General features: G+C 75.4%; 41 protein-coding genes and 1 tRNA gene (2 of these 42 running past the window's edge). 35 read left to right on the top strand and 7 right to left on the bottom strand.

Annotated elements, in window-relative coordinates; translation table 11 throughout:
- The 25 genes from G1H19_RS16710 to G1H19_RS16590 all read left to right on the top strand — a co-directional run.
- Positions 1-204, top strand: partial view of a glycosyltransferase gene (locus G1H19_RS16710; protein ID WP_162393051.1) — the 3' portion only. Its footprint begins 900 nt before the window's first position; 204 of the gene's 1,104 nt are visible here — the last part of the coding sequence; the start codon falls outside the window, past its left edge; the stop codon is at positions 202-204.
- Positions 188-1,501, top strand: a complete 1,314-nt coding sequence (locus tag G1H19_RS16705; RefSeq protein WP_152730874.1) for a hypothetical protein — start codon at positions 188-190, stop codon at positions 1,499-1,501. Before G1H19_RS16710 ends, G1H19_RS16705 begins: the two co-directional genes overlap by 17 nt.
- A gap of 62 nt (positions 1,502-1,563) precedes the next feature.
- Complete coding sequence (locus G1H19_RS16700; RefSeq protein WP_152730875.1) at positions 1,564-3,312, top strand: tyrosine-protein kinase domain-containing protein; 1,749 nt, start codon at positions 1,564-1,566, stop codon at positions 3,310-3,312.
- Positions 3,313-3,352: 40 nt separating this feature from the next.
- The gene (locus tag G1H19_RS16695) at positions 3,353-4,909 is read left to right on the top strand and encodes a right-handed parallel beta-helix repeat-containing protein (protein WP_152730876.1); all 1,557 of its coding nucleotides are present in this window, start codon (positions 3,353-3,355) and stop codon (positions 4,907-4,909) included.
- The gene (locus G1H19_RS16690) at positions 4,906-6,138 is read left to right on the top strand and encodes a hypothetical protein (protein WP_152730877.1); all 1,233 of its coding nucleotides are present in this window, start codon (positions 4,906-4,908) and stop codon (positions 6,136-6,138) included. Before G1H19_RS16695 ends, G1H19_RS16690 begins: the two co-directional genes overlap by 4 nt.
- A gap of 81 nt (positions 6,139-6,219) precedes the next feature.
- Positions 6,220-6,909 carry a 50S ribosomal protein L25/general stress protein Ctc gene (locus G1H19_RS16685; protein ID WP_162393053.1) on the top strand — a complete coding sequence of 230 codons (690 nt, stop codon included), beginning with the start codon at positions 6,220-6,222 and terminating at the stop codon, positions 6,907-6,909.
- Positions 6,910-6,925: 16 nt separating this feature from the next.
- Positions 6,926-7,561, top strand: a complete 636-nt coding sequence (pth, locus tag G1H19_RS16680; protein ID WP_235928144.1) for an aminoacyl-tRNA hydrolase — start codon at positions 6,926-6,928, stop codon at positions 7,559-7,561.
- 308 nt (positions 7,562-7,869) lie between these two features.
- Entirely contained in the window at positions 7,870-9,252 is a 1,383-nt protein-coding gene (locus G1H19_RS16675) for a sugar transferase (protein WP_162393054.1), read from the top strand.
- 165 nt (positions 9,253-9,417) lie between these two features.
- Positions 9,418-10,683, top strand: a complete 1,266-nt coding sequence (locus tag G1H19_RS16670) for an MFS transporter (RefSeq protein WP_202925919.1) — start codon at positions 9,418-9,420, stop codon at positions 10,681-10,683.
- The gene (locus tag G1H19_RS16665) at positions 10,676-11,770 is read left to right on the top strand and encodes a TolB-like translocation protein (RefSeq protein ID WP_152730878.1); all 1,095 of its coding nucleotides are present in this window, start codon (positions 10,676-10,678) and stop codon (positions 11,768-11,770) included. Before G1H19_RS16670 ends, G1H19_RS16665 begins: the two co-directional genes overlap by 8 nt.
- A gap of 247 nt (positions 11,771-12,017) precedes the next feature.
- Positions 12,018-19,829, top strand: a complete 7,812-nt coding sequence (locus tag G1H19_RS16660) for a DUF4082 domain-containing protein (RefSeq protein ID WP_152730879.1) — start codon at positions 12,018-12,020, stop codon at positions 19,827-19,829.
- 121 nt (positions 19,830-19,950) lie between these two features.
- A complete protein-coding gene (locus tag G1H19_RS16655) occupies positions 19,951-21,000 on the top strand; it encodes a Gfo/Idh/MocA family protein (RefSeq protein ID WP_162393056.1) in 1,050 nt (349 codons plus the stop codon).
- On the top strand, positions 20,997-21,983 hold the full coding sequence (locus tag G1H19_RS16650) for an NAD-dependent epimerase/dehydratase family protein (RefSeq protein WP_162393057.1): 987 nt from the start codon (positions 20,997-20,999) through the stop codon (positions 21,981-21,983). The genes G1H19_RS16655 and G1H19_RS16650 overlap by 4 nt, the downstream gene beginning before the upstream one ends.
- A 5-nt stretch (positions 21,984-21,988) precedes the next feature.
- Positions 21,989-23,143, top strand: coding sequence for a DegT/DnrJ/EryC1/StrS family aminotransferase (locus tag G1H19_RS16645; protein ID WP_202925920.1), 1,155 nt, complete (start codon positions 21,989-21,991; stop codon positions 23,141-23,143).
- Positions 23,140-23,859: an acetyltransferase gene (locus G1H19_RS16640; protein WP_202925921.1), complete on the top strand. Its 720-nt coding sequence runs from the start codon at positions 23,140-23,142 to the stop codon at positions 23,857-23,859. Before G1H19_RS16645 ends, G1H19_RS16640 begins: the two co-directional genes overlap by 4 nt.
- Complete coding sequence (locus G1H19_RS16635) at positions 23,856-24,995, top strand: DegT/DnrJ/EryC1/StrS family aminotransferase (protein ID WP_202925922.1); 1,140 nt, start codon at positions 23,856-23,858, stop codon at positions 24,993-24,995. The genes G1H19_RS16640 and G1H19_RS16635 overlap by 4 nt, the downstream gene beginning before the upstream one ends.
- Entirely contained in the window at positions 24,988-25,572 is a 585-nt protein-coding gene (locus tag G1H19_RS24670; RefSeq protein ID WP_162393058.1) for an acyltransferase, read from the top strand. Before G1H19_RS16635 ends, G1H19_RS24670 begins: the two co-directional genes overlap by 8 nt.
- 28 nt (positions 25,573-25,600) lie before the next feature.
- Positions 25,601-26,842 carry a glycosyltransferase gene (locus G1H19_RS16625; protein WP_152730881.1) on the top strand — a complete coding sequence of 414 codons (1,242 nt, stop codon included), beginning with the start codon at positions 25,601-25,603 and terminating at the stop codon, positions 26,840-26,842.
- On the top strand, positions 26,839-28,353 hold the full coding sequence (locus tag G1H19_RS16620) for an oligosaccharide flippase family protein (protein ID WP_152730882.1): 1,515 nt from the start codon (positions 26,839-26,841) through the stop codon (positions 28,351-28,353). The genes G1H19_RS16625 and G1H19_RS16620 overlap by 4 nt, the downstream gene beginning before the upstream one ends.
- Positions 28,354-28,409: 56 nt before the next feature.
- A complete protein-coding gene (locus G1H19_RS16615) occupies positions 28,410-29,603 on the top strand; it encodes a glycosyltransferase family 2 protein (RefSeq protein WP_202925923.1) in 1,194 nt (397 codons plus the stop codon).
- A 67-nt stretch (positions 29,604-29,670) separates the two neighbouring features.
- The gene (locus G1H19_RS16610) at positions 29,671-30,957 is read left to right on the top strand and encodes a rhamnosyltransferase WsaF family glycosyltransferase (RefSeq protein WP_193616534.1); all 1,287 of its coding nucleotides are present in this window, start codon (positions 29,671-29,673) and stop codon (positions 30,955-30,957) included.
- 83 nt (positions 30,958-31,040) lie between these two features.
- Positions 31,041-31,802 (top strand): hypothetical protein, encoded by a 762-nt coding sequence (locus tag G1H19_RS16605; protein ID WP_152730883.1) that lies wholly within the window; start codon positions 31,041-31,043, stop codon positions 31,800-31,802.
- Complete coding sequence (locus tag G1H19_RS23425; protein WP_152730884.1) at positions 31,792-33,711, top strand: O-antigen ligase family protein; 1,920 nt, start codon at positions 31,792-31,794, stop codon at positions 33,709-33,711. The genes G1H19_RS16605 and G1H19_RS23425 overlap by 11 nt, the downstream gene beginning before the upstream one ends.
- Entirely contained in the window at positions 33,708-35,075 is a 1,368-nt protein-coding gene (locus G1H19_RS16595; protein ID WP_152730885.1) for a hypothetical protein, read from the top strand. Before G1H19_RS23425 ends, G1H19_RS16595 begins: the two co-directional genes overlap by 4 nt.
- A 294-nt stretch (positions 35,076-35,369) precedes the next feature.
- On the top strand, positions 35,370-37,415 hold the full coding sequence (locus tag G1H19_RS16590) for a DUF4082 domain-containing protein (protein ID WP_152730886.1): 2,046 nt from the start codon (positions 35,370-35,372) through the stop codon (positions 37,413-37,415).
- 5 nt (positions 37,416-37,420) lie between these two features.
- Here the strand turns inward: G1H19_RS16590 and G1H19_RS16585 are convergent, their stop codons facing one another.
- Positions 37,421-39,505, bottom strand: a complete 2,085-nt coding sequence (locus tag G1H19_RS16585; protein ID WP_162393059.1) for a glycosyltransferase — start codon at positions 39,503-39,505, stop codon at positions 37,421-37,423.
- Positions 39,502-40,416, bottom strand: coding sequence for a WecB/TagA/CpsF family glycosyltransferase (locus tag G1H19_RS16580; protein ID WP_152730887.1), 915 nt, complete (start codon positions 40,414-40,416; stop codon positions 39,502-39,504). The genes G1H19_RS16585 and G1H19_RS16580 overlap by 4 nt, the downstream gene beginning before the upstream one ends.
- A gap of 294 nt (positions 40,417-40,710) precedes the next feature.
- Between G1H19_RS16580 and mfd the strand changes: the two genes are divergently transcribed.
- Positions 40,711-44,256, top strand: coding sequence for a transcription-repair coupling factor (gene mfd, locus G1H19_RS16575; protein ID WP_202925924.1), 3,546 nt, complete (start codon positions 40,711-40,713; stop codon positions 44,254-44,256).
- An 8-nt stretch (positions 44,257-44,264) separates the two neighbouring features.
- Here the strand turns inward: mfd and G1H19_RS16570 are convergent, their stop codons facing one another.
- Entirely contained in the window at positions 44,265-47,231 is a 2,967-nt protein-coding gene (locus G1H19_RS16570; RefSeq protein WP_152730888.1) for an acetoacetate--CoA ligase, read from the bottom strand.
- Positions 47,228-47,983 carry a 4'-phosphopantetheinyl transferase family protein gene (locus tag G1H19_RS16565; protein WP_152730889.1) on the bottom strand — a complete coding sequence of 252 codons (756 nt, stop codon included), beginning with the start codon at positions 47,981-47,983 and terminating at the stop codon, positions 47,228-47,230. Before G1H19_RS16565 ends, G1H19_RS16570 begins: the two co-directional genes overlap by 4 nt.
- Before the next feature lie 168 nt (positions 47,984-48,151).
- On the opposite strand from G1H19_RS16565, the gene G1H19_RS16560 reads away from it, so the two are divergent.
- Together G1H19_RS16560 and G1H19_RS16555 are read left to right on the top strand one after the other, a co-directional pair.
- Positions 48,152-49,195: a SurA N-terminal domain-containing protein gene (locus tag G1H19_RS16560; protein WP_162393060.1), complete on the top strand. Its 1,044-nt coding sequence runs from the start codon at positions 48,152-48,154 to the stop codon at positions 49,193-49,195.
- Between the two features lie 4 nt (positions 49,196-49,199).
- On the top strand, positions 49,200-50,129 hold the full coding sequence (locus G1H19_RS16555) for a nucleoside triphosphate pyrophosphohydrolase (protein WP_235928145.1): 930 nt from the start codon (positions 49,200-49,202) through the stop codon (positions 50,127-50,129).
- Between the two features lie 11 nt (positions 50,130-50,140).
- Here G1H19_RS16555 and G1H19_RS16550 read toward each other — a convergent pair whose 3' ends face one another.
- Positions 50,141-51,106 carry a DUF3592 domain-containing protein gene (locus tag G1H19_RS16550; protein ID WP_152730891.1) on the bottom strand — a complete coding sequence of 322 codons (966 nt, stop codon included), beginning with the start codon at positions 51,104-51,106 and terminating at the stop codon, positions 50,141-50,143.
- 91 nt (positions 51,107-51,197) lie between these two features.
- Between G1H19_RS16550 and eno the strand changes: the two genes are divergently transcribed.
- The 4 genes from eno to G1H19_RS16530 are packed head-to-tail and all read left to right on the top strand — an operon-like array spanning position 51,198 to position 54,574.
- Entirely contained in the window at positions 51,198-52,490 is a 1,293-nt protein-coding gene (gene eno / locus G1H19_RS16545) for a phosphopyruvate hydratase (protein WP_162393061.1), read from the top strand.
- Positions 52,491-52,497: 7 nt separating this feature from the next.
- On the top strand, positions 52,498-53,067 hold the full coding sequence (locus G1H19_RS24665; protein WP_162393062.1) for a septum formation initiator family protein: 570 nt from the start codon (positions 52,498-52,500) through the stop codon (positions 53,065-53,067).
- Entirely contained in the window at positions 53,064-53,627 is a 564-nt protein-coding gene (locus tag G1H19_RS16535) for a DUF501 domain-containing protein (RefSeq protein WP_162393063.1), read from the top strand. The genes G1H19_RS24665 and G1H19_RS16535 overlap by 4 nt, the downstream gene beginning before the upstream one ends.
- Positions 53,624-54,574: a Ppx/GppA phosphatase family protein gene (locus G1H19_RS16530; protein ID WP_162393064.1), complete on the top strand. Its 951-nt coding sequence runs from the start codon at positions 53,624-53,626 to the stop codon at positions 54,572-54,574. The genes G1H19_RS16535 and G1H19_RS16530 overlap by 4 nt, the downstream gene beginning before the upstream one ends.
- A 155-nt stretch (positions 54,575-54,729) precedes the next feature.
- On the opposite strand, the gene G1H19_RS16525 is transcribed toward G1H19_RS16530, so the two are convergent.
- Positions 54,730-55,035, bottom strand: coding sequence for a DUF4235 domain-containing protein (locus tag G1H19_RS16525; protein ID WP_162393065.1), 306 nt, complete (start codon positions 55,033-55,035; stop codon positions 54,730-54,732).
- Positions 55,036-55,095: 60 nt separating this feature from the next.
- Here G1H19_RS16525 and G1H19_RS16520 point away from each other — a divergent pair, with 60 nt between their 5' ends.
- The 3 genes from G1H19_RS16520 (at position 55,096) to G1H19_RS16510 (ending at position 57,051) form a co-directional block, all read left to right on the top strand.
- On the top strand, positions 55,096-55,863 hold the full coding sequence (locus G1H19_RS16520; RefSeq protein ID WP_162393066.1) for a uracil-DNA glycosylase: 768 nt from the start codon (positions 55,096-55,098) through the stop codon (positions 55,861-55,863).
- Between the two features lie 97 nt (positions 55,864-55,960).
- Positions 55,961-56,034: transfer RNA gene (locus G1H19_RS16515), tRNA-Leu, on the top strand.
- Positions 56,035-56,220: 186 nt separating this feature from the next.
- The gene (locus G1H19_RS16510) at positions 56,221-57,051 is read left to right on the top strand and encodes a Bax inhibitor-1/YccA family protein (RefSeq protein ID WP_152730893.1); all 831 of its coding nucleotides are present in this window, start codon (positions 56,221-56,223) and stop codon (positions 57,049-57,051) included.
- A gap of 161 nt (positions 57,052-57,212) precedes the next feature.
- On the opposite strand, the gene G1H19_RS16505 is transcribed toward G1H19_RS16510, so the two are convergent.
- On the bottom strand, positions 57,213-57,671 hold the 3' end of the coding sequence (locus G1H19_RS16505) for an acetyl-CoA C-acetyltransferase (protein WP_152730894.1). 762 nt of this gene lie beyond the right edge of the window; 459 of the gene's 1,221 nt are visible here — the last part of the coding sequence; its start codon lies off the right edge, out of view; it ends in the stop codon at positions 57,213-57,215.

Genomic DNA, 57,671 nt, shown 5'->3' with positions numbered 1-57,671 from the left:
TTGCTGGGGGACCGGCCGGAGGTCCTCAGCCTCTTCCCGGTCGGGGACGCGCAGGCACTGTCGCAGGTCCTCGCGCGCCGCGCCGCGGACCTGGCCGGGAGGCCCGGGCTGGCCGAGATGCAGGACCACGTCCGCCGGTACTCGATCGACGTCACGGCCGACGACTGGGCCGCGCTGGCGGCGGACCATGGCTGCTCCTTCTGAGGCAGGGCAGGGCCCCGCCGGCGTGCTCGACGACGAGGCCGGTGCCGCTCGCCCGAGGATGCCGTGGGCCCGGGTCACGTCGTTCGTCGGCCTGCCGCTGATCTCCCTGCTGGGCTCGGTGGCGGTCATCCCGGTCATCAGCTCCGTCGGCGGGGCACCCGGCTGGGCGGCGGTCGCGCTGGGGCAGGCCATCGGCACCGGCGTGGCCACCGTGCTCCAGTACGGCTGGGGGTTCGTCGGTCCGACGCTCGTCGTCGGGCTCGACGGGCCGGGTCGGGCGCAGCTGCTGTGGGTGAGCACGCTGGCCCGGTTGCTGGTGGGGGCGGTCGTCTTCCCGGTCGGGGCTGTCGCCGCCGCGCTCCTGGCGCCGGACGGGTACGCGGTGCTGGCGGCCCTGACGGCGGTGGCGCTGGGCACGGTGGGCCTGTCCGCCCACTGGTTCTTCGTCGGCACCGGTCGTCCGGGACGCGAGGCGCGGTACGAGACGATCCCTCGGCTGGCCGTCCAGCTCGTCTCGGTGGTCGCCGTCCTGGTGACCCGGGACCCCTTCTGGTACCCCGCCGTCCTGCTGTGCGGTCAACTCGTGATCACCGCGACGCTGACCCGCCGGCTCAGCGAGCCGTCGTTGTCCCGGCGCACGTGGTCGCAGGCCTGGGGGTCGTTGCGCACCCAGCGGACCTCCGCGGCGACCGACGTGGTCGTCGCCGTGGTGAACTCCGCGCCGATGAGCATCCTCGCCGCCGTGGCGCCCGGTTCCCTCGCCGCGTTCGCAGCCGGGGACCGGGTGCAACGGCTGGCACAGGCGGGGGTGCAGCCGGTCTACCACGCGTTCCAGGGGTGGGTGTCGGAGACTGCCGACCTCGCTCGCGGCAGGCGCATGCGGCTGGCCGTGACGAGCACGGGCACGGCGGGACTCCTGGCCGGGACCGCGATCGGTCTGGGGCTGCCGGTGGTGGACCGCTGGCTGTTCGCCGGGGCCGTCGCCGTCGACCCCCGGGTGAGCCTCCTGTTCGGTGCGGCACTGGCGAGCTGGGCAGTGGTCTCCGCCGTCACCTTCGACGTGCTGGCGCCCCTGGGCATGTCGAGGACGATCCTCGCCAGCACGGCGACGAGCGGTCTGCTCACCGTCGCCGGTGTCGCCGTCCTCGCCCCGTCCTGGGGGGCGGCCGGCGGCGCACTCGCCCTGCTGCTCGCTCAGCTCGGGGCGCTGGTGGTCCAGGTGACCAGCCTGCGCAGGGGGTCGACACGGGACGCCGGGGGCGCCGGGACGCCGTCCGCGCCGGCCCGGCCCAGGTGAGAGCGGCGCCGTCACCCGTCGGGGTCGGGCAGGACGCCGATGCCGGGGGAGACGGGACCCACATGACAAGCTGGCCGCGGGGGACGGCTGGGGGACGACCGCACCACCGAACACCTGACAGGGGAGTCGTGGAACCGAGAGCAGTCTGGGCAGCGCTGCGGCGTGGGTGGGTGGTCGTCCTGGTGGCCGCTCTCCTCGGCGGGCTCGCGGCGGCACTCGTGACGGTGGTCCTCGGGCCCTCCTACTCGAGTCGGCTGCAGTTCTTCGTGTCCACGGCCGGCTCGTCCAGCGCGAGTGACGCCCTGCAGGGCGAGCAGCTGGCCCAGCAGCGGGTGGCGTCCTACACGGAACTGCTCACCGGAGCCGAGTTGGCGGCCCGGGTGGCCGACCGGGTGGACTGGGCGGTGACGCCGGAGCGCGTGGCGTCGGACATCCGGGCGTCGACGGTGACCGGCACGGTGCTGATCGACGTCACCGTGAGCGACTCCTCCCGGGACGTCGCACGCCGGGTGTCGACGGCGGTCGCCGTCGAGTTCCCGCGCCTGGTCGCCGGTCTGGAGACCGCGAACAGCGACCGTGCGCCGGTGGTGGTCTCGCTGACCGACGAGCCCAGCACGCCGGCGCCCAGTGACGTGCTGGCCCGGAACGCGACGTTCGGCCTGGCGGTGGGCCTGCTGGTCGGGGCCGCCGTGGTGGTCACCCGCGCGGTGTTCGACCGGACGGTCCGCGGCAGGCGGCAGGTGGAGGAGTCGACCGGCGGGCGCGTCGCCGGTGTGCTCTTCGGTGATCGCGAGTCCGGCGTCACCGGTGCCCCGGAGCAGTACCGGCAGCTCGCCGTCAACCTGCAGCACCTCGCCGGCGGGCCGCCCCCGGAGGTGGTGGTGCTCAGCAGCCCCGTGCCTGCCGACGGCGTCGATGCGGTCGCGATCCACCTGGCCGAGGCCCTCGTGGAGAGCGGGCGCTCCGTGGCCGTCGTGGACGCCGATCCCGGGCGGCCGGGACTGGTCGAGCGGCTGGGCATGGTCGCCGGTGCCGGGCTCGCCGACGTCCTGGCCGGCGACGCCGTGCTCGGCGACGTCCTCCAGTTCTCCGGGTCCCACGGGTTCACCGTCCTCGGGGCCGGACGGGCCCAGGCGGACCCCGGGCGGGTCGTCGCGCCCACGCGGATGGCCGGGGTGCTGGACGGGCTGCTCGCCGACGTCGACGTCGTGCTGGTCGCCGCCGCTCCGCTGCTCCCGTTCGCCGTCAGCCGCGCCCTCGCCGCCGAGGCGGACGGGGTGCTGCTCGTCGCCGGGTACGGCGAGACCACCGAGACCGAGCTGGCGGAGGCCGTCAGCGCCCTCGACGCCGTCGGTGCGCAGCTGCTCGGGACCGTCCTGACGCACGTGCCCGCTCACGGGGAGCTGGGGTCGGTCCTGGCTCCCGGACCCGCCCACCGGGGCGACAGCCCCCCGGTCGGTCCGTCGCCGCGACCGGCGAGGACGCGGGGCGCTGACCCGGTGTCGACGAGCCCTCCGCGTGGCCGTCGGGACGGCGCCGGCGGCCCTGTCCCGGCCGCCGGACCCGCTGCCGTGCCGACCACCGGTCGGCGGCCCGGCGGCTCCTCCAACGGTGTCGCCCGGGTCGTCGCCACCCGGGCCGGGACGTCGGCACCCGGCGACGACGTCGGGGAGCCGACCGGGGACGCCCGGCAGATCGGCAGCGGCCCGGGTGCCGGCGGCCCGGCCGGACGCGACACGTCCGGGCACGACGCGAGGACGCCCGCCGGCTGGCCGGAGTCGTGGCTCGATGAGCCCGGTACCCGGGGGTGACCACCGGCCGTCCCGGAGCACCCCCGGGGCGGGAGCTGCCATGACGGTCCCGCCGACGTCGGATCCCGGGGGAGTCGGGCACGCCGACGGCGGGGACGTCGCCCCGGCCCCTGGGCGTCGGCTCGGCCGGCGCGGGTTCATCGCCGGCGCCGTGGTCGGCGGGTCCGTGGCCACCGCCGCGGTGGTGGGGCGGGTGACCGCCGGCGACGAGCGCGTCGCCGTGGCCGCTCCCGCCGGCAGCACCGTGCTCGCCGGTCGGGGGATCGACCCGACGGGCACGACGGACAGCACGGCGGGCCTGCAGGCGGTGGTGGACGCGGCCGCGGACGGTGCGCGGCTCTGGCTCCCGGACGGCGTGCACCTGGTCGACGGCGTGGTGCTGCGCGCCGGGCAGACGCTGAGCGGCCCGTCGGCTCGCACCTACGCCGGCCGGGCCGGGTCCGGGGCCCGGCTGCGAGCGCGGGCGCCCGGGATGACCGCCCCGGTGCTGACCGTCGGTGCGTTCGGCCGGGTCACCGACATCGCCGTGGAGGGGCAGGGCCGCACCGGTCCCGCCGTCCGGCCGGCGGGGTTCGGGGTCGTGCTGGACCGGGTCACCATGACCGACGGGTCCGTCGGGTACGACGGCGACTACGTCAGCGGGACCGTGCTGACCGGCTGCCAGGTGCACGAGAACGACGTCGGGATCAAGGACGTGGTCGACTCGATGATCGTGTCGTGCACCGTCAACGCCAACGGTTCGGAGGGCATCAGCCTCGGCGCCGGCGCCAACGACAACACCCTGCTCGGCAACAAGGTGGAGTGGAACGACGGGCACGGCATCGACGTCTTCCAGGCCCTGCACAACGTGGTGGTGGGTGGGGTCGTCGACCGCAACGGCAGGACCGGGATCCGGGTCGTGGAGTGCGAGCACACGACCGTGACCGGCGTCGTCCTGCGCCGCAACGGACGCCTCGCGGAGGACTCCCCCGAGGACGACTGCCATCTCTACCAGCGGGACTGCCGGTCGTTCCTGCTGACGGGTGTGGCCACCGGCGCCGGGCGGGACGACGACGACGCCGGGTACCGGTCGCCGTCCGTCGCCGTCCGCGAGGAGGGCGGTGCCGACGTCGGCTACATCGGCAACGAACTGACCGGGCAGACGTCCGGCGTCGCCGTCGCCGGGGCGCAGGGGGCGTCCCGCACCCACAGCATGCTGAACATCGGTGTCGCCGGGGTGCAGGACCTGCCGGGGTCACGGGCGTTCGTCGCCGGCGGGGAGTTCAGCACGCCGGCACTGTCCTCGGGGTCGCTGCCGGTGGCCCTCGGCGGTGTGCCCACCGGGTCGCTCGGCACCGCCTACCGGGTGCGGCTCGTCGCCCGGGACGGCGCCGACGGCAGTCGAGCGGCCGCCGAGACGACGCTGCTGGTCTCCCGGGACGACGGCCCCGCCGCCGTGACGGTCGGCGCTGTGCAGAACGTGGTCGGGACGTCGTTCGGCACGACGGACGGCGTCCTCCAGGTGTCGGCGTCGGTGCAGCCGGACGGGGCCGTGCTGGAGGTGTCGGTGCGCAACACCGGCCCCACGGCCTGGCGCGTCGGGCTGGAGGTGACGTGACCCTCGCCGAGCTCCGGCGGTGGGGGCCGGCGACACGCCGCGCCACGCCGCCCCTGCTGCGTGACCGGCCGAGCGGTCAGGAACGCCTGCTCTACGGCGGGCTCGGCCTGCTGGCCGTCATCGGCCTCCTCTCGCCAGGACGGTTCTCGGCCGTGCCGGCCCAGACCGTCCTGGAGGTGGTCTTCGTCCTCGTCGCCCTGATGGGGATCGGGCGGATGACACCGGCGGGCACGGTGCTGACCGGTGTGGGCGCCGGGTACGTCGTCCTCAAGGCGCTCGTGCTGGTCTTCTTCAGCTCGGCGAGTGCCGTGGACTTCCTCCAGGCGTACAAGGCCTTCGTCTACGTCGCGTTGCTCGGGGCGCTGGTCGGCTCCGGGGTGTTCGACCGGGCGCGGCTGGCCCGGTTCACCACGTTCCTGGTGGTCGTGTTCCTCGTGAAGTACGGGTACTCGGCGGTGCTCGGACTGGCGGACCGTCCCGGCGTGTACCTGGAGAACAACTTCGAGCTGGTCATGCTGCTCGGACTGTTCCTCCTGGCCGACCCCCACCTGGGCAGCCGGCGCGGCTGGGTGCTCGGCGCCCTGGTCGTCATCGTCCTGCTGTCCGGCTCGAGGAGTGCCGCGCTGGGCCTGCTGGTCGTCGTCCTCTTCCTCGACCGCCGCACGGGCCCCCGCGCCTGGCCGCTGCTCGTGGCCCGGGTGGCGCTGGTCGTGGGCGCGGCGGCGGCGGTGTTCCTCGGCCGCGCTCAGTTCGATGCGGGTGCCCGCCTCGACCGGCTCAACTTCCTGGACACGTTCCGCTACGAGGTGCAGGACTGGTCGGTGCTGGAGTGGCTGCTCGGGTCCCCACCGCTGACGCCGCTGACCCCGGGTTCGTGCCAGAGCCTCTCCTACTACACGCCGCTGTTCAGCTCGACCGACCCGGGCGTGTGCTACTCGGTGATCCTGCACTCCTACGTCCTGCGCGTGGTGTTCGACCACGGGCTGCTGGGCATGGTGCTGCTCACCGGGCTGATCTGGTACGGACTGCGCCGCTCGGGCACGGGACGTCGCGAGACGCTGGCACTGCTGACGTTGATCTGGGTCAGCGGGCTGTCCGTCTCGGCCTTCAACAACGTCTTCTCGGCGGTCGTGCTCGCGGTCGCCATGGGCTCGGTCTACGATGAGCAGGTTGCCCGGCGAGGGAGACGGCACCGGCCGTTGCTCCGTGATCGACGTGCGCGCCTGTAGGTGGGGGAGACCCCGGGGTGTGTCGCGGTCGTCGCCGACCGGGCACGCAGACCCGATCCACCTGGACAGGAGCACACCACCGTGGCCGACTACCGCCTCGTCGCCGAGCCCCGCACCGAGTTCGGCAAGGGCAGCGCCCGCCGGACCCGCCGCGAGGGCCGCATCCCCGCCGTCATGTACGGGCACGGCCAGGACGTGATCCACCTGTCGCTGCCCGCCCGCGAGTTCGCCGCGGCGCTGCGCAACGGCGGCGGCAACGCCCTGCTGACCATCGAGCTCGACGGCAAGGACCAGCTGGCCCTCACCAAGGCCGTGCAGCGCGACCCGATCTCCCGCCGGCACGAGCACGTCGACCTCGTCGTCGTCCGCCGCGGTGAGAAGACCACCGTCGACGTCCCGGTGGTCATCACCGGCGAGCCCGCCCCCGACACGATCAGCAACCTGCAGCTGAACACCGTGTCCATCGAGGCCGACGCGACCAACCTGCCCGACTCGATCGAGCTGGACATCACCGGCCGCACCGCCGGCAACAACGTCACCGCCGGCGACCTGCGCCTGCCGGCCGGCTCGACGCTGGTCACCGAGCCCGACCAGCTGGTCATCGGCTTCCTGGGTGCCCCGACCGCCGAGCAGCTCGAGGCCGAGCTGGAGGAGGCCGAGGCCGAGGCCGGCATCGAGCGCGAGGAGTCCGACGCCGACGGCGACGTCGTGCCCGAGCCGTCCGACCAGGGCAGCGGCGAGTCGATGGACTCCGCCGAGAAGTCCTCCTGAGCGACCCCGCTCGATCGTGAGCACCGACCCCGGGGGCCCCGGCACCGCCGGTGCCCCCGGGCCGCTGCCCGACGGGCCCGTCCTGGTGGTCGGGCTCGGCAACCCCGGTCCCGGCTACGCCGGGAACCGGCACAACGTGGGCGCCATGGTGCTCGGCCTGCTGGCCGAGCGGGTGGGCACGAAGCTCTCGCCGGGCAAGGGCCCGCGGGCGCGGTCGGTGTCCGGTGAGGGTCGCCTCGCCGGCCGCAAGGTCGTCCTCGCCCAGCCCACCACCTACATGAACGAGTCCGGTGGCCCGGTCCGCGGCCTGCTCGACTACCACCACCTGGCACCCGAGCAACTGGTCGTCGTGCACGACGAGCTCGACATCCCCTTCGAGGCCGTGCGGCTCAAGCGCGGCGGCGGCGAGGGCGGCCACAACGGGCTGCGGTCGATCACCCGCTCCACCGGCACCAAGGACTACCTCCGGGTGCGGGTGGGCATCGGGCGCCCGCCCGGCCGGCAGGACCCGGCCGACTTCGTGCTCAAGGACTTCTCGTCCACCGAGCGCAAGGTGCTCGACCTGCTCCTCGCCGAGGCCGCGGACGCCGTCGAGGAGCTGCTGGCACACGGCCTGGAAGCCGCCCAGAACGTGGTGCACCCCCGCACCTGACCTGCGAGGACGGGCCACCGAGCCGGCCCGCGTCACCCGCCCGGACGGGTGACGCGGGCGCCGTCCCCCTTGTCGGCGAGCCGGACCCGCGGGGATCGTCGGGTCACGGCCCGACGCAGCGGCACGAGGAGCCCGGTGACCGGGACGTCCCTCCCCACGCACGCTCGCCGGGCGCCTGTCCGACGACCGCGGGGGTGCACGTGCTGCTGGAGCATGCCGGGACCGGCTCGGGAGCCGGCGGGACGCCCGTCCCGTCCCGTTCCGCAGCCCCGGTCCGCGCGGCGCTCCGCCGGCCCCGCCCGGCGTGGGTGCGCTGGTACCTCGCCGGTCTCGGCGCCGCCGACGTGCTCGCCGGTGCCGTCGCGGGTGGACTGGTGGTGCTCACCCGCGACGGCGTCGTCGCCCGGGACTCCACGCTCACCTGGGCAGCGCTCAGCCTGCTGGTCGTGTGGCCGCTGCTGCTGTCGGCGGCCGGCACCTACGACGGCCGGCTCATCGGCACCGGCAGCGACGAGTACCGCCGGGTCCTCCGGGCGGGCCTGCTCGGGCTGGCCACGGTGGGCTTCACCTCCTACGCCTTCGGTCTGGAGCTGAGCCGGTCGCTGGTCGTCGTCGCCGTCCCCGGGCTCACCGCGGTCGGCCTGCTGGTGCGCTACGGCGCCCGCCGGCAGCTGCGCCGGCTGCGGGCGACCGGGCGGTGCACCAAGCGGGTGGTCGTCGTGGGCCGGGGCGGCGCAGCCCTGACACTGGTGCGCCAGCTGGACCGGGAGCGCTTCGCCGGCCTGGAGGTGGTCGCCGCCTGCGTGACGCCCGCCGACCGCGAGCGCTTCCGCCGGCTGGTCGACCTCCCGGTGGGGAGCCTGGACGACGTCGTCGACCTGGCCGCGCGCCTGCGGGCGGACACCATCGCCGTGACCTCGGCCAGCGAGACCGCCGCCGAGTACCTGCGCCGGCTGTCCTGGCAGCTGGAGGGCACCGGCATCGAGCTGCTGGTCGCCCCGGGACTGGTGGAGGTGGCCGGCCCCCGGCTGCACATCCGGCCCTTCGAGGGCCTGCCGCTGCTGTCGGTGGAGGAGCCGCAGTTCACCGGCTGGCGGCGGGTGGTCAAGGGCCTGGTCGACCGCTCGGTCGCCGGGTCGGCCCTGGTGCTGCTGTCACCGCTGCTGCTGGCCGTCGCGCTCACCGTGCGGATGTCCTCACCGGGCCCGGTGTTCTACCGCCAGGAGCGGATCGGCCTGCGCGGGGAGCCGTTCACCATGGTCAAGTTCCGCAGCATGGTGGTCGACGCCGACCAGCAGCTCGCCGGACTGGACGCCGCCAACGAGTCCGACGGCCTGCTGTTCAAGATGCGCGAGGACCCCCGGATCACCCGGGTGGGCCGCTGGATGCGGCGCTTCTCCGTCGACGAGGTCCCGCAGCTGCTCAACGTGCTCGGCGGCTCGATGTCCCTGGTCGGCCCCCGGCCCCCGCTGCCCCGCGAGGTGGCCCGCTACGACGACCAGGTCAGCCGCCGGCTGCTGGTCAAGCCGGGGCTCACCGGGCTGTGGCAGATCTCCGGTCGCAGCGACCTGGCCTGGGAGGACGCCGTCCGGCTGGACCTGCGGTACGTGGAGAACTGGTCGCTGGCGATGGACCTGCTGATCCTGTGGAAGACCGCGCGGGCCGTGCTGTCCAGCTCCGGCGCCTACTGACCGTCGCCCGGCCGCCCGGGTCACCCGCCCGGGTGACGCTGCCGTGCACGCCTGCCGGTCGGCCGCGCCGGCTGCCGATGACCAGGGTGACCGGCCCGAGGGTGGCCGGCGCGCCCGCCCGCGGGCGCCGGCGGTACCGACGATCGGCAAGGTCAGGAGGTGGCGGTGTACACCTCCGTCCGCGACCTCCCGGGGGGACCCCCGCCGCCGGGACGCAGCACCACCCGCGTGGGCGGCACGGTCGTCGCCCTCGGCACGGTCAGCCTGCTCACCGACGTCTCCTCGGAGATGGTCACCGCCGTGCTGCCGCTCTACCTGACCATGGCGCTCGGGCTGTCCCCGCTGGCCTTCGGCGTGCTGGACGGCCTCTACCAGGGCGTCACGGTGCTGGTGCGCCTGCTCGGCGGGTACGTCGCCGACCGCTTCGCCCGGCCGAAGGTGACCGCCCAGGTCGGCTACGGGCTGTCCGCGGTGTGCAAGCTCGGGCTGCTGGCGGTGTCCTCGCCCACCGGCATCGGCGCGGTCCTGGCCGTCGACCGCACCGGCAAGGGCCTGCGGACGGCGCCGCGGGACGCGTTGATCGCAGCGGCGGTGCCCGAGGAGCTGCTGGGGCGCGCGTTCGGTGTCCACCGCGCGATGGACACCGCCGGTGCACTGCTGGGCCCGCTGGTCGCGTTCGCGCTGCTGCTGTACCTGCCCGACGACTACGACAGCGTCTTCCTCACCAGCGCCGCCTTCGCCGCGGCCGGCTGCACGGTGCTGTGGGCCTTCGTCCGGGAACGGCCCGCCGTGGCCGGCGCCGTCGCCGTCCGGCTGCGGTCGCTGGCCGGGCTGGTCCGCGACGTGTCGCTGCGGCGGGTGGCCCTGGCCGCCCTGGCCCTGGGCGCGCTGACGGTCAGCGACGGCTTCCTCTACCTCCTGCTCCGCGACCGCGACGCGGTCAGCGCCACGGCGTTCCCGCTGCTGTTCGTGGGTACCGCGGTCGCCTACCTCGTGCTCGCCGTCCCGTTGGGCCGGCTGGCCGACCGGGTCGGCCGCGTGCCGGTGCTCGTCGGCGGCCACGGGGCGCTGCTGCTCTGCTACGCCGCCCTGCGGTGGGGCGCCGGTCTGCCCGGTCCGGCCCTGCTCGTGCTGGTGCTCGGCGCGCTGGGCGTCTACTACGCGGCGACCGACGGTGTGTTGGCCGCGCTCGCCGCATCGCTGACCCCCGCCCCGCTGCGCGGGTCCGGGATCGCGCTGGTCCAGACGGCCCTCGCCGCGGGCCGGCTCGTCTCGGCGGTCCTCTTCGGCCTGCTCTGGTCGGCGCTGGACCAGGACACCGCGATGACCGTCTTCGTCGCCGCCCTCGTCGCCGGCCTGCCCGTGACCTGGCGTCTGCTGCGCGACGCCGAGAACGGGACGCGCCGGGCACCGGTGGCCTCCGGTGGCTGAGCGGCCCGATCGGACCACGCGCACCCGCCCGGACCTCCGGGGCACCGACGCGGGGCCGGGACGCGCCCGGGTGGTCGCCGTCGTCGTGGTGCTGGTGCTGCTGCTGGCCGGCACCGGCGGGTACCTCGCGTGGAGCCGGTCGGCGCAGGTCCGGGCCGCCGCCTCGGCGGCCGACGCCGAGGCGGGCCGCACCCGGCTGGCGGTCGACGACGTGCTCGCCGTCCCGCACCTGGTGGTGCGCAACACCGAGCCCGGGCCCAGCTACGGCAAGATCGCGCTGGTGCCGGTGTCCGACCCGGCCGGCCCGCGGGCGATCGTCGACCTCGCGTGCGCCCGGGTCGCGGCCTCGCCGCGGGCCGGCCTGTGCCTGCAGGAGGTGCCGGGGCTGGTGACCACCTACCGCTCGATCCTCCTCGATGCCTCGATGCGCGTGGTGTCCACGACCGAGCTCGGGGGCATCCCCAGCCGGGCCCGGATGTCCGCCGCGGGCAGCTGGGCCGCGTCCACGGTGTTCGTCACCGGGCACGCCTACACCGATGCCCAGTTCAGCACCCGGACCGTCCTCACCGACGTGCCGACCGGCCGCGAGCTCCCGGACCTCGAGCAGTGGGTCACCACCCGTGACGGGGTGCCGGTGACCGCGGTGGACCGCAACTACTGGGGCGTCAGCTTCATCGGCGACGGCCCCGGCTTCTACGCCACGCTGGGCACCGGTGGACGCCGGCTGCTGGTCCGGGGCGACGCCTCGACCCGCACGATGCAGGTGGTGGCCGACGACGGCGCCTGCCCGTCGGTCTCGCCGGACGCCGCGCACGTGGTCTACAAGCAGCAGGACGCCCAGTCCGGCAGCGACCGCTTCGTCGCGTGGTCGGCGGACTCGGGCCGGCTCACCGCGCTGCCGGAGGGCCGCGTGGTCGACGACCAGGTCGCCTGGCTGGACGCGGACACGGTGGCCTACGCCGTCGGCCGGGGGGTGGCCGCCACCGTCGACTCCGACGTCTGGGCCGCCCCGATCGACGGCCGTCCCGCGACGCGCCTCGTGCCGGACGCCTCGTCGCCGTCGGTCGTCGTCCCCGCGCGGGACTGATCGCCCACCCTCACTGCTGCCCGCGCGCGGGAGTCGAGCGGCACCCGTCCGGGGGGATCTCGGGCCCAGGACCTGCCACAACGGGTGAACCCGTGTCCACTGCGCTTCTCACCGGCCCCCCGGCTGCCGTCTCATGGGCGAGTCGACTGCGTTCCGTGGTCGACAGGTAGGACACCACGCTCCGTGACCCCACGTCCCGGGCGTCCATGGGCTGACCGGCAGGGCCGGCAGCCAGGGGGAGAGCTCGATGACCGCGGTCCCGCACGTGTACCCGCTCGGCGGGGTCCAGCCCCGGCGTGGACCTGCGACGGTCCGGCGCGCCCTGGCCGCGCTCGCGGTCACCCTGACGGCGATGGTCGGGCTGACGTTCGCCTCCCCGCCCGCCGCCCGGGCGGCCGTCGACCTGTGCGCGCTCCCGCTGACCAACCCCGTCGCCTGCGAGAACACCAAGCCCGGCACCGAGGCGTGGAAGATCACCCCGGACACCAGCATCGAGGGCTTCACCGCCGACATGAGCACGAACGTCGGTGGCCGCGTCGACTTCAAGGTGCGCACCGACTCCACGAGCTACCGCATCGACGTCTACCGGCTGGGCTGGTACGCCGACCGCGGCGGGCGGCTGATCACCTCGCTGAGCCCCAGCGTGCCGCTGCCGCAGACCCAGCCCGACTGCGTGCGCGTGCCCGCCACCGGCATGGTCGACTGCGGGAACTGGGCCGTGTCGGCCAGCTGGACGGTGCCGACCACGGCGGTGTCCGGCGTCTACACCGCCGTCCTGCACCGGCTGGACACCGACGCCCAGAACTCGGTCACCTTCGTCGTGCGCGACGACGCCGGCGCCTCCGACGTGGTGTTCCAGACATCGGACACGACCTGGCAGGCCTACAACACCTGGGGCGGCGCGAGCCTGTACGGCGGCAACGGCCCCGGTGCCGCCGGTCGCGCCTACGCCGTCAGCTACAACCGCCCGCTCGCCCCGTCGGAGTCCGCCGGCCAGGTGCTCTACGCCGAGTACCCGATGATCCGGTTCCTGGAGAGCAACGGCTACGACGTCTCCTACGTCAGCGGCATCGACACCGACCGCGACGGCGCCCGGCTCATCACGCACCAGCTGTTCCTGTCCGTCGGCCACGACGAGTACTGGTCGGGGGCCCAGCGCTCCCACGTGGAGGCCGCCAAGGCCGCCGGGGTCGACCTGGCCTTCCTCAGCGGCAACGAGATGTGGTGGAAGGTCCGCTGGGAGGACTCCGTCGCCGGCGCCCCGACCCCGTACCGGTCGATGGTGGTGCGCAAGGAGAGCCTGGACGGCGCCCGCGCCGACGCCAGCGTGCCGTGGACGGGCACGTTCCGCGACCAGCGTTTCGGCTCGGGCTCGACCCCGGAGAACGCCCTGATCGGCCAGCAGTTCAAGGTCAACGGCAACGGGTTCGGTTCCCGCCGCGACGCCCTGTCGGTGCCGGCGGAGTTCGGGGCCATGCGGCTGTGGCGCAACACCGCGGTCGCGGCCCAGCCGGCCGGCCAGACGTACACGTTCGGGGCCGGGACCCTGGGCTACGAGTGGGACGCCGACTACGACAACGGCTTCCGCCCGGCCGGGCTGGCGCACCTGTCGGAGACGACGGTGCAGATCGCCGAGGCCGACGTGCTGCAGAACGACTACGGCACCTCCTACGCCCCGGGCACCGCGCGGCACAACCTCAGCCTCTACCGCGACCAGGCCAGCGGCGCGCTGGTGTTCGGCGCCGGCACCGTGCAGTGGTCCTGGGGCCTGGACGACGACCACAGCGGCGACGGCCAGGTGGCCAACACCCCGATGCGCCAGGCCACGGTCAACGTGTTCGCCGACATGGGCGTGCAGCCGAGCACCCTCGCCGGGGACCTGTCGCGGGCCTCGGCCAGCACCGACACCACCGCACCGACGGTCACGATCAGCTCGCCCCGCACCCAGGACACGATCACGGTGGGCAGCCCGGTGACCGTCAGCGGCACCGCGACCGACATCGGCGGCGGCGCCGTCGCCGGCGTCGAGGTCTCGGTCGACGGCGGCACCACCTGGCACCCGGCCACCGGCCGGGCCACCTGGTCCTACACCTACACGCCCACCACCTCCGGCGCCCTGTCGGTGAGGGTGCGTGCGGTCGACGACAGCACCAACCTGTCCGCGCCGGTCGGCGTCAGTGGTTCCGTCGGCGCCCGCACCTGCCCGTGCACCGTCTTCGCCACCGCCGCGGTGCCCACGACCACCGCCGCCGACGACGCCACCCCCCTGGAGCTCGGCATGCCGTTCTCCATGACGACGTCCGGCTACGTCACCGGCGTCCGCTTCTACAAGGGCGCGGGCAACACCGGCACCCACACCGGCTCGCTGTGGTCGACCGGTGGCCAGCGGCTGGCCACCGGCACCTTCACCGGTGAGACGGCGTCGGGCTGGCAGACGCTGATCTTCGCCACCCCGGTGGCGATCACGGCCGGGACGACCTACGTCGCCTCCTACTACGCCCCGGTCGGCCGGTACGCCGCCGACGCGGGCTACTTCGCCACGTCCGGCGTGACCAACGAGCCGCTCGCGGTGGCCCCGGACGGCGCTGGTTCCCCCGCCGGGGTCTTCAACGCCGGCGGCTCGGCGTTCCCGACGGCCAGCTACGGCAGCACCAACTACTGGGTCGACCCGATCGTGACCACGGTCGAGCCCACCGACACCCTGCCGCCGACCGCCGGCCCGTCCGCACCGCCGGCGGGGGCGTCCAGCGTGGCGCGCACCGGCCCGGTGAGCGTCGCGCTCAGCGAGTCGGTGCAGCCCACCAGCGTCGCGATGCAGCTCACCGACCCCGCCGGCAGCACGCTGGCCGGCACGGTCGGCTACGACGACACCACCCGGACGGCGACCTTCACGCCGACCGAGCAGCTCGCCGCGGGCACCGCCTACACGGCCACCCTGCTCAGCGCCCGCGACCGCGCCGGCAACGCGCTCACCGCCCCGGTGAGCTGGACGTTCACCACCATGAAGGCCCCGGCCGTCGCCGGTGCCTGCCCGTGCAGCGTGTGGGACGACACCGCCGTGCCGGCCGTGACCAGCGCCGACGACCGGGCCGCGGTCGAGCTCGGCATGCGGTTCACCGTGGAGTCCGACGGCGTCGTCGCCGGCGTCCGGTTCTACAAGGGCGCGGGCAACACCGGCACGCACACCGGCACGCTGTGGTCGGCCACCGGGACGGAGCTGGCCACCGCCACCGCCACCGCGGAGTCGACCACCGGCTGGCAGACCATCACCTTCGGCAGCCCCGTGCGGGTCACCGCGGGCACGACGTACGTCGTCAGCTACCACACCGACGCCGGCGGCTACTCGGTGACGGCCGGTGGTCTCACCGCGCCGGTGGTCTCCGGTCCGATCACCGTGCAGGGCAGCGGCGTGTACGCCTACGGCCCGCGCAGCTTCCCGGCCCGGGACGGCGGGGGAAGCAACTACTGGGTCGACGTCACCTTCACCTCCGACGCCGACACCACCGCCCCGGTCGTCACCAGCGCCACCCCGGGTCCGGGCGCGACCAGCGTCCGGGTGGGCCGCACGCTCTCGGTGACCCTGTCCGAGCCGGTCAGCGGCGCGCGCCTCACCCTGAGCCAGGGCGGCACCCCGGTCGACGGTGCGGTCACCTCCAGCACGTCGGGCCGCAGCGTGATCCTCACGCCGAGCTCCGCGCTGACCGCCGCCACCTCCTACACCGCGACCCTCAGCGGGGCCAGGGACGCGGCCGGCAACACGCTGGCCGCCCCGTACACCTGGTCGTTCACCACGTCGGGCCCCACGGTCTGCCCCTGCACGCTGCTGTCGGACGAGACGCCGGCCACCGCCGCCGTCGACGAGAGCGCCGGCGTGGAGCTGGGTGTCCGGCTGCGCACGGACATCGCCGGCTACATCAGCGGCGTGCGCTTCTACAAGGGTGCGGGCAACACCGGCACCCACACCGGCTCGCTGTGGACCGACGGCGGCGCGCTGCTGGCCACCGGCACGTTCACCAACGAGACGGCGACCGGCTGGCAGCAGCTGAGCTTCGACCGGCCGGTGGCGGTCACCGCCGCGACGACCTACGTCGTCTCCTACTACGCGCCCAACGGGCACTACTCGGCCAGCCCCGGCGCCTTCACCAGCGCGCTGGACAACGCCCCGCTGCGCGCGGTGGCCGACGTGGCCGACGACCACAACGGCGTGTTCTCCTACGGCGCTGCCTCGAGCTTCCCGGTGTCCTCCTACGGCTCGACCAGCTACTCCGTCGACGCCGTGTTCCAGACGACCGCGGTGACCGACACGGTGGCACCGACGCTCACCGGCACCTACCCGGCGACGGGCGCGGCGTCGGTGACGGTGACCGACCCGGTCGAGTTCACCTTCGACGAGCCGGTGCAGGCCGCCTCGGCCACGATCACCGTCAGCACCGGGACGGGCACCGCGGTGACCGGTGCGACCTCGCTGGTCGGCACCGCCACGCTGCGCTTCCAGCCCGACGCGGCGCTGCCGGCCGGCGCCCAGGTGACGGCGACGGTGTCCGGGGTGCGCGACACCGCCGGCAACCAGCTGGCGACCACCGGGTCGACGAGCTTCACCACCGCGGCCACCGCCACGGCCGCCTGCCCCTGCTCGCTGTTCCTGCCCTCGGCGGTCCCGGCCATCGCCTCGGCCACCGACGGCTCGGCGGTGGAACTGGGCATGCGCTTCAGCTCCGACACCTCCGGTTACGTGACCGGCGTCCGCTTCTACAAGGGAGCGGCCAACACCGGCACCCACACCGGCTCGCTGTGGAGCGCCGACGGCACCCGGTTGGCGACCGCCACCTTCGGCGCCGAGACGTCCTCGGGCTGGCAGACCGTGCAGTTCGCCTCGCCGGTGCCCGTCACCGCCGGGACGACCTACGTGGTCAGCTACCACACCACCGTGGGCCGGTACTCCTACGACCGGGACGCCTTCGCCGCCGGCTCGCTGACCCGCGGGCCGCTGACGGCGCCGCAGGCGACGAGCAGCGTGCCCAACGGCGTCTACTCCTACGGCTCGGCGTCGACCTTCCCGGTCTCCGGCGGGGCCACCAACTACTGGGTCGACCCGGTGTTCTCCCTGGTCGGTGACACCACCGCGCCGACGGTCACCGGCACCACCCCGGCCGCCGGCGCCACCGGGGTCGCGGGGACCGTCGCCCCCAGCGCCACGTTCTCCGAGCCGGTCGACCCGTCGTCGGTCGTCCTCACCCTGACCGGCCCCGGCGGGCCGGTGGCCGGCGCGGTCACCCTCAGCGGCGCCGTGGCCACGTTCACCCCAGCCGCGGCGCTGGGCTCGGTCGCCGGCCACACGGCCACGGCCACGGCGAGGGACGTCGCGGGCAACGCCATGGCCACGCCCGTGAGCTGGACGTTCACCACCTCCGACACCGCACCCCCGGTGGTCACCGCGGTCGCGGCCACGGCCACCGCCACGTCGGCCACTATCACCTGGACGACCGACGAGCCGGCCTCCTCGACCGTGCAGTCCGGCACGTCACCGACCGTGCTCGGCAGCACGACGACCGGTCCCGGCGGGGTGCTCGCGCACAGCGTCACCGTGACCGGGCTCGTCCCCGGGACGGCGTACTCCTACCGGGTCGTCTCGGCCGACGCCGCGGGCAACAGCAGCACCTCCCCGGCGGTGGGCGCCCCGGCGGCCACGGTCAGCACCCGGACCGACCTGGCGCTGGGCGCCACCGCCACCGCCAGCTCCTCCGACGAGGTCGCGCCGCGGGGCCGGGCCAAGGCGGTGGACGGCGTGTTCACGTCGACCTCGACCTCGGCCGGCTGGAGCAGCACCAGCAGCCTGACCACGAACCACACCGAGTGGTTCCAGGTCGACCTGGGCGCCGCCAGGTCGGTGGACGAGGTCGTGCTGTGGCCGCGCACGGACGGCACGAACGCCGGGTACGGGTACCCGGTCGACTCCACCGTCGCGACCTCGGTGGACGGCACCACCTGGGCGACGGTCTCGACCGTCACCGGTGCGGCGCTGCCGACGACCGCGCAGCGCGCCACCTTCGCGAGCCGGACCGCCCGCTACGTGAAGGTGACCGGGACGTCGCTGCGGGCCAACCCGGCCGACAGCGGCTCCTACCGGATGCAGTTCGCCGAGGTCGGCGTCTTCGGCAACGGGGCCACCCCGGACACCACCGCGCCGACGGTCACCGTGGTCAGCCCCCGGGCGGCCTCCACCGGCGCACCGCTGACCGTGGCCCCGACGGCGACGTTCTCCGAGCCGGTCGCCCCGGCGACGCTGACCATGACCATGACCGGGCCCTCCGGCACGGCGGTGGCCGGCACGGCGACCGTGGACGCCGCGGGCACCGCCGCCACGTTCACGCCGTCCTCGGCCCTGGTCACCGGCACCAGCTACACGGTGACCGTGCGCACGGTGCAGGACCGGGCCGGCAACGCCCTCGCTGCCGCGTACACGTGGTCGTTCAGCACGCCGGTCGACCTGGCGCTGTCCAGGACGGTCACCGCCAGCTCCTCCAGCGAGGTCGCGCCGTGGGGCCGGGCCAGGGCGGTCGACGGGGTGCTCACCTCGACGTCGTCCTCGGCCGGCTGGCGCAGCAGCAACAGCCTGACCACGAACCACACCGAGTGGTTCCAGGTCGACCTGGGGGCGGCCCGGTCGGTCAACGAGGTGACCGTGTGGCCGCGCACCGACGGGGCCAACGCGGGCTACGGCTACCCGGTCGACTTCACCATCGCGACCTCGGTCGACGGCACGACGTGGACGACGGTGGCCTCGGTCACCGGCGCCCCGATCCCGACCGGCGTGCAGCGCACCACGTTCGCCAACCGGACAGCGCGCTACGTCAAGGTCACCGGCACGTCACTGCGGGCCAACCCGTCCGACGGCGGTTCCTACCGGATGGCGTTCGCCGAGCTGGCCGTCTACGGCGACGGCAGCACCCCGGACACCACCGCGCCGACGGTCACCGCCGTCTCCCCGACGGCCGGTGCCACCGGCGTGGCCACCTCGGTGACCCCGGTCGTGACCTTCTCCGAGCCGGTGACCGCGGCCACGGTGACACTGACCGGGCCGGCCGGTGCCGTGACCGGCAGCGTGGCGCTGGGCGCGGACAAGCGGACCGCGACCTTCACCCCGGCCGCGGCGCTCGCCGGGTCGACCACGTACACGCTGGCCGTCCCGGCAGCGACCGACCTCGCCGGGAACGCCCTGGCCGCGGCGTCCAGCGGCACCTTCTCCACGGTGACGCCGCCGTGCCCGTGCAGCCTGTTCGGCAGCGCGGACGTGCCGCCGACCGCTGCGGTGACCGCCACGACGGCCACCGAGCGGGGCATGAAGTTCAGCTCGCTCACCGGTGGCTGGGTCACCGCCGTCCGCTTCCACAAGGGCACCGGGGCCACCGGCGTGCACACCGGGTCGGTGTGGACCACGGGCGGCCAGCGGCTGGCCACGGTGCGGTTCAGCGACGAGACGGCGACCGGCTGGCAGACCGCGACCCTCGCGCAGCCGGTGCAGGTGACGGCGGGCACCACCTACGTGGTCAGCTACACCGCTCCGGCCGGCCGCTGGTCGGAGACGCCGTCGTACTTCGCCACGGCGAGGAGCAGCGGCAACCTGAGCAGCCCGGCCACGTCCGCCACCGCCAACGGCGTCTCGGGCGCCGCCGGTGCCTACCCGTCGACCAGCGGCAGCGGCGCCAACTACTGGGTCGACGTCGTGCTGGTGACCTCGGCCCCGGCCGGCGCCGCCCCGGACACGACCGCACCGGTGCTCACCGGCTACGGGCCCACCGGCACCGGCGTGTCCGCGACGTCCGACGTCACGTTCCAGGTCAGCGAGCAGCTGGCGAGCACGGGGACCGCGACGCTCACCTCGCCCAGCGGCTCCACGGTGTCCGCCGCGTACTCGTTCGACGCCGCCACCCTGACCGGCCGCCTGAACCCCTGGTTCTTCCTGTCCGGCCGGACGACGTACACGGTGACGGTGTCCGGCCAGCGGGACGCCGCCGGGAACACGCTCGCGCCGGTGACCTGGACGTTCACCACCGCCTGACCGGGTCCGCTCCGTCACTCCCCGGGGTGACGGAGCGCTTTCGGAGTGTAGGTGCGGCCTCGTCCTGCCGTCACCATCAGCAGGAAGCGTCGCGCCCGCGACGCGCTGGTGAGGGGCACGAGTGAGCACAGACATCGGTGTGGCGGTGATCGGGGCCGGCTACTGGGGGCCGAACCTGGTCCGCAACGCGCAGGCGACCCCCGGCATGCGCCTGGAGTACCTGGTGGACCTGAACGAGCAGCGGGCGCGCACCGTGCTCGGGGACTACAGCACGGTCCGGGTGAGCTCGGACCTGGCCGCCGTCCTGGCCGACCCGGCGGTGCACGCGGTGGCCATCGCCACCCCGGCCGGCACGCACGTCGAGGTGGCCCTGGCCGCCCTCGCCGCCGGCAAGCACGTGCTGGTGGAGAAGCCGCTGGCGTCGAACTGGGCCGACGGGGCCGCGGTGGTCCACGCCGCCGAGGACGCCGGCCTGGTCCTCATGCTGGACCACACCTACTGCTACACCCCGGCCGTGCAGCACCTGCGCGCCCTGGTGCGCAGCGGCGAGCTCGGTGAGCTGCAGTACCTGGACTCGGTGCGGATCAACCTGGGCCTGGTCCAGGCCGACGTCGACGTCGTCTGGGACCTCGCGCCGCACGACCTGTCCATCCTGGACTCGCTGCTGCCGGACGGCGTCGTCCCGGTCAGCGTGTCCGCGCGCGGGTCGGACCCGCTGTCCTGCGGCCAGGTCTGCGTCGCGCACCTGAGCATCGAGCTGTCCAACGGCGCGATCGCCCACGTGCACGTCAACTGGCTGTCCCCGACGAAGGTCCGCACCACGATCGTCGGCGGGTCACGCAAGACCGTCGTCTGGGACGACCTGAACCCGGCCGCGCGCCTCGCCGTGTACGACCGCGGCATCGAGACCCTCGACCCGAGCACCCTGGGCGCCGACGTGCGCAACCAGACCCGGGTCTCCTACCGCATCGGCGACATGGTCGCCCCTGCCCTGCCCGAGAAGGAAGCGCTGCGCACCATGATGGCCGAGTTCCACGCCGCGATCACCGAGGGCCGCCCGGCCCTGACCGACGGGCGGTCGGGCCTGCGGGTCCTCGCCCTGCTGGAGGCGGCCAGCGAGAGCCTCCGCAACCAGGGCGTGGCCGTGCCGGTCGCCGGGGTGCTCGCGTGAGCGCCGCGGTCGACCTGCAGGGCGCCCGTGCGCTGGTGACCGGCGGTGCCGGCACCATCGGCTCGCACGTCGTGGACCAGCTGGTCCAGGCCGGTGCCGCCGAGGTCGTCGTGCTGGACAACCTGGTCCGCGGCCGCGTCGCCAACCTCGAGCGCGCCCTGGCCGAGGGGCCGGGCGTCGTGCGCCTGGTCGAGGGCGACATCCGCGACGTCCGCACGGTGCACGAGCTGACCCGCGGCAAGGACGTCGTCTTCCACCTCGCGGCCCTGCGGATCACCCAGTGCGCCGAGGAACCCCGGCTGGCGCTGGAGTCGCTCGTCGACGGCACCTTCACCGTGCTGGAGGCCGCCGTCGAGCACGGCGTGCGCAAGGTCGTCGCGTCGTCGTCGGCGTCGGTGTACGGCATGGCGGAGCAGTTCCCGACCACCGAGCGGCACCACCCGTACAACAACGACACCTTCTACGGCGCCGCCAAGGCGTTCAACGAGGGCATGCTGCGCAGCTTCCACGCCATGAACGGCCTGGACTACGTCGCGCTGCGCTACTTCAACGTCTACGGCCCGCGGATGGACGTGCACGGCGTCTACACCGAGGTGCTCATCCGCTGGATGGAGCGCATCGCCGCCGGCCAGCCGCCGCTGATCCAGGGCGACGGGCTGCAGACGATGGACTTCGTGCACGTCGAGGACATCGCCCGGGCCAACCTGCTGGCCGCCCAGGCCGACGTCACCGACGAGGTGTTCAACATCGCCGCGGGGGAGGAGACCAGCCTGCTGGACCTGGCCGGGCACCTGCTGGCCGCGATGGACTCCCACCTGGTGCCCGAGCACGGCCCGGCCCGCAAGGTCAACTCCGTCGTCCGCCGGCTCGCCGACGTCACCGCCGCCCGCGAGCAGCTGGGCTGGCAGAGCCGGATCACCATGGACGAGGGCCTGCGCGGCCTCGTCTCCTGGTGGCAGGCCGAGCAGGTGGCCGCACCGTGACGCTCGTGACCGAGCCGCCGGCGACCCTCCCGACCATCCCGGTGATGAAGCCGTGGCTGGGCGAGGAGGAGGCCGCCGCCGCGGCCGAGGCGGTGACCTCCGGCTGGGTGGCGCAGGGCCCCCGGGTGCGCGCCTTCGAGCAGGAGTTCGCCGCGCGGGTCGGTGCGGTGGAGGCGGTCGCCGTCTCCAACTGCACCACCGGGCTGCACCTCGCGCTGCACCTGCTGGGCGTGGGGGCCGGTGACGAGGTCGTCGTCCCGTCGTTCTCCTTCATCGCCACCGCCAACGCCGCGCGGTACGTGGCGGCCACGCCGGTGTTCGCCGACGTCGACCCGGTCACCGGCAACCTGACCGCCGAGACCATCGCGGCAGTGCTCACCGACCGCACCCGCGCGGTCATCGTGGTGCACCAGGCCGGGGTGCCGGCCGACACCCGGCCGATCTACGACCTGCTCCGCGCCCGCGGCATCGCCGTCGTGGAGGACGCCGCCTGCGCCATCGGCAGCACGCTCTACGGCGCGCCGGTGGGCTCCGACGTCGACCTCGCGGTCTTCTCCTTCCACCCGCGCAAGCTGGTCACCACCGGCGAGGGCGGCATGCTGGTCACCCGGCACCCGGCGTGGGCCGCCCGGGCCCGCCGGCTGCGCGAGCACGGCATGAGCGCCAGCGCGGCCGACCGGCACGCCACCGGCAGCGTGGCGCCCGAGCAGTACCTCGAGCCGGGCTTCAACTTCCGGATGACCGACGTGCAGGCCGCCATCGGCCGGGTGCAGCTCACCAAGCTGGACGCGATGGTGGCCCGCCGCCGCGAGCTGGCCGCCCGCTACCGCGAGCAGCTGGCCGGCCTGCCGCAGCTGCAGCTGGTCGCCGACCCCGCCTGGGGGACGACGAACTACCAGTCCTGCTGGGTGCTGCTGCCGGTCGACTCGCCGGTCGGCCGGGACGAGCTGCTGGCCCGGTTCACCGAGGCCGGCGTCTCCCCCCGGCGCGGGATCATGGCCTCGCACCTGGAACCGGCCTACGCCGACCTGCCCGCGGTGGCGCTGCCGGTCACCGAGCGGCTCACCGCCGACAGCCTGGTGCTCCCGCTGTACCACCAGATGACCGAGGCCGAGCAGGACCGCGTCGTCGCGGTGCTGCACGCGGTGTTCGGCCGGTGACCGCGGCCCCGCAGCCGCTGGTGGTGCTCGGCGCCGGCGGGTTCGCCCGCGAGACCGTGCAGCTGCTGCGCGCGCACCCGGGCTGCGGGCCCGACGGCCGCTCCTACGCCGTCGAGGGCTTCCTCGACGACGACCCGGCCCGGCACGGCACGCTGGTCGACGGCGCGCCCGTGCTCGGCGGGACCGGGCTGGCGGCCGACCTGGCCGCCGCCGGCACCGCCCTGCTGGTCTGCGTCGGCAACCCCGGCGCACCCACCTCGCGGCGGCGCCTGGTCGCCCGGCTCGGGTTGCCCGACGAGGCGTTCGCCACCGTCGTCCACCCGCTGGCCAGCGTCTCGCCCGACAGCGTCGTCGGCGCCGGCACGGTGCTGCACGCCGGTGTCGTGCTCACCGCCGCCGTGCAGGTGGGCCGGCACGTGGCGGTCATGCCGCACGTGGTCCTCACCCACGACGACGTCGTCGCCGACGCCGCCACCCTGGGCGCCGGCGTCCGGCTGGCCGGGACCGTCGAGGTGGGGGAGTCCGCCTACCTCGGCTCCGGTGCGCTGGTCCGGGAGGGCCGGCGGATCGGTGCCGACGCCGTCGTCGGCATGGGCAGCGTCGTGCTCACCGACGTGCCCGCCGGCGAGACCTGGGCGGGCTCGCCCGCCCGCCTGCTCCACCCCGCGCACGGGCGCCCGCCCGTGCACCCCGTCCCCCTGGAGTCCTCCCCGTGACCGCTCTCGACACCCCGACCTCGACCCTGCCCGTCCCGCTCGTCGACCTCGGCATCCAGCGTGACCGCATCGCCGACGAGGTCGCCGAGGGCCTGGCCCGCGTGCTGGCCACCACCGCCTTCATCGGCGGCCCGGACGTCACCGCCTTCGAGGAGGAGTTCGCCGCCTTCTCCGGCCGCGCGCACTGCGTGGGGCTGGGCAACGGCACCGACGCGCTGGAGTTCGCCCTGCGGGCGGCCGGCATCGGCCCCGGCGACGGCGTGGCCCTGCCCGCCAACACGTTCGTGGCCACCGCCGAGGCCGTGCTCCGGGCCGGCGCCACGCCGGTGCTCGTCGACGTAGACGACGAGCACCTGCTGATGGACCCGGCTGCGCTGGCCGAGGTGGCCGGCGGCTGCCGCGCCGTGCTCCCGGTGCACCTGTTCGGCCAGATGGCGCCGATGGCGGCGATCCGCGAGATCGCCGACCGGCACCAGCTCGTCGTGGTCGAGGACGCCGCCCAGGCCCAGGGCGCCACCCACCACGGGATCGGCATCGGCGGCTGGGGTGCCGCCGCGGGCACCAGCTTCTACCCCGGCAAGAACCTGGGCGCCTACGGCGACGCCGGTGGCATCACCACCGACGACGCCGCGCTGGCCCGCCGGGTGCGGATGCTCGCCGCGCACGGCAGCGAGGTGAAGTACCAGCACCCGGTGCTGGGCTTCAACTCCCGGCTGGACACCGTGCAGGCCGTGGTGCTGCGCGCCAAGCTGCGCCGGCTGGCCGAGTGGAACGCCGAGCGCGTCGCCGCCGCCGACCGGTACGCCGCGCTGCTCGCCGACGTGCCCGGGGTGCGGCTGCCCGGTGTGGCCGCCGGCAACGAGCACGTGTGGCACCTCTACGTCGTCCGGGTCGCCCAGCGGGACGCGGTGCTCGCCGAGCTGAACGCCGCCGGCATCGGCGCCGGCATCCACTACCCCGTGCCGGTGCACCACACCGGTGGCCTGGCCGACGCCGGGTACGCGCACGCCGACTTCCCGGTGACCGTCCGCGCCGCCGGCGAGATCCTGTCCCTGCCGCTGTTCCCCGGCATCACCGTGGCGCAGCAGGAGCGCGTCGCCGAGGCGCTCACCGCTGCGGTGGCCCACCGTGGCTGACGGCGTGCGGGTGCACCCGCTGGGCCTGTGCGAGAGCGAGGACGTCGGTGCCGGCACCCGGGTCTGGGCGTGGGCGCACGTCATGCCCGGCGCGCGCGTCGGTGCCGACTGCAACATCGGCGACCACGCCTACGTCGAGGGCGGCGCCGTGCTCGGCGACCGGGTGACGGTCAAGAACGCCGTGCTGGTGTTCGAGGGCGTCACGGTGGGCGACGACGTCTTCCTCGGCCCCAACGTGCTGTTCACCAACGACCTGCGGCCGCGGGCACACGTCAAGAAGGGCACCGACGCCCTGCTCCCCACCGTCGTCGAGGACGGCGTCACCCTCGGCGCCGGCACCGTCGTGGTCTGCGGCACGACCCTGGGCCGGCACGCCTTCGTCGGCGCCGGGTCGGTGGTCACCCGCGACGTCGCCCCGCACTCCTTCGTCGCCGGCAACCCGGCGGTGCACCGCGGGTGGGTGTGCTCCTGCGGGGAGCGGCTGGGCGCCGACCTGGGCTGCGGCTGCGGGCGGGCGTACGAGCACGGCACCGACGGTCTGCGCGTGCGCGCCGACGTCGTCACCCCGGTCGGCTGAGGCCGATGACCCGGACGGAGCAGGCGCGATGAGGGTCCTGGTGTACCCGCACCTGATGGAGATCGGCGGCAGCCAGCTCAACGCCGTCGAGCTCGCCGCCCGGGTCCAGCAGGCCGGCCACGAGGTGGTCGTCGTCGGCCCCGACGGCGCCCTGGTGCCGCGGGCCCGCGCTCTCGGGCTGGAGTACCTGCAGCTGCCGGTGCCGCACCGGTGGCCCGCGCCGCGCAACGTCGCGGCGCTCACCTCCCTGGTGCGCCGGCGCGGGATCGACGTGGTGCACGGCTACGAGTGGGGGCCGGCCCTGGAGCTGGCCTACGGCCCGCACCTGCTCCTCGGGACCCCCGCGGTCACCACCGTGCTGTCGATGGACGTGCCCGGTTTCCTGGCCCCGCACGTGCCGCTCGTCGTCGGCACCCGGGACCTCGTGGCCGAGGCGCGCCTCCGGTACGCCGAGGTGCACCTGATGGAGCCGCCGATCGACACCGAGCTCAACGCGCCCGGACCCGATCGCGCGGCGGCCCGCGCCCGGTTCGGCGTCGGCCCCGGCGAGTTGCTGCTGTCGGTGGTCTGCCGGCTGACGCCGGACCTGGAGAAGCTCCAGGGCGTGCTGACCGCCGTGCAGGTCGTCGGCGAGCTGGCCCGTTCCCGGCCGGTCCGGCTGCTCGTCGCCGGCGACGGGCCCGGCCTGGACGACGTCCGGGCCGCCGCCGCGCAGGTCAACGCGGCCACCGGCGCACCCACCGTCGTCGTCACCGGTGGGCTGCTGGACCCCCGCCCGGCCTACGACGCCGCCGACGTCGTGCTCGGCATGGGCAGCTCGGCGCTCAAGGGCATGGCCTTCGCCCGGCCACTGGTCGTGCAGGGCCACACCGGCTTCTGGCGGCTGCTCACCCCGGCCACCGAGCCGCTGTTCGCCGCGCAGGGCTGGTACGGCGCCGGCGACGGTGACGGGCCGGCGGCGCTGCGGGCGGCCCTCGCCCCGCTGCTCGACGCACCGGGCCACCGGGCCGAGCTCGGGGCCCTCGGCCGCGGGCTGGTCACCGAGCGGTTCTCGCTCACCGCCGCGGCAGCGGCCCTGGACCAGCTGTACCGCGACGTGCTCGCCGGGCCGGCCGCGCCGGCCGCCCGGCGCCGGCTGCTCGCCGGGCCGGCGCTGGAGGTCGGCAAGTTCAAGGCCGTCACCGCGTCCCCGGCGCTGCGCGCCTGGACCGAGCGGCGCGCGCACCGGCGGGCGGCCGACGAGCCGCTCGGCGTCGGGGCGGCGCCGTGAGCGCGACGCTGGACGGCCAGGTGCGCCGCGGGCTCGGCTGGAGCGCGGTGAGCAGCCTGCTGCTGCGCGCCGGCAGCCTGGTCACCGGGATCGTGCTGGCCCGGCTGCTGGCCCCGGAGGACTTCGGGGTCTTCGCCGTCGCGCTCACCGTGCAGGCCGTGCTGGTCACCCTGGCCGACCTCGGTCTCAGCGCGGACCTGGTCCGCGCCGAGGACCCCGAGCGCCGGGCGCCCACGGTGGCCACGCTCAGCCTGGTCAGCGGCGCGCTGCTGACCGTGCTGATGATCGTCACGGCCCGGCCGGTGGCGATCGCGCTGGGCAGCGAGGCGGCGACGCCGGTCATCGTGGTGCTGGCCTGCACCCTGGTGCTCAGTGGCGCCGGTGTCGTGCCGTACGCCCAGCTGCAGCGCCGGTTCGAGCAGAAGAAGCTGTTCGCCGTCGACGCGAGCGCCTTCCTTGTCTCCACCGCCGTCGTCGTGGCGCTGGTCCTGCTCGGGGTGGGGCCGATGGCCCTGGCACTGTCCCGGCTGGTCGGGCAGGTGGTGACCACGTGCCTGCAGTTCGCCCTGGCCCGGGTGCGGCCGCGGTTCGGGTTCGACCGGCAGGTGGCGGGCAGCGCGCTGCGCTTCGGCGCGCCGCTGGCACTGGCGAACATGCTCTCCTGGGCGCTGCTGAACATCGACAACGTGGTGGTCAGCCGCAGCCTGGGCGTCGTCGCGCTCGGCTTCTACGTGCTCGCCTTCAACGTCTCCTCCTGGCCGATGACCGCCATCGGGCAGGCCATCCGGCCGGTCACCCTCGCCGCCTTCAGCCGGCAGCAGGACGAGGACCCCGGGCCCGGGCTCGGCCGCGCGACGGCGCTCACCGCCGCCGTGGCCGTGCCCGCCGGTGCACTGCTCGCCGTGCTGGCCGGCCCGGTCGTCGCCGTCCTCTACGGGGAGCGGTGGGCGCCCTCGGCGGCCGCGCTGGCCGGGCTGGCCGCCTTCGGTGCCCTGCGGATCGTGCTCGACGTGCTGGCCACCTTCCTCATCGCCCGCGGCTCGGTCACCGCCGTGCTGGTCCTGCAGGTGGTGTGGGCGGTGACGCTCGTCCCGGTGATGGTCCTGGCCACCGCCCGGGGCGGGCTGGCCGCGGCCGGCTGGGCGCACCTGGCGGTCGCGCTGCTGGTCGTGCTGCCCGGCTACCTCGTCGCCGTGCGGCGGGCCGGCGCCTCGCCGTGGACCGTGCTCGGCCGGCTCTGGCCGCCGCTGCTGGCCGTCGTGCCGGCGGTCCTGGCCAGCGGCCTGCTGTCCGCCCGGGTCGAGCACCCGGCGCTCGCCCTGCTGCTGGGCGGCACCGTGGGGCTCGCCGTCTACGCCCTGCTGATCGGCCGGTGGGCGCTGGGCTGGGCGCGCACCACGCCGGCCGGCACCGACACCAGTACCGGCACCGGCACGGCGGACCTGCCCGCTCCCGGTCCCAGCGGCACCGCCCCGGTCGCCGTCCCGGCGTCCGCGGCCGGGTCGTCGTGAACCGGACCGCCGCCCCCGCCACCCCTGGCACCACCCACCCCCGATCGGAGCATCCCGTGAGCGTGCTGACCCCGGAGTCGCCGACGGCGCCCCGGCCACCCCGGCTCGGTGCCGGCCCGTGGCTCCGCCTCGCGCGCCGGCTGTCCGGGGCCCGCGGCGGGCTGGTCTCCGGTGCCCGCACCCCGACCGGCGCCCCGACCGGCGTCGCGCCGTCGCGGCGCCCGCGGGTGACCGTCGTCGTGCCCTGCTTCGACTACGCCCGTCACCTGCCGGTCGCCGTCGGCAGCGCGCTGGACCAGCAGGACGTCGACGTCGACGTGGTCGTGGTGGACGACGCATCGACCGACGACTCGCTGGCCGTCGCCCGCCGGCTCGCCGCCGCCGACCCGCGGGTCACCGTGGTGGCGCGGCCGGTGAACGGCGGGCCGGTCGCCACCTTCAACGAGGGCCTGCGGCACGTGCGCGGTGAGTACCTGGTCCGGCTGGACGCCGACGACGCGCTGACCCCGGGCTCGCTGGCCCGGGCGACCGCGCTGGCCGACGCCTTCCCCGAAGTGGGTCTGGTCTACGGCTCGCCACGGCACTTCTCCGGTGACCGGCTGCCGCCCGCACGCACCCGGGTGCGCTCGTGGACGGTCTGGTCCGGGCCGGAGTGGTTGGACCTGCGGTGCCGCACCGGGGTCAACTGCATCACCTCACCGGAGGTGCTGATGCGCACCTCGGTGGTCGAGCAGGTCGGCGGCCAGCGCGATCTGGACCACACCCACGACATGGAGATGTGGTACCGGCTGGCGCGGGCGGCCGACGTCGGCCGCGTCGACGGACCGGACCAGGCGTTCCACCGCGAGCACCCGGCCAGCCGCTCCGCGCGGGACGTCGACGTGCTGACCGACCTGCGCGAGCGGGCCGACGCGATGACGGTGCTGTTCACCGACGGCCTCGGGGACCCTCTGCAGGACGCCCGGCTGCTCGCCGTCGCCCGCGCCGCGCTGGCCGAGGAGGCCGTCGCCCGGGTGGCGCAGGCGGTCACCCGCGGCTGGGGCGGCGACGCCACCACCGACGCCTACCTGGCCTTCGCCGCCTCGCAGGTCGACGACCCCGCCGCGCTGCCCTCGGCGCGTCGACTCGCGGTGGCCCTGCGGGTGGGCCCGCGACGGGCACGATTCGTGCCGACCCTGCTGCTGCCGGCGGTGGGCCACCGGCTCGCGACGGAGGCACGCCGCCTGCTCTGGCGCCGGACCGGCCTGTGACCCGGTCAGCGGCCGGCGGCGGTGCGGGCACGGCGGGCCCACGCCCGCACCAGCAGAGGGGGAGCGCATGAACGTCGTCGGCACCGCCAGCAAGGGCGTCCGCACACTGCGGCAGGAGGGCTGGGAGGGCGTGGCCGAGCGGCTGGTCCGCGCGGCCAACCGGCGACTCAACGTGGCCCCCGAGGCGCTGCTGCTGCGGCCCGAGGAGATCGTCGACTCGGCCACCCTGGCCCCGGCACCGGTGGGCCCCACCCGGGCGCCGGGCAGCCCGCTGGACATCGGCTGGGTGCTGACCCCGCCGGCGGCCGGCTCCGGCGGGCACACCACGGTCTTCCGGATGGTGCGGGCCCTCGAGCAGGCCGGGCACCGGTGCGTGCTGTACCTCGTCGACGTCGCACCGGCCGACCTGCCCGCACGGGAGGCCGTGATCCGCGCCGCGTGGCCGGAGGTGGTCGCCCCGGTGCGGGCGGTCGCCGACGGGCTGCCCTCCCTGGACGCCCACGTCGCGACCGCCTGGCAGACCGCCCACGTCCTGGCCCGGCACACCGCGACCGCGGGCCGGCGCTTCTACCTGGTCCAGGACTACGAGCCGTACTTCTACGGCCGCGGGGCGGTCGCCGCGCTCGCCGAGGACACCTACCGCTTCGGCTTCCAGGTGATCTCGATCGGGCACATGGTGGCCGAGGAGCTGCACGACCGCTTCGGTGTGCAGGCCACGGTCGCCCCGTTCGGCACCGACCTGGACACCTACGGGCTGCTGGACCCCCGGCCCCGGGACGAGGTCGTGTTCTACGCGCGCCCCGGAGCCGCCCGCCGGGGGTACGAGCTGGGGGTGTGGTCGCTGGAGCTGTTCGCCGCCCGGCGTCCCGACGTCGTCATCAACACCTTCGGCTCGGCCGGTCCCCGGCTGCCCTTCCCGGTGCGGGCGCACACCCATCTGTCCCCGGCGGAGCTCAACGTGCTCTACAACCGCTGTGCCGCCGGGCTGGCCCTGTCGTTCACCAACATCTCGCTGATCGCCGCCGAGCTCCTGGCCGCCGGCGCGGTGCCGGTGGTCAACGACTCGCCCGGCCCGCGCGCGGACCTGGACAACCCGCACGTCCGGTGGGCCCGGCCCACGCCCGCCGCGGTCGCGGCGGCGCTGGAGCACGCGGTCGACGCCGCCCGGTCGTCCTCCCCGACCGAGATCAGCCACAGCGTGCGCGGGACCGGCTGGGAGCCGGCCGGTCGCGCGGTGGTCCGCGCGATCGAGGCGGCCTGCGCCGGGCAGGCGCCCCCGCCCACCGCCAGTGCGCCGTGGGAGAGGGGACACGTCCACCCAATGGGTGACGCGGAGTCCTTGTTCGATGACTGAGAGCGTCCGACTCGCTTAGAGTGGGAGATCAACCGCGGGGCTGCGTCGTCGGCCCGGGACATCACTGCGACGGGAAGGCCCCCATGAACCTCGCTGAGCTGGCGCGGGTGCTGCTCCGGTGGCGGTGGTTGATCGCCCCGGTCCTGGTCGTCGCCGTCCTGGCCGGTGGTCTCGTCTACCGGACGACCCCGCCGACCTGGTCGCAGACCGAGCGCTTCCTGCTGCTGTCCCCGGTGGTGACCGAGCAGGGTCCCGGCAACCCCTTCCTGCAGCTGGGCAACGGCGTGAGCATGGCCGCCGGCGTCCTGATGACCAAGGTCGCCGCCGGCCAGACGGCCGCCGGCATCACCGACGGCGTGCCGGGCGCGAGCTTCACCATCGCCGGGGACCCGGCGACCGCGGCACCCGTCGTCGTCGTCGTCGCCGAGGGACCGCAGCGGGCCGACGTGGCCCGCGTGCTGGACCGGGTCGGCGAGCAGCTGGTGGTCCAGCTGGCCCAGCTGCAGCAGGACAGCGGTGCGCCGCAGATCTCCTGGGTGACGATCAGCCAGCTCACCCGGGACCCGTCGGCCACCCCGGTGGACTCTGCCCGGCTGCGTGCGGCCGCGGTGAGCGTGCTCGGCGTGCTCGTCGTCGGCCTGCTGCTCCTGCTGCTGCTCGAGCGCCGGCGTCGCGGCCGGGCCGCGGACGGGGCGAGCCGGGAGCAGCCCGGTGGCGTGGCCGAGGACCCGCTGCAGTCCGCGACCGGCGCGGACGACCGGACCGTCCAGCGTCTGCCGGAGCGGGCCGGCTCGGCCGACGTGCGCAGGTTCGACTCCGGTCTCAGCAGCGCGCGTGTCCCCTAGTCCGACGCTGGAGGCTCCTCGCGCCGTCGGCACCACCGGGGGCGGGGTCCCGGCCGACCCGGGGGCCTCGACGCTGCCGGCGACCGCCTACCTCGTCCTGCTCGTCCTCGTCCCGTCGGTGTTCGTCGTCGGCCCGCTCGGGGCGGCGGGCACACCCGCCGGCCTGGTCGGGCTGCTGCTGCTCGTGCTGTGGGTGTTCGCCCGGGTCACCCGGGCACGGCCGGACCTGGGCACGACGGCGGTCCACTGGCTGGTGCTGCTGTTCGTCTCCGGGCTGCTCGCCGCGGTGACCTCGGCGGCCGCCCGGCCGATGAGCGCCCTGGAGACCAACAGCATGGTGCGCGGCGTGATCGTCGTGCTCGGCTGGGCCGGTGTCGCCCTGTTCCTCGCCGACTGCGCCCGTGGGCGGCTCCGGCTGTTCTCCGTGGTCCGCCTGCTGGTCGGCCTCGGGACGGTGCTGGCCCTGCTGGGGCTGTTCCAGTTCGCCACCGGCTTCGACTTCATCGCCCAGCTGTCCGTGCCCGGCCTGTCCCGCAACGCCTCGGCGTCCCTGTACGAGCGCGCGGGCTTCCACCGGGTCAACGCGACGGCCATCCACTCCATCGAGTTCGCGGCCGTGCTCGCCATGATCCTGCCGCTGGCGGCCACCGAGGCCCTCCGGCTGCGCACCCGCACCGCACTGCTCCAGGCCCTGCTCATCGCCGGCGCCATGCCGCTGACCGTGGCCCGGTCGGGGATCATCGGGCTCGCCGTCGGGCTGCTGTTCACCTTCGTGGTGGTCCCGCGGCGGATCCGCTGGCTGATGGTGGCCCTGAGCCCCGTCGCCGTCGGGGGCTTCGTGGTGGCCAGCCCCGGCCTGCTGGGCACGCTGCGCGACCTGTTCCTGGCGGCGGGCTCGGACACCAGCATCACCGCGCGCACCGGCGACTACCCGGCCGTCGAGGCCTTCGTGTCCGAGGTGCCGTGGCTGGGCCGGGGCCCGTTCACCTTCCTGCCCTCGATCTACCGGACCCTGGACAACCAGTACCTCGGGTCGGTGGTCGAGGGCGGCCTGCTCGGGCTCGCGGTCCTGCTGGCGCTGCTCGGCGGCGCCGTGCTCCTGGCCGCCCGGGTCGCCGTGCTGTCCGAGCCGGGGCCCGACCGGCTCCTGGCGGCGGCGCTGGCCACCGGGGTCGCCGTCGCGGCGCTGCTGTTCCTCACCTTCGACGCCTTCAGCTTCCCGATGGCGATGGGCGTGCTCTTCGTGCTCATCGGGCTGATCGGTGCTGCGTCGGCGACCGTGCGACCCCCGGTCCCGCCGGCCGGCGCCGGCCGCGGGGCGTCCCTGGCCGAGCGGGCGTCGGTGGTCGTCGTGTCGGCCTCGGTGCTGCTGGCCGGTGCCGCCCACGTCTCGGTCGCCGTGCCCAGCTACGAGGCCCGGGGGTCGATCGCCCTCGCCGTGCCGCCCCGCCCGGGGCAGAACATCTTCTACGGCAAGCTGGAGATCACCGGGGTCACCGACCTCGTGCACCAGGTGATGCAGAGCCCGCGCGAGCGGGCCCGGCTGGTGCAGCTCGGCGCCGGTGACTACCAGGTGGCCGTGGGCACCGGCAGCCTCGCGCCGAACACCGAGGTGGTGGGGTACGGCGACGTGATGTGGGTGGGCACCAGCGGGTCGACGGTCGCCGAGGCGCAGGCCCGCGCCGCCCTGGTCCGCGACGAGCTGGTCGCCGAGCTGCACGCCCTGCAGAGCGAGCGCGGCGTCGACCCGACGTACGAGGTCGCCGCCGTCGAGTCCTTCACCACCGCGGAGGTCGTCGAGCTGCCGGTGCGCCGGTCCATCGGGCTGGCCACCGCGGCGGTGCTCGCCGGGCTGGCGGCCCTGACCCTGTCCGCGGTGCTGCGCCGTCTCCGGGGGCGCCTGTCGTGACGCGCACGCCGCGCGTGCTGGTGTCGGTCGCGGTCGCCGTGCTGACCGGTGCGCTGCTGACCGGGGCCGGGCTCGCCGGTGCCGGACCTGCAACGGACCGGCTCGGCGCGGCCCGGGTGCTCGCACCGGCGCCCCCGCCGGCCGCCCCGGGGCCGCCCCGGCTGCGGCCGGTCGACGGCGGGCCGGACTTCCACGCCCGGTTCGCCGACGGGCTGCCGGTCGACCCGTCGTACTTCCCGATCGGGCTCTGGTACCAGGACGTGCCCGACCTGACCACCGCCCGGGACGACGCGGCGGCCGGCATCACCACCTACGTCGAGCTGACCGAGGGCAGCGACCTCGACGCCGTGCGCCGGGCCGGCATGTCCGCGATCGTGTCCGGGCCGCGGCCGGGACCGGTGACCGGCTGGCTGCTGGCCGACGAGGCCGACATGTGGGCCGGTCCGGGCGAGGCGCCGTGGACGGGCTCCTACCCGGGGCAGGGTGAGGTGTGCGCACCGGTCGAGGCCCCCTGCGGCTACACGGTCCAGCAGACGCTGCTGGACCAGCTGCCGGCCGACGGGCGGCTGCGGTTCGCCAACTACGGCAAGGGCGTCCTGTTCGGCATGGACGACGCCGACGCCGCCCGCTTCGTCAACGCCTACCAGGACGTCGTGTCGGTGGACGCGTACTGGTCCACCGACGGACACCTGTGCGGCGAGGGGGAGGGCGCCCGGTTGCTCGGCACCGAGGCACTGGACGCCGACCGACGGCTGCCCGACGCGCTCTGCCACCGGGCGGCCAACTACGGCCTGATGGTCGACCGCGTGCGCTCGCTGGTGCAACCGGCCGGCAGCCGGCCGGTGTGGGCCTTCGTCGAGCTCGGCCACCCCTCCACCGATGACGCCGAGCCCTCGATCACCGCCGCGCAGGTGCGCGCCGCAGTGTGGAGCAGCCTGGTGCACGAGGCGCGCGGGATCGTCTACTTCGGCCACAGCTTCGGTGGCCCCTGCCCCACCCAGCACGCGCTGCGCGACCCCTGCTACGCCGACGTGCGGGCCACCGTGACCGAGCTGCACGAGCAGCTGCGCTCGCTGGCGCCGGTGCTCAACGCCCCCACGGTGGACGGCGCCACCACCGTGGCCGGCGACGTCGACGTGCTGACCAAGTACAGCGGCGGCGACCTGCACCTGCTGGCCACCGCCACCGGCGAGGGCGCCTCGGGCGCGACCTTCCGGGTGGGTTGTGCCGGTGACGCCACGGTGTCGGTGTTCGGGGAGCAGCGCAGCGTGCCGATGACCGGCGGGGTGTTCAGCGACCGGTTCGCCGGCGCCGGGAGCACCCACGTGTACGAGGTCCCGGACGGGGCCGGCTGCCGGTTCTGACCCGTCGGGCCGGCGCGGCACGGTGGTGGTGCTGCGGCGGGTGGGGCTCGTGGGCAGCCAGGGCACGCGCGGGGCACCTCCACGATCAGGAACCTGTCCCCGGGTGTGTGCGGCGTGCCATGTTGTGCGCCGTCGGCCGACGGTCGGCGCACCGGCCGGGACCTCGATCGCCCCGGCGGTGCGCCGCGGTGGAGCGCAGTGCTCCGGCACGGGGGTGTCGCCGAACGGCCCGGCCCGCACGGCACCCGCCGCGCGCGCGGGCCGTCCGACAGTGGCTGCCCTGCAGGAGGACACGTGCGCAACCGGTCGAGCTGGCGTCTGTGGGTGTGCCTGCTCGCGTCGGCACTGGTGGCGCTGCTCGGTGGCGGCGCGGTGCACCTCAGCACGGTGTCGGCCACCCAGGGGGCGGGCGTGCGGCTGCCGCTGCCGGTCAGCAGCGCGGTCGACGACGACCGGGCCGCCGTGACGCTGGGCGTCCGGTTCACCCCGGCCGTGGACGGCGTGGTCACCGCGGTCGAGTTCCGGCGCGCGACGACGGCCGACACCGCCCGCGCCGTCCAGCTGTGGGACGCCGCGACCGGCGCGCAGCTGGCCGCCGCGACCGGCTCCGGCACCCGCACGGGCACGGTGTCCACCCCCTTCGCGGCACCGGTGCCCGTCCTGGCGGGCCGGACCTACGTGGCCTCCTACCTCGCCCCGCGCGGGCGGTACTCCGCCACGGTCGGCTGGTGGGACGTGCCCCGGGCATCCGGTCCGCTGTCCGCGCCGGCGGGCGCCGGGGTCTACCACTACGGCCGCACCGCGGCGCTGCCGCAGGACGTGTGGCGGTCCTCGGACTACGGCGTCACCCCGGTGTTCCGGCCCGGTCCGACGCCCGTGCCGACCACGACCGCCCCCACGGCACCCACGGCCACGACGCCAGCCACGCTGCCGGGCACGACGGCGCCGGCCCCGACCACCCCGCCTCCGACCACAGCCGCCCCCACCACGCCGGCCCCGACGACCACCACCGCCCCGGGCACCACGGCCGGCCCGGCGCCGACCACCGCGCCGGCCACCGCGCCGGCCCCCTCGGCCGGGGCCCCGGCGGCGCTGGCGGACCTGCCGCGAGTGCCCTGGAACGGCGGGCCGGCCTACTGGTCGCAGTTCCCGGCCACGGCGGGCACCCGGCTCGCCTCGGCCGACCACTTCCCGATCATGTACTGGGGCGCCTACGTCGACGACCAGCAGCGGGTCGACCGGCACGCCGCCGCGGGCATCACCACCTACGGCGAGCTGTACGCCACCGACGCGGGCTCGGCGGCCCGGATGCGCAGCGCCGGCATCCAGAACCTGGGCTGGGACCCGGGCGGCTCGGGGACGGAGTGGGTCGGCCGGATGTACGCCGACGAGGCCGACATGTGGGCCGGCACGGGCAGCGGCACCTGGACCGGCCGCTGGCCCGGGCAGGGCACGATCTGCACCACCGCCGGCACCGGCTGCGCGCAGGACGTGCTGCGCCGGCAGCAGTCCGCCTCGGTGGCCACCGACGGCCGGGTGCGGTACCTGCAGACCGGCAAGGGGGCGAACATGTGGTGGCCTGCCGCCACCGCCGCCGACTACGTCAACGGCACCCCCGACCGGCCGGTCGACGTGACCACCGCCTCGATGTACTGGTACACCGACGCCAACCTGCACGGCGGCGACCCTGCCATCCCGGGGGAGGCGACCACCTTCTACGACGTGCCCCGCGACCAGGTGCACCGGGCGGCGAACTACGGGCAGGTCACGATGGCGCGCCTGCGCCAGCTGGACGCCGCCGACGGCCGGTACACCGCCATCGGCACGCTGGTGGAGCTGGGCCAGCAGAACGCCGAGGCGCCGGGCGACTTCGCCCACGCCACCATGACCCCGGACCGCATCGAGGGCGCCGTCTGGTCCTCGCTGATCGGGGAGGCGCGGATCGTGGGCTACTTCTCCCACGGTTTCGGCACCCAGCCGACCCCCGACGCGCTCACCGAGTCCACGAGCTCCCACTACCGCTCGGTGCAGGCGCGGGTGACCGCTCTCGACGCCCGGATCCAGGCGTTGGCGCCGGTGCTGAACACGCAGTCCTACGCCTGGGACCACGGCAGCGGCACCGTCACGATGACCAAGGCCTACGACGGCCACCTCTACGTGTTCGCCCAGCAGGCCCGTTCGGCCAGCACGTCGGGCACGTACACGTTCGCGCTGCCGCCGGGCGTCTCCGGGTCGGTGGAGGTGCTCGACGAGGGCCGGACCCTGGACGCGGCGGACGGGTCGTTCACCGACGCCTTCGCCCAGGAGCACACGACCCACGTCTACCGGGTGCGCCTGTAGCCCGGTCAGCCCTCCACGATCTCGCGCAGCAGCTCGGCCCGGGAGGTCCAGGAGCAGGGCAGCACCGAGGTGCGCAGCTTCTCCGGCTCCAGCAGCGGGCCGAACTCCAGGGACTCCCGGACGGCGGCGACGAACCCGTCGGCGTCGGCCACCCGCACCCGGTCCCGGTAGTGGTCGAGCTCGGCGAACGGCGTGCTGACCACGGGCAGGCCGAGGGCCAGGTACTCCTTGAGCTTGATCGGGTTGCAGCGGTGGATCCACGGCTGGTCCACCCACGGCATCAGCGCGACGTCGAAGCCCGCGCCGTAGCCGGCGATCTCGGCGTAGGGCCGCCGGCCCAGCCAGTGCACGTTCGGGTGCCGGGTGAGGCGCTCCATGGGGTGCGAGGAGCTGCCGACCAGCACCAGCGAGGCGTCCGGCAGCTCCACGGCCACCCGCTCCAGCAGGTCGAAGTCGACCACGAAGTCGTCCAGTGCCCCGAAGAACCCGATCCGCGGGCCGGGGATCGCGCGCAGGTCGGCGGGCAGGTCGTCGTCCTCGCGCGGCGCGAAGTGGTCGACGTCGACGCCGTGGTCGAGGAACACCGCGCGCTCGCCGGTGAGCGCTCGCTCCTCCTCCATCAGCGCCCGGCTGACGTACAGCACCCGGTCGGAGTGGGTGAGCATCTGCTGCTCGAGCGCGGCGATCGCCTCGCGGTCGGCCTCCGGGAAGTCCGAGTGCCTGTCCGACCGGTTGTAGACCAGCGCCGTGCGGGCCATCGGCCGGACGACGTCCCAGGCGGTGGGCAGGGTGGCGACCACGACCGGGCGCCGGATGCCGAGCGCCAGGCACACCGCGCGCACCTGCAGCCGCACGACGGCGGCACCCACGGCACGCCCGGCGGCGGAGCCGTAGAAGGGCAGCGGCAGCGGGGACATCACGTGGAAGCCGGGCACGTCGGGCAGCGGTCGGCGCACGAGCTTGGCGACGCTGCGCAGCTTGCGCAGGACCCGCCGGGTCACCTGCGTGCTGGAGCCGGGCGTGGGCATCCGCATGCCGATGCTGTTGACCACCAGGACCGTCCGCTGCTCGGCCAGCGACCGCATCAGCTGGAAGTCCGAGTGGGCCGTGTTGTGGTACCACCAGTCCTGCGCGGCGAAGCAGACGTAGGCGGGTCCGCGCGGGGCGGCCGGGCGCTCGGGCCAGGCCGGCATCCGCAGCAGCGCCCGCAGGCCGGCCCGGTGCACGGCGGCATCCGGCCCGCGCACCGACCGGAGCGCCTCGTTCGTGACGGCCGCCAGCCGCATGCCCGCCGCGGCCGCGCGGCCGGCGCGCTCGCGGTGCAGCCGCACCCGGTTGGTCACCGACAGCGCCCACAGCGCGGGGGACGTCGACTGCTCGCCCCCGATGTGCACCGCCTCCGCCTCCGGGACGTAGCGGACGGCGAGCCCGTGGTCGCCGGCGCGCAGCATGTACTCGGTCTCCTCGCTGTAGAGGAAGTACCGCTCGTCGAGCAGGCCCAGCGCCGCGCTGCACTCGGCCGAGACGAGCCACACCGCACCGGTGGCCCAGTCCGGCAGCTGCTCGCCCCGGTAGGCCGACGGGTCGGTGACCATCTCGCCCAGCCGTCCGGCCCGGCGGCCGCCGAGCAGCGCGTCGGCCCAGGCGCGCCGCGCCGTCGGTGCGCGGCGCAGGGACGGCTGCGTCGTCCCGTCCGCGCCGAGCAACCGCGGGACGGCGATGCCCGTCCCCGGGACGGCGAGGCCCTCCAGGAGCAGCCGGACCGCGTCGGGGGCCAACCGGACGTCGGGGTTCAGCACCAGCACGTCCCGGCCGGCGGCGTGCCGCAGGCCGGCGTTCACCCCGGCGGCGAAGCCGTCGTTGCCGGCCTGCGCGAGCACGGTGGCCGCGGGCGCGGCCGCGCGCACCGCGTCCAGCGTGCCGTCGCCGGAGGCGTTGTCCACCACGATCACCTCGGCGTCGGCGCGACCGGCGCGGGCCAGCGCGTGGCCCACCGACTGCAGGCACCCGGCCACCACCTCGGCGCTGTGGAACGTGACGACGACGACGGCCAGCGGCCGTCCCGCCGGCGGGGTCGTGCCCCCGCTCACGCCTGCACCACGGGGGGCAGCAGGGCGGCCTGCGGCAGCACGTGCACCGTCGCGCCCTCCTCGACCGCCTCGGCGAGCACGGGCGGGACCAGGGTGAGGGTCGGCGGGACGGCCACCGGCAGCACCGGCCGCGGGGCGGCGGTCGCCGTCACCCGGGCGGCCAGGGTCCGGGCCAGCAGCAGGACGGCGAAGGGGAGGTCGTCGACCAGGTACCGGCGGGCCAGGCGCCGCGGTTCCTGGGCGAGCCGGTGCAGCCACTCGGCCCCGAGCCGCTGGGCGACCTGCGGTGCGCGCCGGAACTGGCCCGCCGCCATCGGGATGCCCGCACCGCAGCCGAGGAACCAGGCGTGCGGGAGCAGCGGCCGCAGCCGGGCGATCAGCCGTTCCTGCTTGGGGAAGCCGAGGCCGACGAGGACGAGGTCCGGCGCGGCCGCCGTGACGGCCGACTCCAGGGCGGCCAGTTCCTGCTCGTCCTGGTCGAACCCGAACGGCGGTGACACCGCCCCGACCACCCGCAGCCCGGGGTAGCGGGCGGCGAGGGCCTGCCCCGCTGCCTCCGGGACCCCGGGCAGACCGCCGATCAGGTAGACGGAGCGGCCGGTGCGGGCAGCGGACTCGCACAGCGAGAAGACCAGCGAGGCGCCGGTGACGCGCTCGGGCACGCGCGCCCCGGCGAGCCGGGCGGCCCACACCACGGGCATCCCGTCGGCGACGGAGAGCTCGGCGGCGGCGACCAGCCGCGCGTACGCGGGGTCCCGGGTGGCGGCGCGCAGGATGTCGATGTTGACGGTCACGATCGACCCGCCTCGACCCTCGGAGATGGCCTGGACGACGGAGTCGCCCACCGCTCGCTCGGTGAGCCCCGTCACGGAGACAGGGCCGAGCCAGGCGGTGTCCACGGTCGTGCGCATACCGGTCCTCCACGCGTCGAGCGACGACCCGCAGCTGTCACGGACGACGTGCCGGGGGCGACGTGGGGATCCGCTGCGGATCTTGTGAGGACAGAGTCGGCAACGTCCTGACCTGCATTGACGTCTCGAGGCCCGGTGTCATCCCAAGGGGTGTGCCGGTTGCTGTCGCCCTCCACCGAACGGGGTACGTCCGCGCCGGACCAGCACGCTGCGCGACGGCGCTAACCTGGGGACCGGCCCCCCGTGCACCCGGCGCGACGAGCGCGGCCACCGGCACCCAGGAGTGGACCCACCGTGACCCTGCGCGGCGTGCTCGACGTCGTCCTCACCGACCCCGGCATGGCCCGCGTGGTCGCTGCGGCCGGTACCGCCGACCTCACGGTCACCGCACCGCCGACCGTGCAGCCGCTGGTCGCCGCGGCGCTGGCGGCCGCGGGGGGCGGCGACGGCGTGCCGGTGCTGGTGGTGACCGCGGGGGAGCGGGACGCCGAGCAGGTCACCACGCTGCTGCGCTGCCTGGTGCCCGAGCGCCGGGTCGAGACGTTCCCGGCCTGGGAGACGCTGCCGCACGAGCGGCTCAGCCCCCGCGCGGACACGGTCGGCCGCCGGCTGGCCGTGCTGCGCGACCTCACCCACCCCGCCGAGGGCGCCGCGATCGACGTGCTGGTGGCCCCGGTGCGCAGCGTGCTGCAGCCGCTGTCACCCGGCCTGGGCGACCTGGTCCCGGTCGAGCTGACCGGTGGCGACACGGCCTCGCTGGACGACGTCGCCCAGGCCCTGTCCGACGCTGCCTACACCCGGGTGGAGCTGGTGGAGAAGCGCGGGGAGTTCGCCGTCCGCGGTGGACTGCTCGACGTCTTCCCGCCCACCGAGCAGCACCCGGTGCGGGTGGAGTTCTGGGGCGACGAGGTCGACGAGCTGCGCTACTTCTCCGCCGGCGACCAGCGCTCGACCGACGAGCGGCCCGATCGGTTGTGGGCGCCGCCGTGTCGCGAGCTGCTGCTCACCCCGGTCGTGCGCCGGCGGGCGGCCGAGCTGGCGGTGGCGCACCCCGAGCTGCTGGAGGTGCTCGGCAAGCTGGCCGAGGGCATCGCGGTGGAGGGCATGGAGTCGCTCATCCCGGCCCTGATCGGCGACGAGCAGATGCAGCTGCTCACCGACCTGGTGCCGCGCGGCACGCACGTGCTGGTGCTGGACCCGGAGCGGGTGCGCAGCCGGTCGGCCGACCTGGTGCGCACTGCCGAGGAGTTCCTCGCCGCGTCCTGGGCCACCGCCGCCGAGGCCGGCCAGGCGCCGATCGACCTCGGTGCCTCGAGCTTCCAGGACCTGGCGGACGTGCAGGCCGCCGCGAGCGCCCGCGGGCTGCCCTGGTGGACCACCGGCGCCTTCACGCTGCACGACACCGACGACGACACCCACGTCACCCTGGACGCCACCGCCGTCGAGCGCTTCCACGGCGACCAGCCCCGGGCCATCGAGCAGATGCGGCAGTGGGGCCGCGACCGGTGGCGCGTCGTCCTCACGTTCGCCGGGCCCGGCCCGGCGCAGCGCGCGGCCGACCAGCTGACCGAGGCCGACCTCGGCGTCCGGCTGGTGCCCGACGTCCCGACCGCTCCCGACGCCGGGCTGACCCACGTCACCCAGGGCTCGCTGGAGGCCGGGTTCGCCTTCCCCGGCATCGGGCTGGCGCTGCTCACCGAGGGCGACATGACCGGCCAGCGCGGCACCTCGATGCGCGAGGCCACCAAGATGCCGGCCCGCCGGCGCAACGCCGTGGACCTGGTGCAGCTGCAGCCCGGTGACCTGGTGGTGCACGAGCAGCACGGGATCGGCCGGTACATCGAGATGGTCAGCCGCACCGTGCACGGCGGGCAGCGCGACTACCTGATCGTGGAGTACGCCCCGAGCCGGCGGAACCAGCCGCCGGACCGGCTGTTCGTGCCCACCGACTCCCTGGACCAGCTGACCCGCTACGTGGGCGGCGAGGCGCCGTCGCTGTCCAAGCTCGGCGGTGCCGACTGGGCGAAGACCAAGGGCAAGGCGCGCAAGGCGGTCAAGCAGATCGCCGCGGAGCTGATCCGGCTCTACTCCGCCCGGATGGCCAGCAAGGGCCACGCCTTCGGTCCGGACACCGTCTGGCAGCGCGAGCTGGAGGACGCCTTCCCGTTCCAGGAGACCCCCGACCAGCTCTCGGCGATCGACGAGGTCAAGGCGGACATGGCCCAGCCGGTGCCGATGGACCGGATCATCTGCGGCGACGTCGGCTACGGCAAGACCGAGATCGCCATCCGCGCGGCGTTCAAGGCAGTGCAGGACGGCAAGCAGGTCGGCGTCCTGGTGCCGACCACGCTGCTGGCCAACCAGCACTACAAGACCTTCTCCGAGCGGATGGCCCAGTTCCCGGTCACCGTGAAGGTGCTGAGCCGGTTCCAGTCCCGGGCCGAGAGCGAGGAGACGCTGCGGCAGCTGGCCGACGGCGAGGTCGACGTGCTGATCGGCACGCACCGGCTGCTGCAGCCGACCACCCGGTTCAAGGACCTCGGTCTGGTCATCGTGGACGAGGAGCAGCGCTTCGGGGTCGAGCACAAGGAGTACCTGAAGACGATGCGGACGGCGGTCGACGTGCTGTCCATGTCGGCGACGCCGATCCCGCGCACCCTGGAGATGTCGCTGACCGGCATCCGCGAGATGTCCACGATCCTCACCCCGCCCGAGGAGCGGCACCCGGTGCTGACCTACGTGGGCGCCTGGGAGGACAAGCAGATGGCCGCGGCGATCCGGCGCGAGCTGCTGCGCGACGGCCAGGTGTTCGTCATCCACAACCGGGTGCAGTCGATCGACAAGGCGGCGGCCAAGATCCGCGCCCTGGTGCCCGAGGCCCGGGTCGCGGTCGGGCACGGCCAGATGGGCGAGGCCGAGCTGGAGAAGATCATGGTCGGCTTCTGGGAGAAGGAGTACGACGTCCTGGTCGCCACCACGATCGTGGAGTCCGGCCTGGACATCCCGAACGCCAACACCCTCATCGTCGACAGGGCGGACACCTTCGGCCTGTCCCAGCTGCACCAGATCCGCGGCCGGGTGGGCCGTGGCCGGGAACGCGCCTACGCCTACTTCACCTACGACCCGACGCGGCCGCTGACCGAGACCTCGGTCGACCGGCTGACCACCATCGCGCACAACACCGACCTCGGCGCCGGCATGGCGGTGGCGATGAAGGACCTGGAGATCCGCGGCTCGGGCAACCTGCTCGGTGGCGAGCAGTCCGGGTTCATCGCCGGCGTCGGGTTCGACCTCTATGTCCGGCTGGTCGGCGAGGCGGTCAGCGACTACCGGGCGCAGGCCACGGGGGAGTCGCCGGCGGTGGAGCCGGCCGACGTGCGGGTCGACCTGCCGGTCGACGCGCACCTGCCGCACGACTACGTGCCCGGGGAGCGGCTGCGGATGGAGGCCTACCGCAAGGTCGCCTCCGTGCAGGACGACGAGCAGGCGCAGGCCGTGCTGGACGAGCTCACCGACCGCTACGGCCCGGCGCCTGCCCCGGTGCTCAACCTGCTGGCCGTGGCCCGGTTCCGGGCGGCGATGCGACACCTCGGCGTGACCGAGGTGTCGATGCAGGGCCGCTCGATCCGGGTCGGCCCGGCCGAGCTGCGGGAGTCCCAGCAGATGAAGCTGGCCCGGCTGGCCGACGGTGCCACCTACAAGCCGGCGGTGAACACGATCTCCCTCAAGGTGCCCACCGGTCCCGACCGGCGCACCCCGCTGCGCGACGTCGCGCTGCTGGAGAAGCTGCACCAGGTGCTGTCCGCGGTCCTGGAGCAGCCGGTGGTCGTCGCCTCCTGACCGCCGGCTCAGGCCAGGGTCGCGGACACCCGCGCGGCGAGCAGGTCGACGCGGGCGGCGGACAGCAGGTCCTCGTGGTCCCCGGCCAGCTCGGTGACCAGCAGGTGGGGGGCCGCGCGGCGCCACGCCGACAGCGTGTTGCCCACCAGCGGCAGACCCCGGGTGGCCGCGTAGTAGGTCACCGGCCCGTCGTAGGGCGACAGGCGGTGCGCCGCGGCCACCAGCCAGGACTGCGTCCAGGCGGCCTCCTCGACGCCCTGCCCCACCCCGGGGACGCGGTGGTGCAGCCGGTGCGCCAACCGGGCGGGGGAGCGCAGGGTGTCCAGCCGGCCCGCCCAGCGGCGCGCCCGTGCCTCCCCTCGGGTGAGCGAGGCGGTGGGCGGGAAGACGTCGATCAGACCCAGCCAGCCCAGCGGCCGGCCGGCCGCCCGGGCCCGCACCGCGGTCTCGTAGCCCACCAGCCCGCCGAAGGAGTAGCCGAGCAGGCTCAGCGGGCCCGCCGGCTGGCGCCCGGCCGCGGCGACCAGGCAGGCGTCGGCGAGCTCGCCGACGCTGCGCCGGCGTCCCGCCGCGTCCGCCAGCGGCGGGTGCAGGCCGAGCACCGGGCGCTCGGTGTGCAGGGCCCGCACGAGGGCGTGCAGGGAGTTGAACTGCCCCCACGCGTCGCAGAGCAGGAACACCGGCCGGCCGACCCCGGCCCGCAGCTCCACCACGTCCGGCATCGGCGCCGACCGGGCGCGGGCGACGCACCGGGCCAACCCGGCCGGTGTCGGCTCGGCGAGGAAGTCCTCGACCGGCACGTCGGCGCCCAACTCGAGTGCCACCCGGCGCAGCAGGGTCATCACCTGCCGGGAGGTGCCGCCCAGGTCGGCGAAGTGGTCGTCCGGGCCGACCCGGTCCAGGCCGAGGGCCTCGCGCCACAGGCGGGCTGCCTCCGCGGCCACCCGGTCGGCGTCGGCGTCGGCGGCCGCGGAGGTGGTCAGCGCCCGGGCGTCGGCGTCCGCCGTGGGCACGGTGGAGCGGCCGGCCCGGGCGACCGCCGCGCGGATCCCGGTCAGGCAGCCCGGGTTGCGCAGCGCCCCCTCGTTGCGGACCGGGTCGCCGTTGACGGCGTCCCGGGCGGCGGTCTCCGAGGGCTTGCCGCTGTGGGTCACCGGCAGCTCGTCGACGGCGACGACCAGCGAGGGCACGTGCGCCGCCGACGCGCGGCGGCGGACGGTCGCCCGCAGGGTGCGGGCGAGGTCGCCGTCCAGGTCGGCGTCCGGGTGCAGCACCACCAGCAGCACCATCCGGGAGGCGCCGGCGTACCGCGGGTCGCGCTGCTCGACCGCCATGGCCTGCGCGATGCCCGGCACGCCCTGCAGGGCGCGGTACACCTCGCTGGGGCCGATCCGCACGCCGTCGACGTTGAGCACGCCGTCCGAGCGGCCGTGCACCCGAGCCCCGCCGTCGGGGGCGATCTCGACGAGGTCGCCGTGGGTCCACATGCCGGGGTGCGCGGCGAAGTAGGCGTCGTGGAACCGGCGGCCGTCCGGGTCCTGGCGGAAGCCGACCGGCCGGGACGGGAAGGGCCGCCGGCACACCAGCTCACCGACCCGGCCCCGCACCTCGCGGCCGGCCTCGTCCACGGCGGCGACGTCGAGGCCCAGGCTCCGGGCCTGGGACCAGCCGCGGCGCACCGGCAGCTCGGGGTGGCCGAGCACGAAGCAGCCCAGCACGTCGGTACCGCCGGAGATCGACTGCAGGGGCACCGGCCCCACGGCGTCGGCGACCCAGTCGAACTGCCAGTCGTGCAGCACCGACCCGGTGGAGAGCACGGCACGCAGCCGGCCCAGGTCCAGGGTCTCGCCGGGCCGCAGGCCGGTGTCCTGGCACAGCTGCAGGTGCGCCGGGCTGGTGCCGAACACCGTGACGCCGTGCCGCGCGACCAGCTCCCACAGCGTCGCCGGCCGGCTCACCGGCCCGTCGTACAGCACGACGTGGGCGCCCACCGCCAGGGCGGACAGCTGCCAGTGCCACATCATCCAGGCGGTGGTCGTGTGGACGTACAGGACGTCGCGCGGCCCCAGGTCGCCGTGCAGCGCGTGCTCCTTGACGTGCTCCAGCAGGGTGCCGCCCGCCCCGTGCACGATGGCCTTCGGCGGGCCGGTGGTGCCGGAGGAGAACAGCACGAACAGCGGGTGGTCGAAGGGCAGGGCCGGCCATCGCTCGACCGGCTCGGCGGGGACACCGGTCAGCTCGCCGGCCCACGACCGGGTGTCCACCGGCCACCTCTCGGGCGCCGCGCCGTCGTCGAGCAGCAGCACGTGCCGCAGGCCCGGCAGCCCGCTCACGAGGGCGTGCCCGGCGGCGTCGGCGTCGCCGGGCACCGCCGCCCGGTCCAGGAACAGCAGCACCGGGTCGGTGCGGCCGAACCGGTCGACGAGCACCGGGGCGCCCATGTCCGGCATCGCGGTGGACACGGTCGCGCCCACGGCAGCGGCGGCCAGCACCGCGACCACGGTCGGCAGGTCGCTGCCGGCCACCACCACCACCTGCTCCCCGGGCCGCACCCCGAGCCGGCGCAGCGCCGCCGCGGCCTGCCCGACGGCCGCGCGGAGCCCGCGGCGGTCCACGGTGCGGGTCGAGCCGTCCGCGTGCACCGAGGTCACCGCGGCGGACGCGTCGTCGACGTCCGGGCGCGGGCCGAGCAGGGCCGCGGCGTAGTTGAGCCGCACGTCGGGGAAGAACCGGGCGGTCTCCACGTCGGTGCCCACGACCACCCGGTCGGCGGACCCGGACCACGGCAGCGCCGACCACTCCAGCAGGGCACGCCAGAACGTCGGTGCGTCGTCCAGGGAGAAGGCGTGCAGGTCCCCGGGGCGCTCCAGCGGCCGGCCGGTGCGCTGCGCGCAGTACCGGCGGAACGACGCGAGCCGGGTCTCGGCGGCGGGGCCGGGGCCGATCCCGGTGCCGGGCGCGGAGGTCGTCGTCATCGCGTCGTCCTCTCCGGTGGTGCGGTGGTGGGCAGGTCGTCCAGCACGAGCCGGACGGGTGTGTCGGTCGCCAGGGTCGCCACCGACCCGGCGGGGACCCGGACCGGGTGCAGCAGCCAGCCGGCGGTGCGGCGGGTGCGCGGTGCCCGGAGGGTGCCCACCTCGGGCAGCGGGCCGGTCAGCCCGCGGCCGGTCGCCTTGGCGACGGCCTCCTTCGCCGTCCAGCAGCGGGTGGCGGCCACCGCCCGCCGGGCCGGGGGCAGCAGTCGCAGCCAGCGCAGCTCGGAGGCCGTCAGCCAGCCCTCGTCGGCCACGGCCGCGGTCCACGGCGCGACCGGCTCCACGTCCACGCCCACGCGGACGCCGTGGCCCACGACGACCACGCCCAGGTCCCCGCCCGCCGAGCAGCTGACGTCGAGGCCCGGCGCCGCCGGACCCAGCCCGGGCCTGCCCAGCGGGTCGGCGACCAGCGGCACGTCCGCGGGGGCGACGCCCAGGGCGCTGCCGAGCGCTGCCCGCATGCCGGCGCGCAGCGCGGTGCGGCGGCGGCGCACCGCGGGTACGCCGTGGTCGGCGTGCTCCCGCTCGGCCGGTGACAGGACCGCCCGGGCCCGCTCCAGCGCCGCGTCGTCCAGCGTCAGCGACAGCAGGTGGACCTCGGCGAGGGGCCGGGCGTGCCTGCCGGACGGCCGGGAGGCCGGCGGCGCCGGGGCCGCGCGGGCCCCGGCTCGGTGCGCCGGTTCCGCAGTCACGCCCGGAGGATGTCACCAGCACCTGGGCATCGGCTGGGTGCCCGGGGCCTCGGCCGGGGCCCGGCCGCACCGTCCACCCGGTCGGGCGACGGGTCCGCCCCTGCCGGTCGCGTCCTGCCCACCCGCGCCGCGCCCGCTGTCCCGTACCGGTGTGGGAACCTGCACAGCGTGCTGAGCTCCCGTCGTCTCACGGCCGTCCTCGCCCTCGGGGTGTCCGGGACCCTGCTGCTGTCCGGCTGCCGTTCCGACGCCTCGGTCGCCGCCTACGTCGGCGACTCGCAGGTCACCCGCGCCGAGCTGGACCGGGCGGTCGCCGACCGGCTCGCCGACCCGGACATCGCCACGTTCGCCGGGGACGACGACGCCGGCTACCAGCGCTTCGTGCTCGGCCTGCTCGTCCAGGAGGACGTCTACGCCGCGGTCGCCGACCGGTACGACGTCCAGGTCTCCGACGACGACGCGCGGGCCCGGATCGACCAGCTGCTCGCCGGCCAGGACGAGGCCGCGACCTACCAGCAGCTGGCCCAGCAGAACGGCGTGAACGCCGAGGACGTGCTGGAGAACGTGCGCCAGCAGATGGTGCGGGAGCAGGTCGCCGTCGCGTCCGGGCAGGTCGACCTGTCCGAGTCCGCCCTCCGCGAGCGCTTCGACGCCTCCCGCGAGGGGCTGGCGAAGATCAGCCTGGGCTTCATCACCGTGCCCGACGACGCCACCGCCCAGGCGGTGCTCGGCCAGCTGACCGCCGACCCGGCCAGCTACCCGGCACTGGCTGCGCAGTACGCCGGGCAGTACACGCTGCCGGCCCTGGAGGACCGGGCGCCGGACGAGATCCCGCAGGCCCTGCTGGACCAGGTGGCGGGCACCGACCCGGGCAACGGCTTCACCCTCGCCGTCCCGGAGACCGGCGGGGTCGTCGTGGCCTTCGTCGGCGGGATCGTCTACCCGACGTTCGAGGGCTCCCGCGCCGAGCTGGAGGCGCAGGCCGCCGCCGAGGCCGCCGACAGCGGGATGGCCCTGGTCGCCGACGTGCGCGAGGACCTCGACGTCACGGTGAACCCGCGCTACGGCGTCGCGGACGGCGAGAACATCGTCGCCGGTGACGGCGGCGTGGTCGACGTCCTCACCGACGGCAGCGGCGCGGCCGAGGACCCGATCGACGACACCCTGCCCGGCACCGAGGTGCCGGCCGACCCGGGTGCTGCCGGAGACTGACCGGGTGCCCCCGCTGCCCCCTGCCTGCCTGCTCACCGTCAGCCCCCGGCTGCCCGGCCTGCTCGCACCCGCCGGGTGGCGGGTGCTCGCCGCGGCCGGTGCGGTCGCCGCCCTGCCCGGGGCCGCCGCGACCGCCGCGGCCGTGCGCGCGGCCGGCACCCCGGTGGCCGACGCCGCCGTGCTGCCGCAGCTCGCGCCCGGCGCCGTGTGCCTGCTGGCGCCGGCCGAGCTGCCCGCCGACCTGCCCGCCGGGGTCACGGTGGTCGACGGCTGCCCGGAGCCTCCCGGCGTCCGGCTGCTCGAGGCGGCGGCCGTGATGGACCGGCTGCGCTCGCCCGGCGGCTGCCCGTGGGACGCCGAGCAGACGCACGCCTCGCTGCGCGGCTACCTGCTGGAGGAGGCGCACGAGGCCTACGACGCGATCGTCGACGACGACGCGGCCGGCATGCGCGAGGAGCTCGGCGACGTCCTGCTCCAGGTGCTGTTCCACGCCCGGATCGCCGCGGAGGCACCGCAGCCGCGCGGCTTCGACGTGGACGACGTCGCCGGGGACCTGGTGGACAAGCTGGTGCGCCGGCACCCGCACGTGTTCGCCGACGCCGGGCACCGCGACGTGGCGCAGGTCGAGGCCGGCTGGGAGGAGATCAAGAAGGCGGAGAAGGGCCGGCGCTCACCCACCGAGGGCGTGTCCACCTCGCAGCCCGCGTCGGCGTGGGGCGCGGCCCTGGTGCGCCGGGCCGGGCGGGCCGGGCTGCCGGTGCCGGCCGCCGCCGACCTCCCCGCGGCCGACGCCGACGAGCTCGGCGAGCACCTGCTCGGCCTCGTCGTCGCCGCCCAGCAGCGCGGCTGGGACGCCGAGGACGCCCTGCGAGCCGCCGTACGCCGCTACGCCGCCCGGATCGACGGGGAGGCGCACGCCCGCCCGGCGCCCTGACCCGGAGGGTGTCAGTCCACCGCGGGCAGAGCGGGGGAGGAGCCGAGGAACTGCTGCACCCAGAACAGCAGCGCGGCCGCCAGCGCGGAGGCGACGACGAACCCGGCCACGCCGCTGTCGTCCACGTAGGCCCACAGCAGCCCCAGCACCGGCGCCAGCACCGGGACGACGGCGTCGCCGCGGGCCTGCCGGGCCAGCCCCGCGAACCGCGCGGCGTCGGTGCGCGGGGGTGGGGCGTTCAGCTCACCGCGAGGCGGGGCCGGGCGCAGCCGGCCCGAGGGCCACAGCTCGGCGCCGGCGACCACCGGCAGCACCACGCGACCGGCCCCGGGGTCCCCGCGCACCTCGACCCGGGTGTCCGGGGGCAGCGCGGCGAGCTCGGGCGCCCAGTGCACCGGCAGCCAGCGCAGCCCCCGCGGGGTGTCCAGCTCCAGCCAGCTGCGCACCAGCAGGCCCCGGCGCACGGTGAAGTGGGTGGCCGGCACCCGCGTCGCCGGCGCCCGGCGCAGCCGCCGCCGGCCCAGCACCCGCAACCCGGTGACCGCGGCCGCAGCCGCGGTGACCAGCGGCACCAGCACCAGCCCGAACACGACGTCGCCCACCGCGCCGTGCGCGGCGTCCCCGTCGGCGTAGACGGTCTGCGGCCCGCTCGGCGGCGGGCCGGGGGCGTACGCGACGGTCACCTGGTTGCCGGTGGGCACGGCCTGCGGGCGGTCCAGCACGAGCCGGCCCGGCCGCTCGCGCCCGTCGGCGTCGGTGAAGGTCACGTCCACACCGCGCCCGTCCGGTGCCGTGCCGCTGGCCGTCACCGTGGCGGTGGCGGTCCGGGTGGCCGCCGACAGGGGCGCCTGCGCGTCGCCCAGCCGCAGCACCAGCACGACCGTCAGCACGAGGCCGACCACGACCAGGGGCACCAGGCCCAGCAGCAGCTGGCCGACGGCGCGCCGGTGCGGCCGGGGAGGCGGGGTCGACGTCATCGCCGGGAATCGTCCCAGGCGGCCGCCGGCGGTCCCCGCGCGCCGTCGCACCGGCCGCGTCGACCGGGCCCGGGATCGCTACGCTGCCGGGGTGGCCAGCATCGAGGCAGTCGGCGCGCGAGAGATCCTGGACTCGCGCGGAAACCCCACCGTCGAGGTCGAGGTAGCACTCGACGACGGGACGATCACACGTGCGGCGGTGCCCAGCGGCGCCTCCACCGGCGCGTTCGAGGCGGTGGAGCTGCGCGACGGCGGTGATCGCTACAACGGCAAGGGCGTCACCCAGGCCGTCGACGGCGTGCTCGACGTCATCGGCCCGGAGCTCGTCGGGTTCGAGGCCAGCGAGCAGCGCCTGCTCGACCAGCGCCTGATCGACCTGGACGGCACGCCGGACAAGTCCCGCCTGGGCGCCAACGCCATCCTCGGCGTCAGCCTCGCGGTGGCCAAGGCGGCGGCCGAGTCCTCCGGTCTGCCGCTGTTCCGCTACGTCGGTGGGCCCTCCGCCCACGTGCTGCCGGTGCCGATGCTCAACATCCTCAACGGTGGCTCGCACGCGGACAGCAACGTCGACGTCCAGGAGTTCATGATCGCGCCGATCGGCGCGGCCACGTTCGCCGAGGCCCTCGCCATGGGCGCGGAGACCTACCACGCGCTGAAGTCGGTGCTGAAGAAGCGCGGGCTGTCCACCGGCCTGGGCGACGAGGGCGGCTTCGCGCCCGACCTGCCCAGCAACCGGGACGCCCTCGACCTGATCGTGGAGGCCGTGCAGAAGGCCGGCTACACCGTCGGCTCGGACGTGGCCTTCGCCCTCGACGTCGCCGCCACCGAGTTCCACAGCGAGGCCGGGTACGCCTTCGAGGGCAGGACGCTGACCTCCGACGACCTGATCAGCTACTACACCGAGCTGGTCGACGCCTACCCGATCGCCTCGATCGAGGACCCGCTGTCCGAGGAGGACTGGGACGGCTGGGTCGCCATGACCGCCGCCCTGGGCCACCGGGTGCAGATCGTCGGCGACGACCTCTTCGTCACCAACCCGACCCGGCTGGCCGACGGCATCTCCCGTGGGGCCGCCAACGCCCTGCTGGTCAAGGTGAACCAGATCGGCACGCTCACCGAGACGCTGGACGCCGTGAACATGGCCCACCGGGCCGGCTACCGGTCGATGATGAGCCACCGCTCCGGGGAGACCGAGGACACCACGATCGCCGACCTCGCCGTCGCCACCGACTGCGGGCAGATCAAGACCGGTGCCCCGGCCCGCAGCGAGCGCGTGGCCAAGTACAACCAGCTGCTGCGCATCGAGGAGGAGCTCGACGACGCCGCCCGGTACGCCGGCGCCGCCGCGTTCCCGCGCCTGTCCGTGGCTGCCGGCGGGGAGTGACGACGGGGTGAGCGCCGTCCGCGGCCGGCGGGGCGGCCCGGCCGCGGAGGCGCGCGGGCGCCGGACGTCCGGCGCCCGCCCGGCCCGGTCGGCCGGTCCCTCCCGGGAGGCCAGCCGGCCCGGGCAGCGCCGGTCGTCCCGGTACACGGCCAACGCCGGCCGCGGCGGGGCCGTCGCGCACCGCCCGCTGATCACCGGCCGGGCGGTCCTGCTGGTCGCCCTCGTACTGCTGCTGGCGCTCACGCTGGCCGGTCCGCTGCGGCAGTACGTGGCCGGCCGGCAGGACCTCGCCGAGCTCGCCGCCGAGGGCAGCGCCCTGGACCGGCGCGCCGAGGAGCTGCAGGAGCAGCTGACCCGGCAGGCCGACCCGGCCTACACCCGGCAGCAGGCCCAGTCCCGGCTGGCCTACGTGCTGCCCGGCGACCGGCTGGTGGTCGTCGCCGACGGCGAGACCGTGCCCGGCGCCACCGAGGCCGACGCCGCGACGCCGGCCACCGCCCCGGACCGCACCTGGTACGAGGGCCTGCTGGAGTCGGTCGCCACCGCCGACGGCGACGCCGCCGAGCCCACCCCGTGAGCACGCACCCCGGCACCGGACCGGCCCCGTCCGCCCCGGCGGTCACCCCGGACGAGCGGGACGTCGTCGCGCGCCAGCTGGGCCGGCCCCCGCGGGCGCTGGTCGGGGTCGCGCACCGTTGCCCCTGCGGGCAGCCCGACGTGGTCGAGACCGCACCCCGACTCGAGGACGGCACCCCGTTCCCGACGCTCTACTACCTCACCTGCCCGCGCGCGTCGGCGGCCGCCAGCCGGCTGGAGTCGGCCGGGCTCATGCGCGAGTGGCAGGCCGAGCTGGCGACCGACCCCGAGCTGGCCCGGGGGTACCTGGCCGCGCACGAGGCGTTCCTGGCCACCCGCGACGCCCGGGACGTGCTGCCCACCCGGGCCACCGCCGGCGGCATGCCCGACCGGGTGAAGTGCCTGCACGCGCTGGCCGCGCACGCGCTCGCCGCCGGGCCGGGCGTCAACCCGATCGGTGACCGCGCCGTCGCCGGCATGGGGGAGTGGTGGGCGGCCGGCCCCTGCGCCCTCCCCGCGGACGACGCCGTCACCCCGGCCGCTGACGGGGACCGCTCGTGACCCGGGTCGCCGCGATCGACTGCGGCACCAACTCGATCCGGCTGCTCGTTGCCGACGTGCCCGCCGAGGGCCCGCACGTCGACCTGGTGCGCCGGATGGAGGTCGTCCGGCTCGGGGAGGGCGTGGACGCCACCGGCCGGCTGGCCCCGGAGGCGATCGAGCGCACCCGGCTCGTGCTGGCCGAGTACGCGGCCACCGCACGCGAGCTCGGCGTCGAGCGGGTGCGGATGGTGGCCACCAGCGCCAGCCGGGACGCCGCCAACCGCGCCGACTTCGAGGCCATGGTGCTCACCACCCTGGGCCGGTTGCCCGACGTGGTCGCCGGCACCGAGGAGGCCGCCCTGTCCTTCCTCGGTGCCACCGTGTCGCTGGCCGCCGGGGCCGCTGCGCACGGGCAGGAGCCGCCGCCGGCGCCCTACCTGGTCGTGGACATCGGGGGCGGCTCCACCGAGTTCGTGCTCGGGGACGCCGACGGGGTGCGCGCCGTCCGGTCGGTCGACGTCGGCTGCGTGCGGCTCACCGAGCGGCACCTGCGCGCCGACCCGCCCACCGCCGACCAGATCCAGGCCGCGGAGAGCGACATCCGGGCGGCGCTGACCGAGGTCGTGGCCGACGTCCCGGTGGGGGAGGCGGCGACCCTGGTCGGGCTGGCCGGCTCGGTCACCACCGTGGCCGCGCTGGCGCTGCAGCTGCCGGTGTACGACGCCGACGTGCTGCAGGGCTCCCGGGTCCCGGTGGCCGGGGTGCGCTCGGTGACCGCGGGCCTGCTCACCGCCACCCGCGCCCGGCGGGCCGCGATGCCGGTGATGCACCCGGGCCGGGTCGACGTCATCGGCGGCGGATCGCTGGTCCTGCGCGTCATCATGGACGCCTTCGACATCGACGAGGTCGTCGTCTCCGAGCACGACATCCTCGACGGCATCGCGCTCCAGCTCGCCCGCACCTGACCCGCCCGCCCGCCCCAGCCGGCGGCGCTGCCGCCGGCCCGCGCGCTCCCGCCGGCCGGCCAGGCCCCCGCGTTGCAGGCCGGGCACCGCCGGTGATCAGCGGGCATCGCGGGCGCGTACCGGATCCGGGTGCGCCGTCCCGAGGGGGTGCCGTGTCAGGCGGCGCTGTCGGCGTTGGCGTTGGCCGGGGGCTTGCCGGTCAGCGCCGTGTAGATCTTGTCCGCGCCCTGCGCGGCCAGCAGCCGGCCGACCGCGACGAGCACCCCGGAGAACGCGGCCCAGGCCAGCGCGTCGGGCCAGGTGACGCCCGGGGACGTGGGGTTCTTCGGCGGCGGGGTGTTGCGCACCGCGACCCACAGCTGGTCGGTCGTCTTCTTCACCAGGATGCCGGTCGGGATCGCCAGCGCCGGGCCGAGGACCTTGTACAGCGCCGGGGTCTTCTGCTTCTGCTTCTTCGCCACCCGGCGATCATGTCAAGACCAGCGGGTCGCCGCCCGTCCGCCGGATGGTGGACTGGACCCGTGGCACTCGACGTCGACGGCTTCCCGGTCACCCGCACCCCGGCCGGGGTCGCCCGCGGCGCGGCCGGCGCCCGCACGCTGCAGGTGCTGGACGACCGCATCTCCGGGTGCCGCGCCTGCCCCCGACTCGTCGCCTGGCGCGAGGAGGTGGCCACGGTCAAGCGTGCCTCGTTCCGCGAGGAGGACTACTGGGGCCGCCCGGTGCCGGGCCTGGGCCCGGCGGACGCCCGGATCGCGGTGGTCGGGCTGGCGCCGGCGGCACACGGCGGGAACCGCACCGGCCGGGTGTTCACCGGCGACCGCAGCGGGGACTGGATCTTCGCCGCCCTGTGGCGGGCCGGCCTGGCCAACCAGCCGACGTCGACCCACCGCGGCGACGGCCTGGAGCTGACCGACGTCCGGGTGTGCGCGGCCGTGCGCTGCGCCCCGCCGGACAACGCCCCGACCCCGGCCGAGCGGGACACCTGCTCGCCGTGGCTGGCCCGGGAGCTGGCGCTGCTGCCGCGGCTGCGGGTGGTGGTGGTGCTGGGCGGTTTCGGGTGGACGGCGCTCTGGCCGGTGCTGGGCCGGGCCGGGTACCCGCTGCCGCGACCACGCCCGGCGTTCGGCCACGGCGTGGAGACGACGCTGGTCGGTCCCCGCGGCCCGCTCACGCTGCTCGGCAGCTACCACGTCAGCCAGCAGAACACCTTCACCGGCCGGCTGACCGAGCCCATGCTGGACGCCGTCCTGACGAGGGCGACCGACCTGGCCGGCGGCCCGGGGTGATGCGGTCCGGCGTGATGTGGCCCGGGGTGAGGTGGTCCGGGGTCCGTCCCGCCGGCCGCCGCCGACGGATGGGACCCTGTCGGTTCGCCGGCGAGACGCCCTCGTAGCCCAACCGGCAGAGGCAGGCCCCTTAAAAGGGTCGCAGTGTGGGTTCGAACCCCACCGAGGGCACGTCACGCGCAACCGCCGCCCGAGGCCGGCAGCGGTTCGGGCACCCCGGCCCGGGCGACCGGCGGCCACCCGTCCGGGTGAGGGACCCGGCGCGGGAACGCTGTGCGGTGGACGGTCGTTGTAGGAGACGAGTGGGACCCGCAAGACTGCGGATCCCACGGTCCGAGTCACCTCGAGGAGATGGCGATGCCCAGCAACAACCCGGTGTTCGGTCGGGCCTTCCCGGCCAACACCCCTGGCCCGCAGTTCGGCCAGCAGCCCGGCGGCTGGGGTCAGGGCGCGCAGTACGGCGCGCCCACCCAGCACAACCCCTACGGTGCTCCGGCGCAGCAGAACCCGTACGCCGCCAGCACCACGCGCTACATGACGATGGACGACGTCGTCACCAAGACCGGCATCACGTTCCTGGTGACCGTGCTCGCGGCTGCCGCCACCTGGGCCCTGCTGCCGACCGAGACGGCGCTCGGCCTCGCCCTGCCGGCCGTTCTGATCGGCCTGGTGCTCGGCCTGGTGATCTCGTTCAAGCAGATCACCAACCCCGCAGCGATCCTCACCTACGCGGCCGTCGAGGGCGTCTTCCTCGGCGCGATCAGCGAGGCGTTCGAGAACCTCTACGAGGGCATCGTCATCCAGGCGATCGTCGGCACGTTCGGTGTGTTCGCCGGCATGCTGGTCGTCTACAAGACCGGTGCTGTCCGGGTCACCCCGAAGCTCACCCGCTGGATCGTCGGCGCCATGTTCGGCGTCCTGGCGCTCATGCTGGTCAACCTGGTCGCCAGCTTCATCACCCCCGGCGGCCTCGGCCTGCGTGAGGGTGGCCCGGTGGCCATCATCTTCAGCCTGGTCGTGATCGGTGTGGCCGCGTTCTCGCTGCTGCTCGACTTCGACATGGCCGACGAGGCCATCCGCCGTGGCGCCCCGGCCAAGTTCGCCTGGTTCGTGGCGTTCGGCCTGCTGGTCACCATGGTGTGGCTGTACCTGGAGATCCTCCGCCTGCTCAGCTACTTCCGAGACTGACGAAGGACCCCTGCCCCACCACGAGCACGCTCGCGGCGGGGCAGGGGCCCCGGACGACAGTGGCCCGGTCCCCTCGCGGGGACCGGGCCACTGTGCTGTTCGGACGTCGACCGGAGTGCCACGGCGCAGGGGACCCTGCGCCGTGGCACTCCATCAGCTCGTCAGGACAGGCGCTCGAGCACCATCGCCATGCCCATGCCGCCGCCGACGCACATGGTCTCCAGGCCGAAGGTGCCGTCGGTGGTGCGCAGGCCGTTGAGCAGGGTGCCGGTGATCCGGGCGCCGGTCATGCCGAACGGGTGGCCGACGGCGATCGCGCCACCGTGCACGTTCAGCTTGTCGATGTCGATGCCCAGGTCGCGGTAGCTGGGGATGACCTGCGCGGCGAACGCCTCGTTGATCTCCACCAGGTCGATGTCGCCGATGCTCATGCCCGCGCGCTGCAGCGCCAGCTTCGAGGCGTCGACCGGGCCGTAGCCCATGATCTCCGGGGACAGGCCGGTCACCGCGGTCGACACGATCCGTGCCAGCGGCGTGAGGCCCAGCTCGGCGGCCTTGGTGTCGCTCATGACCACCACCGCGGCGGCGCCGTCGTTGAGCGGGCAGGCGTTGCCGGCGGT

The organism is Goekera deserti (assembly GCF_010685995.1).
GTDB lineage: Bacteria > Actinomycetota > Actinomycetes > Mycobacteriales > Geodermatophilaceae > Goekera > Goekera deserti.
This window is presented reverse-complemented; position numbering and strand designations above follow the sequence as displayed.

Bases quoted from the DNA above. Each gene is read 5' to 3' on its own strand.
- G1H19_RS16695 (WP_152730876.1), top strand. From the start codon at position 3,353: ATGACGGTCCCGCCGACGTCGGATCCCGGGGGAGTCGGGCACGCCGAC.
- G1H19_RS16510 (WP_152730893.1), top strand. From the start codon at position 56,221: ATGCCCAGCAACAACCCGGTGTTCGGTCGGGCCTTCCCGGCCAACACC.
- G1H19_RS16550 (WP_152730891.1), bottom strand. From the start codon at position 51,106: ATGACGTCGACCCCGCCTCCCCGGCCGCACCGGCGCGCCGTCGGCCAG.
- G1H19_RS16605 (WP_152730883.1), top strand. From the start codon at position 31,041: ATGAACCTCGCTGAGCTGGCGCGGGTGCTGCTCCGGTGGCGGTGGTTG.
- G1H19_RS16610 (WP_193616534.1), top strand. From the start codon at position 29,671: ATGAACGTCGTCGGCACCGCCAGCAAGGGCGTCCGCACACTGCGGCAG.
- G1H19_RS16570 (WP_152730888.1), bottom strand. From the start codon at position 47,231: ATGACGACGACCTCCGCGCCCGGCACCGGGATCGGCCCCGGCCCCGCC.
- G1H19_RS16580 (WP_152730887.1), bottom strand. From the start codon at position 40,416: ATGCGCACGACCGTGGACACCGCCTGGCTCGGCCCTGTCTCCGTGACG.
- G1H19_RS16625 (WP_152730881.1), top strand. From the start codon at position 25,601: ATGAGGGTCCTGGTGTACCCGCACCTGATGGAGATCGGCGGCAGCCAG.
- G1H19_RS16705 (WP_152730874.1), top strand. From the start codon at position 188: ATGGCTGCTCCTTCTGAGGCAGGGCAGGGCCCCGCCGGCGTGCTCGAC.
- G1H19_RS16700 (WP_152730875.1), top strand. From the start codon at position 1,564: ATGACAAGCTGGCCGCGGGGGACGGCTGGGGGACGACCGCACCACCGA.
- G1H19_RS16660 (WP_152730879.1), top strand. From the start codon at position 12,018: ATGACCGCGGTCCCGCACGTGTACCCGCTCGGCGGGGTCCAGCCCCGG.